The sequence below is a fragment of the Peteryoungia rhizophila genome, assembly GCF_004912145.1.
In the GTDB taxonomy this organism is placed as follows: Bacteria; Pseudomonadota; Alphaproteobacteria; order Rhizobiales; family Rhizobiaceae; genus Allorhizobium; species Allorhizobium rhizophilum.
The window spans coordinates 1,192,098-1,248,188 of sequence record NZ_STGT01000001.1; the positions used below are offsets into that span (position 1 = coordinate 1,192,098).

The window sequence follows — 56,091 nt, forward strand, 5'->3', positions numbered from 1 at the left end:
CTTGAGACCCGGATCGAACTGACGGGCAACCACCGTCGTTTCGCAGCCTGGGGCTTCGTCCGGACGGCAGAGAAGTGCCATGCAGGCTACGATCGCACCACCTTTATCGAGATGCAGAAGCTCCTGTCCTGACGGTATCGTCAACCCCTGCTCGGCAGGACACGGTTCGGCGGCCGGTGGCCGTCGAAATAGGTGCGGATATTGATGATCACCTTGTCGCCCATGTCGATGCGGCCTTCGATCGTGGCCGAGCCGGTATGCGGCAGGAGCACGACCTTGCCCTCATTGGCGAGCTTCACCAGCTTCGGATTGACCGCAGGTTCGTTCTCGAACACGTCGAGGCCGGCACCGGCAATCTTGCCGGCGCGCAACGCCTGGACCAGCGCATCCTCGTCGATGATGTCGCCACGGGCGGTATTCACAACATAGCTGGTGGGCTGCAGCAGGGCGAGCCGACGGGCGGAGAGCAGGTGGAAGGTTGCCGGCGTGGAGGGGCAGTTGACCGAGACGATGTCGACGCGGGCGAGCATCTGGTCGAGGCTGTCCCAATATGTCGCTTCCAGCTCGTCCTCGGTCGCCGGATTGACCCGCTTGCGGTTGTGATAATGGATCGACAGACCGAAGGCCTTGGCGCGACGCGCAACAGCCGTGCCGATGCGGCCCATGCCAATGATGCCAATGCGCTTGCCCGAGATACGGCGACCGAGCATCCAGGTGGGCGACCAGCCTTCCCATTCGCCCGGCTTGTCCATGAGGACACGCGCGCCCTGCACGAGGCGGCGCGGCACGGCCAGGATCAGCGCCATGGTCATGTCGGCCGTATCTTCGGTGAGCACGTTCGGCGTATTGGTGACGGTAATGCCCTGTTTGGCTGCGGCATCAATGTCGATGTGATCGGTACCGTTCGAGAAACTGGCAATCAGCTTCATCTGCGGGCCGGCTTCGGCAATGAGGGATGCATCGATTCGGTCGGTAACGGTCGGCACCAGAACGTCCGCCGTCCGGACGGCCTCGATCAATTCTTCGCGCGTGCGCGGCGTGTCATCGACGTTCAACTCGGCTTCGAACAGCTCGCGCATGCGCGTTTCCACGGCATCGGGCAGTTTCCGCGTGATATAGACCTTGGGTCTTTTCCTGTTCGTCATGGGCCGCATCAATGCCTTCTTCAGAACTCGTTAACCAAGTCGCGGGATACTCGCCACTCAGGAAGGCAATTTCTACCAAACCCGTCGGCGAAGACAAACAAAACTCGTCGGATCGTGACGGATTTGTCCGGAACCCGCTTGTCGCGCCACGGATCGGTCAGAAAGTACTTCATTTCCAGAGCTTAGCCCGGGATGACCATGTTTCATAACCTGTGCCGCGTCAGTCTTGCATTCGGCGTCCTGCTGCTGTCTCTGATGGCCGGGCTGAGCGTCGGTCATGCGCAGTCCACGACCAAGGGTTCCAGCGGCCTACCCTTGCCGCGCTTCGTCAGCCTCAAGGCGGAGAGGGTCAATCTTCGTATCGGTCCAAGCACCGACTACGCGGTTTCCTGGCGCTACATGAAATCCGGTCTGCCGGTCGAGATCATCCGCGAATACGAGAACTGGCGGCAGATCCGCGATGCGGATGGCACCGAGGGTTGGGTCAACCAGACACTGCTCACCGGTGAGCGGACAGCCGTGGCCGCCCCCTGGATGCGCGGCAATGGCGAGGATGTCTACGTCATGATGCGGCGCGACTCGAACTCGTCCGCCGCCGTCACCGCAAAGCTCGAGCCCGGCGTCGTGCTGAAACTCGGCGAATGCAACGGCAACTGGTGCCGCGCCGAGACCAGTGGTGTCAGCGGTTGGGTCTCGCAAAACGAGATCTGGGGCGCTTATCCCGGCGAGGCCTTCAAATAAGGCCGATCTCCGCTGCACCCTTTTTCAGGGACATCATCGGGCGCGGGCCGATCTGCTGGATGACGACGCCCGCGGCATAGCAGCCGAGATGGGCGCAGTCTTCGAGGCTCCGGCCATTGGTGTAACCGAACAGGAAGCCGGAGGCGAAGAGATCGCCGGCGCCCGTGGTGTCGGTGACAGTCTCCACCTTGGTCGCCGGCACACGGATGCGCTGATCGTTCTTGACGATCACCGCCCCCTGATCGCCCATGGTGACGGCGGCGAGCTTGCAATCCTTTGCAATGCGGTCGAGGGCTTCGGCAAAATTGTCGGTCTCGTAGAGCGAGAGCGCTTCCTGCTCGTTGGCAAAGACGATATCGACCGTGCCGGAGCGCATCAGATCGAGGAATTCGGCGCGGTATCGGCCGACGCAGAAGCTGTCGGAGAGCGTCATCGACATTTCCCGGCCGGCTTCATGGGAAATGCGGGCACAATCGAGGATCGCCTGCTTGGCGCGCGGCGGATCCCAGAGATATCCTTCGAAATAAGTGACCTTGGATTTTGCCACGACTTCCGGTTCCACGTCTTCTGGACCGAACTCGACGCAGGCGCCGAGATAGGTGTTCATCGAACGCTCGCCGTCTTCGGTGACGAAGATCATGCTGCGGGCGGTCGGCGGCTGGCTGCCCAGCGGGCGGGTTTCGAAATGCACGCCCTGGGCGCGAATGTCATGGGTGAAGATTTCGCCGAGCTGATCTTCCGCGACCTTGCCGAAATAGGCGGCCTTGCCACCGAAATTCGCGATACCGGCTGCTGTGTTGCCGGCGCTGCCGCCAGAGGCTTCCACCGCCGGTCCCATCATGGCGTAAAGCCTTTCGGCACGTTCCGCGTCGATCAGGTTCATGGCGCTTTTGGTGATGCCGTTGTCGATCAGAAACTGGTCGTCGCAGCGAGAAATAATGTCGACGATCGCGTTTCCGACAGTCAGGACATCGAACTGGCTCATAGGGTCCGGGGCTCCGTTTGCTTGCCAAACGGTCATAGCCGTTTTTCCGGCGATGGGAAGAGGCAAGCGGGTAAACGTCATTTTGTCGTAACATCGGGCCGTTACTCACTATCTCGCGGGCGCCCATCTCCCCTGGACGTCCGTCAGACCGTTTCAGGTTTTGTACGGGAGAGCCGACCACGGATGTACTGGCGGCGGATCCCAACCCGGCATGACGCCGGGCGTGAAAGCAGGCAATGGCCTGCTTTTGTCGTTTATGGCGGATTGGCGGAGAGCGGCAGGCGGCCTAAGAAGGCTGTATCTTGCCATTCCAGAGTCGATTTTCATGACAGCCGTTGCTCAGGACGTTCTTCCCATTTTCATTCTGATTCTCTTCGGCTGGGCGCTCGTCCGGCTGAAGATCCTCGCCGCCGAAATCGGCGACGGGCTCGGCGACTTCGTTTTCAAGGTGGCCGTACCGCTGCTTCTGCTCAGAACCATCGCCAATGCCGATTTTGACGGCGCATCCCCGTTTCGGCTCTGGATCGCCTATTTCACCGGCGTCTTCGTCGCCTGGGCCGTGGGGCATCTGGTCGCGACGCGCGTGTTCAAGCGGGACCAGCGGCTGGGCGTTCTGGCGGGTGTTTCGTCTGCCTTTGCCAACAATGTCTTCATCGGCCTGCCGCTTGTCGAACGCACGGTCGGGCCCGAGGGGATCGTTGCCATGTCGATCCTGCTCGCCATCCATTTGCCGCTGATGATGATCGCCGGTGTCCTGGCCATGGAGCGGGCCGAGCAGAAGAGCGGCGGCAGGAAGGCCGAGAGCATCGCTGCCGTGCTGCGGCAGGTCGGTATGAACCTCATCCGCAATCCACTGATCATCGGGCTCGCGGGTGGGATCCTGCTGCAGATCGTGGGCACGCCGGTTCCGGCGATGATCGACGGGGTCGTCGCACAGGTGGCTGGCATGGCGGCGCCGGCGGCGCTGATTTCGCTCGGCATGACGTTGAACAAGTATGGCATGGCCGGAAACGTCAAGATCGCCGGCAGCATCTCGCTGCTTAAGCTCGGCCTCATGCCGGCCGTGGTGTGGCTCGCATCGACGATGCTCGGCCTTTCGCCGCAGTGGACGGCGGCGCTCGTCCTGACCTCTTCGGTTCCCACCGGCATCAACGCCTGGCTCATCGCGAGCCGCTTCGGTGTAGGTCAGGGCCTGGCGGCATCGGTGATCACCCTTTCAACGGCTGCCGGCGTGGTGACGGTTTCTCTCTGGGCGCTACTGCTTCTCTGACACGCAAAAAGCAAACGCCCGGCACAATGGCCGGGCGCGTGATTGAAGCAGATCCGACTGAACGGTCTATGATTCTCAGGGTGTCGCTGGCTGTGCCGGCGCAGGCTCGGCTGGAGCAGCCGGTGCTTCCTCTGTGGGAGCCGCCGGTGCTTCCTCCGCCGGTGCCGCAGGAGCAGCGTCTGCCGGAGCGGCAGGGGCTGCTTCGGCGGGTGCTGCGGCCGGGGCGTCAGCGGGTGCTGCAGCGGCGTCGGCCGGGGCTGCATCTGCCGGAGCGGCCGCATCCTCTGCGGGTGCCGCATCAGGTGTCGGCAGCGGAACCGGGCTGTCTGCCATGGTGTGCAGATACAGGATCACGTTGGCGCGCTCGTCGTCCTTCTTCAGGCCTGCGAAACCCATGGAGGTGCCAGGGATATGCTGCTTGGGAGCGGTGAGGAATGCGTTCAGGTGGTCCCAGGTCCAGAGCTCGCTGCCACCCTGCGAGAATTCGGTGATGGCAGCCGAATAGCTGAAGCCCTCATGGGAGGCGATCGGACGGTCGACAAGGCCATAGAGGTTCGGGCCAACCTTGTTGGCGCCGCCCTTGTCGACCGTGTGACAGCTCGCACACTTCTTGAAAGATGCTTCGCCTGCGGCCGCATCGGCGCTGGCGAGCAGGACGGCGATCGGTGTCGCTGCGACTTCGGGTGCTGCATCTGACGGCGCGGCTTCTTCGGCAACGATGGCAAAGCCTTCCGTCTCAGGCGTTTCCGAATGGAAAATGCCTTCCGAAGCGATCGACACAGACATCAGGACGAAGACAGTGCCGAGGAAGGCACCCACGCCCAGGTTGGTATAAGAATTCATCTGCAAAGCTCCCCGTGCAACCGGCCGATGAGCAACCGGGCGATCTTGAAATCGCGCGGAACCTATGTCTTTTGCATAACACATGCAACACGATTATGGTCCCGCAACTGGGACTATTTGACACTTCTGCGCGGTGATTTGAAGGGGTTATGGACATGAATGAAGGCGGAACAGCCAAAACCCTGATCCTGATCCCAGCCCGCATGGCTTCGACCCGGCTGCCGGACAAGCCGCTCGCCGATATCGCGGGGCTTCCGATGATCGTGCAAGTCGCCAAACGTGCGGCGGAAGCCGAAGTTGGGCGAATCATTGTCGCCGTGGACGACATCAGGGTCTTTGATGCGGTGGCAGCTGCAGGCTTCGACGTGGTGATGACCCGCGGCGACCATCAATCTGGCTCGGACCGCATCTTCGAGGCCCTCAGCAAGGTCGATCCCTCGGGTGAAGCGCAGATCGTCATCAACGTGCAGGGCGATTTGCCGACGATCGATCCGCAGACTATTCGCGCAGCGCTGAAGCCGCTCGAAGATCCGCAGGTGGATATTGCGACACTCACCGTCGAGATCGAGGACGAGCAGGAAAAGACCAATCCGAACGTGGTGAAGGTCATCGGCTCGCCGCTCGGTGCCGACAGGCTCCGGGCGCTCTACTTCACTCGTGCGACGGCTCCCTACGGAGCTGGCCCGCTCTACCATCACATCGGGCTCTATGCCTATCGGCGCGCGGCGCTCGAGCGTTTCGTGACACTTGCACCCTCGACGCTCGAGAGACGCGAATCGCTCGAACAGCTCCGAGCACTGGAAGCAGGCATGCGGATCGATGCTCAGGTGGTAAAGACTGTGCCGCTGGGCGTGGACACGCCTGCCGATCTCGAAAAGGCCCGCCGCATTCTTTCAGCCTCCTCCAACGCAGGACACTAATCCCTTGGCACCGACGAACAAGATTTCCTTCCAGGGCGACTACGGCGCCAATTCCGACATGGCCTGCCGCGACATGTTTCCGGACATGGAGCCGCTTCCCTGCCCGACCTTCGAGGATGCTTTCGTGGCGCTGGAAAACGGCGATGCGGATCTCGCGATGATCCCGATCGAGAACACGCTCGCCGGTCGCGTTGCGGACATTCATTACCTGCTGCCGCTGTCGCGCCTGCATATCGTCGGCGAATACTTCATGCCGATCCGGTTTCAGCTGATGGTGCTGCCGGGCGTGAAGCTCGATGAAATCCGAACCGTGCACAGCCATATCCATGCGCTCGGCCAGTGCCGCAAGATTATCCGCAGCCATGGCTGGAAGGCGGTTGTCGCGGGGGATACGGCCGGGGCTGCAAAGCTGGTTTCCGAAAAGGGTGACCGCAGCATGGCAGCGCTCGCGCCGCGGCTCGCAGCACCGCTATACGGCCTCGACATCATCGCCGAGAATGTCGAGGATTCGGAAAACAACGTGACCCGCTTCGTCGTGCTCGCGCGAGACGAAGACGACCAGAAGCGCTCGAACGCCGACGAGCTGTTCATCACCACTTTCGTGTTCAACGTGCGCAACATTCCGGCTGCCCTCTACAAGGCAATGGGCGGCTTTGCGACGAACGGGGTGAACATGACAAAGCTGGAAAGCTACCAGATCGGCGGCAAGTTCACGGCGACGCAGTTCTATGCCGACATCGAGGGGCATCCGGACGATGCTCCAGTCCGGCGGGCGCTCGAGGAGCTGCGCTTCTTCTCCGAAAAGGTTCGCATCCTCGGCGTCTACAAGGCCCATCAGATGCGCGGCAAGCTGTGACCCTAGGAATGGCGGCTCAGTGCTGCCATTCGAACCAGTCTGTGATCAGGCGGCGGGCTATCGTTCCCTCGATCGGGAGCGTGCGACCGTCGAAGGAGCCCTCGGCCAGCATCGTGCCGATCTCGTCGCGGGTGAACCAGCGGCAGTCTTCGAGTTCGGCAGTGTCGAAGGTGATGTCGAAGGTCGTTGCCTCGCCGTAACAGCCGATCATCAACTGGTGCGGCATCGGCCAGGGCTGCGAGGCATGGTAGCGCACGCGCCCGACCAAAATGCCCGACTCTTCGCGCGTTTCACGCCTGACGGCATTCTCGATCGTCTCGCCAGGCTCGACGAAACCGGCAAGCGAAGAATACATGCCCGCTGGAAAGCGGGGGCTGCGACCCATAAGGCAGCGATCGTTCTTCTCGTCGACAACGAGCATGATGGCGACCGGATCCGTGCGCGGGAAGATCTCGTGGGCGCAGGCCGAGCAGATCCGCTTGTAGCCGCCGATCCGGCCTTCCATCATGCCGCCGCAGCGGCCGCAGAAGCGGTTGTCGGTATTCCAGCGCAACAGGCTGAGTGCCTGGGCAACCTCTCCCAGCAGAGCGTCGCCAATCAGCGCGTCGCGGAAAAGCGCGCGGGCGTCTGCGGGCTTGTATTGGGCGGCCAGGGCCTCTGGCGGCACCTTGACCGGGACCGCGAGGCGCGGCTCGCCGGTGGCCTGGTGACCGAGCAGCACGGCATCGTCGAAACTGGGGTCGAGCTCGGCCAACTCATAGGGTGCGAAGAGGGGATCGAGAACCTGGCCATCATGTTTGAGCACGAGCTGGGTTCCGGAGAAGGCGAGGATGTGTGTGCCCTCGACCTTTAGCGCCGTTTCGAGCGAGGTCTCGTCGCGATGTTCGCTGTCGCGGTCGAGCATGTTGCCGGAGAACGCCGTGAGCTCGCTGGGTTCCAGATGCGGGGCACGATTGAGAAAAATCGAATTCTTCATTGGAATGCTTCAAGGATCCTGTGCTTCATGGCCTCGAAGGCCTTTTCCTCATAAGGGACAGACTGGCCGAAACCCCAGATCGGGCCGGGCCAGTTGGGGTCATTCTCGACGCGTGCGACGACATGGACGTGAAGCTGGCGCACGATATTGCCGATCGCGGCGATGTTGATCTTGTCGGCGCCGGTCACCTTCTTCAGAACCGTCCCCACAGTCACCTGCTCGAAGGTGAGCATTGCCTGATCAAGCGGCGTCAGATCGAAGACTTCGCTCACCGCAGGGCGCTGCGGAACGAGGATCAGCCATGGCCAGCGGCTGTCCCTCGCGAGCCGCAGGTCGCAAAGGCCGAGCTTCAGGATCGACTCGCTGTCCCTGGCGAGGCGGTCATCGAGGATGAATGGCTGCACGGTGTCTCTCCCCGCTTTGTTTTCAATGAAGCTAGCAGTTTTTTTGGCGCTTGGCTTGCATTTGGCGACGTTATTGCCGATATGTCTCCTCGGGAGGTTGGTGGTGGACGAGCCACTCGCCAACCGGGTCAGGTCCGGAAGGAAGCAGCCCCAACGAGCACGGCACGGGTCATCGTGCCAGCCTCCCACCTCATCTTCATTTCCGGCCCATGTCTCCAACACGGGCCGTGCCATGCCCGGGCGCGGGCAGACGGGGAAGCTGGCAGCGCGATGAGCGATTTAGAGCCCACTGCAGAGGCCAAGCCCGCCCCCGGCGGCTACCGCGTACTTGCCCGCAAATATCGCCCCAAGGATTTCACGGACCTCATGGTCGGCCAGGAGCCGATGGTGCGGACGCTGACCAATGCGTTCGAGACCGGGCGCATTGCGCAGGCCTATATGCTGACCGGTGTGCGCGGGGTGGGCAAGACGACAACGGCCCGGATCCTGGCGCGCGCGCTGAACTACAAGACAGCCGAAATCGACAAGCCGACGATCGACCTTCGCATCCCCGGTGAACATTGCCAGGCGATCATGGAAGGTCGGCATGTCGACGTGATCGAGATGGACGCCGCCTCGCATACCGGTATCGATGATATCAGAGAGATCATTGAGCAGGTGCGTTATCGCCCGGTTTCGGCGCGATACAAGGTCTATATCATCGACGAAGTGCACATGCTGTCGACGGCGGCCTTCAACGGGCTGCTAAAGACGCTCGAAGAGCCGCCGGAGCATGTGAAGTTCATCTTCGCGACGACCGAAATCCGCAAAGTTCCGATCACCGTCCTTTCCCGCTGCCAGCGCTTCGACCTGCGCCGGATCAGTGCGGGTGATCTCGTCGGGCTGTTTTCGACGATCGCATCCAAAGAAGGTATCGAGGCCGAGGAAGAGGCGCTTTCGATGATCGCGCGCGCGGCCGAAGGCTCGGCGCGTGACGGCCTCTCGTTGCTCGACCAGGCGATCGCCCATGGAAGTGGCATTGTGCATGCCGATGCCGTGCGCTCCATGCTGGGGCTGGCCGACCGGGCGCGTATCGTCGATCTCTTCGAGCATGTGGTGCGCGGTGACGTCGCGGCGGCACTTGCCGAATTCGGCAGCCAGTACGAGGCGGGCGCGAACCCGACTGTGGTCCTGACCGACCTTGCCGACTTCACCCATCTCGTGACCAGGCTCAAATACATTCCCTCTGCCGCACAGGACCCTTCACTGTCCGAAGTGGAACGGGTGCGGGGTAGCGAATTCGCCGACAGCGTGGCGGTCACAACCCTGTCTCGCATGTGGCAGATGCTGCTCAAGGGTATTCCGGAAGCGGAAGCGTCATCGCGACCGGCAGGGGCCGCCGAGATGGTGCTGATCCGGCTTGCTCATGCGGCGCATCTGCCCTCGCCCGAGGATGCGGCGCGACGTCTGCTCGAGCTTTCCAACGGTGACGGCGGGGCCGAACGTGGACCCTCTGCGCCCCGGCCGAACGGCGGTGGTGGTGGCGCCTCGATGGCGATGCGCGTTCAGGCCGTGGCCCAGCCTTCGCCGGACAGTGGCGCGCGCCCGGCGATGAGCCAGCCGGTTGCGCATTTGCAGAGCGTGCCGGCCGGCGATGCCCTGCCTCAGGCGATGGAGCGGCGGGAAGCGAAGGTCGAGGAAACGCCGATCCCCGGGGTTCGCGTCGAGACGCTGGACGATATCGCCGATCTCTGCACCAAGAACCGGGCACCGGTCTTGCGCGCGCAGCTTCGCCAATTCGTGCATCTCGTGAAGATCGAGCCCGGCCGGCTGGAAATTCGCCTCGAAGCGCAATGCCCGCCTGCGATCGTCAACGAGTTGAAGATGAAGCTCAGCGAGTGGACCGGCATCACCTGGTGGGTGACGTTGTCCAACGATGCGGGCGCACCGACGCTGGTCGAGGTGGAGAAAACGACACGCGAGGCGCGCCTCGTCGATGCGCGACAGGATCCCGACGTGGCCGCGATCCTCGCCCGCTTTCCGGGTGCCAAGGTCACCGACGTCCGGATCAAGGCCGCTGCGATCGAGGACGACGACATCGCGGCTGCACCGCCGGCTGTGGCGGAATCGGCCGATGGCGATATCCTGCCGGGCGACGACATCGAATTTTAGGGCTCAAAGCCCTTCCCGCAGAACACGACAACAATCCAAGGAGACGACGATGCGCGACATCATGGGCATGATGGGCAAGGTTAAGGAAATGCAGTCCAAGATGGAAAAGATGCAGGAAGAGATCGCTGCACTTGAAATCGAAGGCAAGTCCGGCGGCGGCCTGGTGACGGTTGTTCTGACCGGTAAGGGCGAGATGCGCAGCATCAAGATCGACCCGTCGCTCTTCAAGGAAGACGACGTCGAGATACTCGAAGACCTGCTCGTTGCCGCGCACAAGGACGCCAAGGACAAGGGCGAAGCCCAGGCGCAGCAAAAGATGGCGGCGCTGACCGCCGGCATTCCGCTGCCGCCCGGCATGAAGTTCCCGTTTTGATCACTGCCTTCGATCGGGTCTGTCAGGGATAGACCCGGTCACTCCAGGGGTTGCGCCCGTCGCGCAGGAAATCGAGGCTTTGGCGCCAGAAACCAGTCTGGTGCCGGGCGTGAAAGAGATCGAAGTGGCCGACCTTGGCAAAGCCGAGGTCATGCGGCGTCAGGAGCACCTTGGTCACGGTCGCGCTCCGATAGTAGCGCATGGCACGGCTTATCGCCTTCGGTGTCGCGAATTCATCATCCGACATCGTGACGCTGAGGATAGGGCCGGTTGCGGTCGCGAACCGGTCGCACATCACCTCGGCGGCCTTGCGCGATAGGCCTTGTTCGGCGCTTGCCTGCTGCAGTCCCCATCCATAAGCCACCCCCTTGGGCAGATCTTCGAGCCAGCCGAGGCGTTTGCCCGGAAAGTGGCCGAGCGCGAATGTGATGGCAGGCATGGCAACATGCCATTTGAGAAAAAGCTGCAGGCGGCGGGTCGGCGTGTAGTCACCCCAATAGCCGTACTGACCACTGACCGAGAGCATAGCCGAGACGCGCCCGACGGCTGACGAATAGCCCGGCAGGAAGCCGCCAATACTGTGGCCGACGACGAGGACGCGGCCAGAGCGGTCTTGGTCGAGAGCATGGCGCAGAGCCGCGTCGAAGTCCTTTTCGCCCCACTGACGCCATGTGAAGGTCGAGCCATCCAGGCTTTCGGGACGGGAGAGACCAATGCCACGATAGTCATATGTGAGGACACCAAAGCCATTGGCTGCGAGGTAGGCGGCATAGCGGTGGTAATAGCGAGCATGGACTCCCGTCGCCGGATTGATGATGACAGTCGTTGTTGGCGTAGGTTCCGCAGGCCTCCACCAATGACCAGTCAGCCGTACATCATCCGCTGCGGTCAGCTCTGTTATCCTCGGTTCCATGACCCCTCCCATGCGGGGCGGCATCATGGCGAGAAGCGTGGGTCGGGTAAAGTCAGGCTGCTTTAAGACCTTCGGCGGATCTCACATCTCGCCGGCGGTGATTGCATCCCTGACCTTGTAGTTGACGGGAACGGCCAGATAACGGGCACGATCGGCCTCGCTCAGCCTACGGCCGAAGGTCGCCATCATCTCGCGCATCGTCACGCGGTCACCCGACCAGGGCATGAACTCGACCGGTTGACCCGCTTCGATCATACCACCCTGGATCACACGCGTGTAAGCACCCGGGCGGGCGGCGCGGGTGTAGCGCTTGACGATGGTCGGATCGTCCATCTTGGCGGCGAAGGTCGCGCAGGGCATGCGGGCAGAGGTCACTTCAAGAAGCACCTCGCCGATGGCGAGCCTGTCGCCGGCCGCCAGCATGGCGCTTTCCATACCTTCGATCACGAGGTTTTCACCGAAGGTACCGTAGGGAAGATCGCGGCCGAGTTCGGCCCTCCACCAGTCGAGATCGACGGAACCTTCGATATAGACGGCCTGATCGACGCCGCCATGATGCTTGCGATTGAGGATCGCGTCGCCGACGAGGCCCTCGGCATCGACCATGATCGGACCCTGGATGGCGAGCTTGTTGATGCCGGTCTTGTATTTCTTGCCGGGCAGGATCTCGGGGCGACCGAGGCAGACGGCGAGGATTTTCATCTGGAGCGCTCCTTCGGCGATTCCGTTTGGCGTCTATATGGGCTAGAAACGCCGCCATGGCAAAACGAGTCACCGGCCCCGAAATCGAAAAACTCATCCAGCTTCTGGCGAAAGTGCCGGGGCTCGGGCCACGCTCGGCGCGGCGTGCGGCGCTGCACCTGATCAAGAAGAAGGATCAGCTTCTCGGGCCGCTCGGCCACGCCATGGGCGAGGCCTATGACAAGGTGAAGATCTGCTCCTGCTGCGGCAATGTCGATACGATCGACCCCTGCACCGTCTGCACCGACGTGGCTCGCGACCAGTCCGTCATCATCGTCGTTGAGGATGTCTCCGACCTCTGGGCGCTGGAGCGGGCCGGCGCGATGAATGCCGCCTATCATGTGCTGGGCGGCACGCTGTCGCCGCTCGACGGGATCGGGCCCGACGATCTCAACATCAAGGGACTGATCGACCGCGTGGCCAAAGGGGGCGTTCGCGAAATCATCATCGCCGTCAACGCGACGGTCGAGGGCCAGACCACAGCACACTATATAACCGACCACCTGACCGGCCTGGACATCAAGACCACACGGCTCGCCCATGGAGTCCCTGTCGGTGGCGAGCTCGATTATCTGGACGAGGGAACACTGTCTGCGGCGCTAAGGGCCCGGACCACGATCTGACCGCGAGGAAGAACCGATGGCACGAACCCGCAAGCCATTCCGCTGGCTGATGACCACCGTATCGCTGATGCTGGCCGGGAATTTCGCCGCGCCGGCTGCTGCCGCTTCGCGCAGTGCCGTCGAAGCGCAGTTCCGGCAATGGATAGCCAGCGATCTATGGCGCGCCGCTCAAGAAGGCGGGATCAGTAAACAGATCTTCGACCAGACGCTTCAGGGCGTGCAGCTGAACTGGGATCTGCCCGATCTCGTGCCCCCGGGCACCGAGCCCCCGAAGGAGCGGACGCAGAGCCAGGCGGAGTTCAGCTCTCCTGCCTCCTATTTCAACGAGAAGCGTCTGCAGGGACTGGCCGCGACCGGCCGGAGCCTTGCGAGCCAGCATGCGGCGACGCTGCGCAAGGTCGAGACGACCTATGGGGTTCCGGGCTCTGTTATCGTCGCCATCTGGGGACGCGAGTCCGGCTATGGACGGGCAAAACTCCCGCATTCGGCGATCGACGTGCTAGCGACCAAGGCCTTCATGTCGACGCGCAAGCCGATGTTCCAGCAAGAGCTGATCTCGGCGCTGCATATCGTCGAGAGCGGGGATGTCAGTGCCAACAGGCTGATGGGCTCCTGGGCCGGCGCATTGGGACAGCCGCAGTTCATGCCTGGCAGCTACCTGAAATACGCAGTCGATTTCGACGGCGACGGCAAACGCGACATCTGGAATTCCGTGCCGGACACGCTCGCTTCGATCGCCAACTATCTGGTGAAGAGCGGCTGGCAGAAGGGGCGAGACTGGGGCTACGAGATCAGCATTCCCGACGGCGTCTCCTGCGCGCAGGAAGGACCGGATAGGGCCAAGGCAGTCTCTGCCTGGGCGAGTGGCGGGCTGACACGGATCTCCGGTCGGGCATTTCCGTCGTCGGAGGCGTCTCAGCCGGCGATGATGCTGGTGCCGGCCGGCACCTATGGTCCGGAATTCCTCGTCACGCCGAACTTCTACGTGCTCAAGGAATACAACAATTCCGATCTCTACGCGCTGTTCATCGGCAACCTCGCCGACCGTATCGCGCATGGCGGCGGGGCGTTCAAGGCCTCCTGGGGCGATGTCGGCAAGATGCTGCGCTCGGACGTGCTCGCTATGCAGAAGGCTCTGGTCTCGCAAGGCTACGACGTTGGCAAGGTGGACGGCCTGCCCGGCTTCAAGACGCGGCGTTCGCTCGGAGAATGGCAGGCGAAGAACGGGATGAAACCGAGCTGCTATCCGAGCGCCGACCTCAAGTCCAAGCTGCGCTGACGATCAACCTCAGTGGTGATCGATATGCGACTGGTGGAATACGTCGTCCGCAGGCGGGATCGCCTGCCGCTCGATCATGCGGTGGACCTTGGGTGGCGTCGCACCTCGGTGCAGTTCCATTAGGCGGTCGGTGATCTCGGCATCCGCCTTGGTGCGACGCTGATTGTGGCGGACGTAATCCACCCAGGTCGGCACGTGATAGGTCTCCGTCCAGATCTCCGGTGTTTCGAGATCCCGCATCAGCGCCCAGTTGCGCGCACCGTCCCGCAGGCGGATGCGGCGGCGCTCGACCATGACCGCTAAGAATTCCGGCACATCTTCGTCGTCGATCTGGAAATCGACATGGATGACGATCGGGCCGCTACGGGGGCGGATGTCGAGCTTCAGGGAAGGTTCGTTGAAGCGGTTGAGTGGATCGAGATCGAGGGCGGCGAAGGCGGGCATGGGCAGAAAGAAGCCGATGAAGACGCCGACCATCATCAACAGGCTCGATGCCACCAGGGCGTGGCCGGAGCCATAGTTTTCGGCCACGCTGCCCCAGAGCCAGCTGCCTGTGGCCATGCCGCCGAAGGTGGCGGTCTGGTAAAGCGATAGTGCGCGTCCCACGACCCAGCGGGGAGCGGAGAGCTGGACGACGGTGTTGAACAGAGAAAGCGCCAGCACCCAGCAGGCGCCGGCCACCATCAGGGCAAGCGCCGTGATCCACACCGAGGTGCTGATGCCTGTGACCGCTGCGGCGACCGCAAATCCGGCGAAGGCGGCGCGGACGATGTCTTCGCTTGACAGGAGTTCGCGCGCACGCTGGTTGGAAAAGGCGCCGAAGATGGCACCGAGACCGAAGGCGCCGAGCAAGCCGCCGAAGGTGAGCGGACCGCCGGACAGCTGATCGCGCGCGACGATCGGCAGGAGCGAGAGGATTGCCGTTGCCGTTAGGCCGAAGACGAAGCCGCGGAACAGCACCTTGCCCAGATTGGGCGACATCGCCAAGTAACGCAGTCCGGCTCCGATGGCTGATCCCAGATCTTCGCGTGGCAGCGGATTCTTCGGAATGTTCGGCTGCCAGCGGAAGAGCGCATAGGTGATGGCGAAGTATGAAAGCGTATTGACGGCAAAGGCTGCCGCAGCACCTGCGGCAGCCACGATCGCGCCGCCGATCGCCGGACCAACACTACGGGTGATATTGAAGCCCATGCTGTTGAGCGAGACGGCTGACGGCAGATCGGCACGCGGGACGAGGTCGCCGACCGAGGCCTGCCAGGACGGGTTGTTGAGTGCGGTGCCACAGCCGATCAGGAAGGTGAAGGCGAGCAGCGCCCAGGGGGTGATCAGGCCGAGGAAGGCAAACAGCGTCAGAAGAGCCGAGACTGATATCATGAAGAGCTGGGCGGCGATCATGACCCGACGGCGATCGAAGCTATCGGCGATGGCACCGGCGACCAGAGACAAGAGCATGATCGGTCCGGTATTCGACGCCTGGACAAGCGCCACCATGTTTTCGGAGGTCGAGATCGATGCCATCATCCAGGCAGCGCCGACACCCTGGATCAGGCCACCGAGATTGGACGAGATGCTGGCGAGCCAGATCCGGCGATAGGCTTCGTTGCGGAGAGGCAGAAGCGGAGAGCGGCGTTCGTGTGTGGGCATGTCTTAAACTTTTCTGGCCGCAAACGTCTCCGGGAAAGGCTGCGATCGCCACGACCTTGCCTTGCGCAACGCATAAAAGGCAAGATTGTTTTGCCCCGTGCGCGAAAAGCTTGCAAAAGACGGGACAGTCGCGTATATCCGCTTCAAATTCTTGATCGACAGATGAAGGGTGGGCCCGAAAGGACCCGCTCTTTTTTATTGGCGATCGCAGCCAATCGGGAGTAAAACGATTGTCCGAAGACATGCCGAAGCCGGAACCCGGCGAAGCACGGATCATCACCGAGACGGGACTTGACCGTCGTATCGCAGACATTATCGAGCCCGTGCTCGTCGCGATGGATTTCAAGCTGGTTCGCGTCCGAATGATGAACCAGAACGGAATGACGCTGCAGATCATGGCGGAGCGCACCGACGGCACGATGACCGTCGAAGATTGCGAAGCCGTATCAATGGCAGTGTCGCCGGCGCTTGACGTCGAGGATCCGGTCGACAAGGCCTATCACCTCGAAGTGTCGTCGCCGGGCATTGACCGTCCGATGGTTCGCAAGTCAGATTTCACCCGTTGGCAGGGTCACATCGTGAAGTGCGAGACCTCGATTCTGGTCGATAACCGCAAGCGCTTCCGCGGCAAGATCACGGACGTGACCCAGGACGGATTTACCCTGGAACGCGACCAGGTGGCATATGGCGAAGAACCGAAGGTGGTTATCCCCTTCAACACGCTCGCCGAAGCTAAACTCATTCTGACGGACGATCTGATCCGTGACGCGCTCCGAGCCGACAAGCTCGCCAAGGCGCAGGCCGCGAACCAGAACGACGACGACGACGACGACAGCGAAGAATAACGTTTTGACCTATAGCCCGAGGCCGATGCCTGGGCGTGAAGACGGAGACCTAAGACAATGGCAGTCAGTGCTAACAGGCTTGAGCTCTTGCAGATCGCAGATGCCGTCGCCCGTGAAAAGGTGATCGACCGCGAAATCGTGCTCGCCGCCATGGCCGACGCGATCCAGAAGGCTGCCCGGTCGCGCTACGGTAGCGAAACCAACATTCGCGCCGACATCAACTCGAAGACTGGCGAAATCCGCCTTCAGCGTCTTCTCGAAGTGGTCGAGAAGGTCGAGGATTACGCGACCCAGATCGCGCTCGAGCTGGCCCGCGACCGCAATGTCGACGCCAAGCTCGGCGACTACATCGCCGATCCGCTGCCGCCGATGGACTTTGGCCGTATCGCTGCCCAGTCGGCCAAGCAGGTCATCGTTCAGAAGGTCCGCGAAGCCGAGCGTGACCGCCAGTTCGACGAGTTCAAGGACCGCGTCGGCGAAATCGTCAACGGCACCGTCAAGCGCGTCGAATACGGCAACGTGATCGTCGATCTCGGCCGCGGCGAAGGCATCATCCGTCGCGACGAGATGATCCCGCGCGAAGCCTTCCGTTACGGCGACCGTGTGCGCGCCTATGTCTACGACGTGCGCCGCGAACAGCGCGGCCCGCAGATCTTCCTGTCGCGTACCCATCCGCAGTTCATGGTGAAGCTCTTCACCATGGAAGTGCCGGAAATCTACGACGGCATCATCCAGATCAAGTCTGTTGCCCGCGACCCGGGTTCGCGCGCCAAGATCGCCGTTATCTCGAATGATAGCTCGATCGATCCGGTCGGCGCCTGCGTCGGTATGCGCGGTTCGCGCGTTCAGGCCGTTGTCGGCGAACTTCAGGGCGAGAAGATCGATATCATTCCGTGGAGTCAGGATCCGGCTTCCTTCATCGTCAATGCCCTGCAGCCGGCGGAAGTCGCCAAGGTGGTTCTCGACGAAGATGCAGAGCGCATCGAAGTCGTGGTTCCGGACGAGCAGCTGTCGCTTGCCATCGGCCGTCGCGGCCAGAACGTGCGCCTGGCATCGCAGCTCACCGGCTGGGACATCGACATCATGACGGAAGCCGAGGAATCGGAACGCCGTCAGAAGGAATTCAACGAGCGCACCAACCTGTTCATGGACGCGCTCGACGTCGACGAAATGGTCGGCCAGGTTCTGGCGTCCGAAGGCTTCGCCCAGGTCGAGGAAGTGGCTTACGTCGATCTCGACGAAATCGCCTCGATCGACGGCTTCGACGAAGACACCGCGCAGGAAATCCAGACCCGCGCCCGCGAATATCTCGAGAAGATCGAAGCCGAGATGGACGCGAAGCGCAAGGAGCTCGGTGTTGCCGACGAACTGCGACAGATCAACGGGATCACCTCGCAGATGATGGTGGCGCTCGGCGAAGACGGCATCAAGACGATCGAGGACTTTGCCGGTTGTGCAGCCGACGATCTCATCGGCTGGAGCGAGCGCAAGGACGGCGAGACGAAGAAGTTCGAGGGCCTCTTCTCGAAGTTCGAGATCTCGCGCGCCGAAGCCGAAGCCATGATCGTGCAGGCGCGTCTCTCTGCCGGCTGGATCACTGAGGAGGACCTCGCAGTCGAAGCGGAAGCTGAAACTGAAGGCGAACTCGAAGGCGAAGAAGCCGAGCAGGCAACGTGATGGTCGTGCAGACGCCCGACGCGACAGAGGCCGAAGACGATTTCGACCTTTCCGAAGCGAACGGACGCATGTGCATCGTCACCCGCGAGAGTGGTTCACCCGAAACGCTGCTGCGTTTCGTGGCCGCGCCTGACGGGACTGTTGTCCCGGATCTGAAGCGGGCCCTTCCGGGCCGGGGCTGCTGGGTCAGCCCCAGCCGCGAGGCCGTCGACAAGGCCGTGGCGAAGAAGCTCTTCGCCCGGGCCCTGAAACGAGATGTGAAGGCGGATCCGGATCTCGGATCCGTGGTTGAGCGGCTTCTGGTCGTGCAGCTGATCGGCATGATGAACATGGCCCGCAAGGCCGGCCAGTTCGTCACCGGGGCAGCGAAGGTCGAGGCGGCAGTACGAAGCGGTGAGGCCATCGCTGTATTCCATTCGCAGGATGCTGCGGCGGATGGCGTGAGAAAGATCGACCAAGCCCGAAAGGCCTGGCACCTCGGAACGGGAGCGGAGGCGGAAGTGCCCGCTTTCCACCTTCTGACCGGGGCGGAATTGGACGAACAGATGGGCCAGAATGCGTTTATCCATGCTTGTGTGCTTGCAGGGCAGGCAGGTGAGGGTGTAGTGAAGCGCGCAACTCTGCTCGAAACCTATCGCGGCCGCGCGCCGCAGGTATCGGGCGCTGGCCCGAAATCACAATGACGCGGTCACCGGCACAGGTCGGCCTCCGTGATTTAGGACAGTATGTGAACGGCGAGGCCTGATGCTCGACATCCGGCCCCGCTCGAAGGAACGGGAACGGAATGACGGACAACAAAGACGACAAGACAATCGGCGTGAAGAAGACTCTCACCCTGAAGCCCTCAGGGATGAGCCAGGGTACCGTGCGCCAGGACATGGGGCGCGGCCGTACGAAGTCGGTCGTCGTCGAGACGGTGAAGCGCCGCCCGACCCGCCCGCTCGACGAAAAGCCTATTACTCCCATTGCAACACCTGTAGCGCAGGCACCTGCTCCGACACCGGCAGCACCCGTTGCTGCCGCACGCCCGGCGCCAGCGCCAGCGCCTGCGCCGGCTCCAGCCGCGACGCGTGTGCATCAGCCGACACCGCAGCCGCAGCGTCCCCAGCAGCCGCAGCGCGCCCAGCCTTCGCAACCGCCCCGTCAGCAGGAACGCCCCCGGGGCGCCGTGCTGCACGACCTGTCGGCCGGCGAAATGGAAGCGCGTCGCCGCGCTCTGGCTGAAGCCCAGGTTCGCGAAGTCGAAGAAGCCAAGCAGCGCGTGATCGACGAGGCGCGCCGCAAGGTGGAAGCCGAGGAAGCTGCACGCGTGGCCGCCGAAGAGGCCGCACGCCGCGCTGCCGAACCGCAGCCCGAGCCGGAGCCGGAACCCGAAGTGGCCGCCGAGCCCGCTGCGGCACCAGTGGCTGCTGCGCCCGCTCCCGTGAACCGTACGGCCATTCCGGCACCCGGCGCACCGGGCTTCGTACGTGGACGCAAGACCAACGACGAAGACGAGAGCCGCGCCTCTCCGCGGACGATCCCCGGCCGTGGCAAGGTTGCCATGCCTGTTGTCGCCAAGGTCCCTGCCCGTCCGAAGGTCGAAGAAGACCGTCGTCGCGGCAAGCTGACCGTCACCACGGCCAATGTCGAGGATGACGGCACCGCACGCGGTCGCTCGCTGTCTGCCATGCGCCGCCGGCAGGAGAAGTTCCGCCGCAGCCAGATGCAGGAAACCCGCGAAAAGGTCATGCGCGAGGTCATCCTGCCGGAAACCATCACCATTCAGGAACTGTCGCAGCGCATGTCCGAACGCGCCGTCGACGTTATCAAGTACCTGATGAAGGAAGGTCAGATGATGAAGCCGGGCGACGTCATCGACGCCGACCTTGCCGAACTCATCGCCACCGAATTCGGCCATACCGTGAAGCGCGTTTCGGAATCCGACGTCGAAGAAGGCATCTTCAACGTGAAGGACGACGAAGGCGAGTTGGTATCCCGCCCGCCGGTCGTCACCATCATGGGTCACGTCGACCACGGCAAGACCTCGCTGCTCGACGCCATCCGCAAGACCTCGGTCGTATCGGGCGAAGCCGGTGGCATTACCCAGCATATCGGGGCCTATCAGGTTGAACAGAACGGCCAGAAGATCACCTTCATCGACACCCCCGGTCACGCCGCCTTTACCGCGATGCGTGCCCGTGGCGCCCAGGCAACCGACATTGCGATCCTCGTGGTTGCAGCAGACGACAGCGTGATGCCGCAGACGATCGAATCGATCAGCCATGCGAAGGCGGCCGGCGTTCCGATCATCGTGGCGATCAACAAGATCGACAAGCATGAGGCAAACCCGGACAAGGTTCGCCAGCAGCTTCTGCAGCATGAAGTCTTCGTTGAATCCATGGGTGGTGAAGTTCTCGACGTCGAAGTTTCGGCGAAGAACAAGCTCAACCTCGACAAGCTGCTCGAAGCCGTGCTGCTGCAGGCCGAAATCCTCGACCTGAAGGCCGACCCGACGCGGACTGCCGAAGGTACGGTCATCGAAGCCCAGCTCGACCGTGGCCGCGGTTCCGTGGCAACTGTTTTGGTCCAGAAGGGCACCCTGAAGCCCGGCCAGATCATCGTTGCAGGCGACCAGTGGGGCCGCGTGCGTGCGCTGGTCAACGACAAGGGTGAGCACGTCAAGGAAGCCCCTCCTGCCATGCCGGTCGAGATCCTCGGCCTGTCGGGCACGCCTGCTGCCGGTGACAAGTTCGCCGTGGTTGAAAACGAGAGCCGCGCTCGCGAGATCTCCGAATATCGTCAGCGTCTGGCACGCGACAAGGCCGTTGCCCGCCAGTCGGGTCAGCGCGGTTCGCTGGAACAGATGATGAGCCAGCTGCAGAACACAGGCTTCAAGGAATTCCCGCTGGTCATCAAGGCCGACGTGCAGGGTTCCGTCGAAGCGATCGTGGCAGCCCTCGACAAACTCGGCACCGACGAAGTGCGGGCTCGGATCGTCCATTCGGGCGCCGGTGCCATCACGGAATCGGATATCTCGCTCGCTGAGGCATCCAACGCCGCGATCATCGGCTTCAACGTTCGTGCCAATGCCCAGGCCCGTACCGCTTCTGAGCGTGCCGGCATCGAGATCCGCTACTACAACATCATCTACGATCTGGTGGATGACGTGAAGGCAGCGATGTCGGGCCTCTTGTCTCCGGAACGTCGCGAGACCTTCCTCGGCAATGCCGAAATCCTGGAGGTGTTCAACATCACCAAGACCGGCAAGGTCGCGGGTTGCCGCGTCGTCGAAGGCAAAGTCGAGCGTGGTGCAGGCGTTCGCCTGCTGCGCGACAACGTCGTCATCCACGAAGGCAAGCTCAAGACGCTCAAGCGCTTCAAGGACGAAGTCGCCGAAGTGCCGATGGGTCAGGAATGTGGTATGGCCTTCGAGAACTACGAAGACATCCGCGCCGGCGACACGATCGAGTGCTTCCGCGTGGAACACATCACGCGTACGCTCTGATCTCAGGCGTTTCGAAATACGATCCCTTCGGGCGCCGGATCTTCCGGCGCTCGCTGTTTATGGGGATCATGACCTCCGGCGCTTTGCCGGACGAACGGCAATCGACGGCATGATGCGAGCGGCGAAAGCCCGGAATGCCTCATGCGAAAGGCAAGTGAACCATGACAAAACCAACCTCTTCGGCACCTTCGCAGCGCATGCTGCGCGTCGGCGAGCAGGTGCGTGCCGCCATTACCCAAGTGCTTCAGCGCGGGGAAGTGAACGACTACGTCATCGAAAAGACGGTGATCTCGGTTTCGGAAGTGCGCATGTCGCCGGACCTGAAGATGGCGACCGCCTATGTGGCGCCGCTCGGCGTGTCCGACCATGACGCTGTCATCGCGGCACTGAACAAACATGCGAAGTTCATTCGCGGGCGGATCGGCGGCCAGCTTCGGCAGATGAAATACATGCCGGAAGTGCGTTTCCGCGACGACACCAGCTTCGACAATTATCAGAAGATCGATGCGCTCCTGCGCTCGCCTGAGGTCCAGCGCGACCTCGGCTCCGACGAAGACAAAGACTGAGAAAAGACCTAGATGTCCAAACCCAGAAAGCCCAAGGGCCGCCCGATTTCGGGCTGGCTCATCCTCGACAAGCCGGTGGACTTCGGCTCGACCGAGGCGGTCGGCAAGATCAAGTGGCTGTTCAACGCCCAGAAGGCCGGTCATGCCGGCACGCTAGACCCGCTCGCATCCGGCATGCTGCCGATCGCGCTCGGCGATGCGACGAAGACCGTTCCTTACGTCATGGACGGGCGCAAGATCTACGAATTTACGGTGACCTGGGGCGAGGAGCGCTCGACGGATGACCTCGAGGGTGAAGTCACGCAGAGCTCGGACAAGCGTCCGGCCGAGGAAGACATTCACGCTCTGCTGCCAAACTACACGGGCACCATCAGCCAGATCCCACCGCAGTTTTCCGCGATCAAGATCTCTGGAGAGCGCGCCTATGACCTCGCCCGCGAAGGCGAAACGGTCGACATCCCGTCGCGCGAGGTCGAGGTCCACCGTCTGACGCTCCTGAACTGCGAAGGCGACAAGGCACATTTCGAGGTTGAATGCGGTAAGGGCACTTACGTGCGCTCGCTCGCCCGAGATTTCGGTCGCGATCTCGGCTGTTATGGCCACATCTCTTCGCTCCGCCGCACGTTTGTGGCCCCGTTTGCCGAAGAGATGATGGTGCCGCTCGCGGAGCTCGTCGCGCTCGAAGCCATCGAGGATCGCGATGAACGGTTGGCTGCGCTCGATGCTTTCCTCGGCGATACGGCCGAAGCCCTGTCCGCCTTGCCGCAGCTCAGGATCACCGATGATCAGGCGCATCGGCTGCGCATGGGCAATCCCATCATTTTGCGCGGCCGCGATGCACCCGTCGCCGAACCGGAAGCCGTGGCGCTCGCCGGCGGCAAGCTGATCGCTATCGGCGAGATCGCTGGCGGCGAGTTCCATCCGCGGCGAGTGTTCGCCTGAACCCATCCTACCGCCTGCTCTTTCCTTTCATCAGGGAATAGAGTATAGGCGGCGGCAGCTGGCCCTTCGGGTGCCTGCATTCACGGCCAATGCTGGGCGACATCCCGGCGTTTGGCGACCTGTTTCTCCTTATTCTAGAAAGGATTCACGATGTCGATCACTGCAGAGCGCAAGGCCGCCCTCATCAAGGAATACGCCATCAAGGAAGGCGACACCGGTTCTCCGGAAGTTCAGGTCGCAATCCTGACCGAGCGTATCACCAACCTGACGGAACACTTCAAGGGTCACAAGAAGGACAACCACTCGCGTCGTGGCCTTCTGACCATGGTTTCGACCCGCCGTTCGCTTCTCGACTATGTCAAGAAGCAGGACGAGGCTCGTTACACGAAGCTGATCACCAGCCTCGGCATCCGTCGCTAAACAGTTCCCGGCGGGTCTTCGGCAACGAAGATCCGCCGGTTGCCTTTCCGGGTCAGGCCATGGACCCGTACCCCGTCTCGCGCATGGATTTGCCCGGGACGAATGACAGGCCGGATGGGCCGGATCTGTCGATACCAACCGATGACCTGTCATGGGGCAGGATTGTTGGATGCTTCCGCGCCAAAGGGCGAATTTGCGGGATACCCGCCGGATCCGAAGCCTCCCACTGTCTTGCCCGTGATTGCGTCAGCACATTGCAGACCCTGCGCGCCCCCGTTCAGCGGCGGCCCGGACCTGCATATGAAGGACAAGATATGTTTGATGTTCACAGCGTTGAAATCGAGTGGGCAGGCCGCCCGCTGAAGCTGGAAACGGGCAAGATTGCCCGCCAGGCCGACGGTGCCGTTCTCGCGACCTACGGTGAAACCGTCGTTCTCGCCACCGTCGTTTCGGCCAAGTCGGCCAAGCCGGGCCAGGACTTCTTCCCGCTCACCGTCAACTACCAGGAAAAGACCTATGCCGCCGGCAAGATCCCGGGTGGCTATTTCAAGCGCGAAGGCCGTCCTTCGGAAAAGGAAACGCTGGTTTCCCGCCTGATCGACCGTCCGATCCGCCCGCTCTTCCCGGAAGGCTACAAGAACGAAACCCAGGTTGTCGTGACCGTCGTCCAGCATGATCTCGAAAACGATCCGGACGTTCTGGCCATGGTTGCCGCTTCGGCAGCGCTCACGCTCTCCGGCGTTCCCTTCATGGGCCCGGTCGGCGGTGCACGCGTCGGCTACATCAACGGCGAATATGTTCTGAACCCGCATCTCGACGAGATGGACGAGTCGACGCTCGACCTCGTGGTTGCCGGCACCCAGGACGCCGTCCTGATGGTCGAGTCGGAAGCCAAGGAACTGAACGAAGACATCATGCTCGGCGCCGTCATGTTCGGCCACAAGGGCTTCCAGCCGGTCATCGACGCGATCATCAAGCTCGCTGAAGTGGCTGCCAAGGAGCCGCGCGAATTCGAACCGGAAGATCATTCCGCTCTCGAAGCCGAAATGCTGCAGCATTTCGAAGCCGAACTGCGCACCGCCTACAAGAACACGCAGAAGGCTGAACGTTATGCAGCCGTTGACGCCGTCAAGGCGAAGGTGAAGGCGCATTTCTTCCCGGAAGGCGTAGAGCCGAAGTACCCGAACGAAGTCATCGGTGCCGTCTTCAAGCACCTGCAGGCGAAGATCGTTCGCTGGAACATTCTCGACACCAAGAGCCGTATCGACGGTCGTGATCTGGAAACGGTTCGCGCTATCGTGTCGGAAGTCGGCATCCTGCCGCGCACGCACGGTTCGGCCCTCTTCACCCGCGGCGAGACCCAGGCGATCGTTGTCGCCACACTCGGCACCGGCGAAGACGAACAGTATGTCGACAGCCTCACCGGCATGTACAAGGAACGCTTCCTTCTGCATTACAACTTCCCGCCCTACTCCGTCGGTGAAACCGGTCGCATGGGTTCGCCGGGTCGTCGCGAAATCGGTCACGGCAAGCTCGCATGGCGCGCTATCCGCCCGATGCTGCCTTCGGCTGAGCAGTTCCCCTACACGCTGCGCGTCGTCTCCGAGATCACAGAGTCGAACGGCTCGTCCTCGATGGCGACCGTTTGCGGCACTTCGCTGGCTCTGATGGACGCAGGCGTTCCGCTGGCCAAGCCGGTTGCCGGTATCGCCATGGGTCTGATCCTGGAAGGCGAGCGCTTTGCGGTTCTCTCCGACATCCTCGGCGACGAAGACCACCTCGGCGACATGGACTTCAAGGTTGCCGGTACGGCTGACGGCATCACCTCGCTGCAGATGGACATCAAGATCGCCGGTATCACCGAAGAGATCATGAAGGTCGCACTCGGCCAGGCTCAGGGTGGCCGCAAGCACATCCTCAACGAAATGGCGAACGCCCTTTCGGAAAGCCGTGGCCAGCTCGGCGAATTCGCTCCGCGCATCGAAGTGATGAACATCCCGGTCGACAAGATCCGTGAAGTCATCGGTTCGGGCGGCAAGGTCATCCGCGAAATCGTCGAAAAGACCGGTGCCAAGATCAACATCGAAGACGACGGCACCGTGAAGATCGCCTCTGCCTCCGGCAAGGAAATCGAAGCAGCCCGCAAGTGGATCCATTCCATCGTGGCTGAGCCGGAAGTCGGCGTCGTCTATGAAGGCACCGTTGTGAAGACCGCCGACTTCGGCGCCTTCGTCAACTTCTTCGGTTCGCGTGATGGCCTCGTGCACATCTCGCAGCTCGCTTCTGAGCGCGTTGCCAAGACCTCCGACGTCGTCAAGGAAGGCGACAAGGTCTGGGTCAAGCTGATGGGCTTCGACGAACGCGGCAAGGTTCGCCTCTCCATGAAGGCCGTCGATCAGACGACCGGCAAGGAAGTCGCTGCCGATAAGAAGGATGGCGAAGCCGCTGAATAAGCGGACGTCGTTCCCGATCCGAGGCGCGGGAGAAATTCCGCGCCTTTTTTGTTCGCCGAGAGAGAAGACCGAGCCATGAGCCGCGAAAGCCTGAAGACCCTGTTCCATCCCTTCGTCACCGAGGCTGTCGCCCTGCCGGCCGCAGAAAGCCGGTGGCTTTTCCTTGGCGCCGAAGCAGGATTCGCAAAGCCTGAAGGCTTCACGGCCGAACTCACCGCGGTGCAGGATTTCCGTCCGGAGTTCCGGCGCCTCGAAGCCAGCCATCTCAAGCCTTTGCCTGCTGTCGAGGGCGACGGTTTTGACGGCGCGCTCATCCTCTGCGGCAAACACAAGGGCGTCAACGAGGATCGCGTCGCCGAGGCGCTGAAGCGCGTCAAGGCCGGTTGTACCGTAGTGGTCGCAGGCGCCAAGGAAGACGGGATCCTGCCACTTCGCAAGCAGCTCGATCGACTGGGCCTCTCGCCCGAATCCATGCCTAAATATCACGGCGTGGTCGTCTGGTTCACAGTTCCTGAGGATCCGTCGGCACTCGTTTCGACGTTGGCTGCCAAGACGGTCACGGTCGAGGGCCGTTTCGAGACACGCTCCGGTCTCTTCTCGCACGCCCATGCTGACGAAGGGTCCGAGCTACTCGCGAGCCGACTGCCGGCGGACTTCAACGGTAATGCCGCCGATTTCGGAGCCGGCTGGGGCTATCTTTCGGTCATGCTGGTCAGTGCGGCACCCCGTACCAACCGTATCGACCTGTTCGAGGCGAGCCACGAGGCGCTGGAGCATGCGAAGCGCAATCTGGCGAAGAACTGCCCTGATCTGACGACCCGTTTCTTCTGGCAGGATCTGGCCAACGAGCCGGCGAAAGAGAAATACGACCTCGTCATCATGAACCCACCCTTCCATGAGGGACATGCCGCCGAGCCGTCGGTCGGTGCGGCCATGATCAAGGCCGCGGCAGAGGCCCTTCGCGGCGGCGGCGACCTGCTGATGGTGGCTAACCGCGGCCTGCCTTACGAGCCGGTCCTCGGGGCGCATTTCAAGCAGCATGGCGAAGTCTGCCGGAACGCACGCTTCAAGGTACTTTGGGCCAAACGCTGATCGCGCGTGATCGTGAACGGGTGCGTTGCGACATAGACTACGCGGCACTCGACTCTGCGCATCTCCTCGCTTAGCATCTGACGCCATCAGCTTAACTTCTGGCGCCAGCGGTCTTCATGCCTTCTCGGAACCTCACCGACGAATTGACCACCGTCGCCGGCCTTGCGTCGGCGGTGGTCGATCATGCCCAGACCTATGGCATAGACATAAACCCTATCTGCAAGGCTCTGGAGATCGATCCAGAAGCATTTCAGAGCCTCACGGCAAGGATAAGCCTCGACCGCCTGTGCCGGCTCCTAGAGGCTTGTGCGCTGCTGGCCGATGACGAGGCTTTCGGGCTGACGAGCATCCGGGGCTATGAACCGGGCTCCACCGGGCCCTTCGGCTACGGTCTCATGGCGGCGCCAACCGGACTGGACTTCGTTCGCTTCCTCCATGACCATATCCAGTATGTCACCCATACCAGCTATTCTCGGCTCTCTGTTGACGAGCGCGGCGCGCATCTCGCCTGGACCTTCGCGCCTGTCATCGTGAAGCGTGACCAGTATGTCGACATGTCGGTCGGTCTCGTCATGCAGCGGGCGAAGGACCTCACAAATAGCGACGGCATCGAGATCGAACTGGAACGGCCACAACCTCGCAATGCGCAGCCCTTTCGTCACTTACTGTCACGCCGTGTACGTTTTGCGGCCGGCATGAACTGTGTGCACTTTCCTCGCAGCTTTCTGGAGGCAAACAACCCCACGGGCGACCGGCGCCTCTTCGAGCTCATGGACCTCCAGTGCCGCAGCCTGAGACCAGCATTGCCGGAGCAAGGGGCGGATTTCCTCGAACAGGTGCGCCGTTATCTCCTGCTTCACGTCTCCGACGATGAATATCCTCTTTCCGAGATCGCGCCTTATTTCGGGCTCTCGGAGAGGACCTTTCAAAGACGGCTCGCCGCCCAGGGAACCAGCCTCAACGATTTGCGGGACCAGATCAGGAAAGACGTCAGCTTCAACCTGCTCACGGAAAGTGAGCTGCCGATTTCGGAAATCTGCTACCGTCTCGGCTATTCGGCACCCAGCGCCTTCACCCGATCCGTGACGCGCTGGTTCGGCTCGTCGCCGACAGAGGTGCGCGAGCGCAAATCCGCTTGAGCGCGCCACCAGCTTGACAAAGGCCCGCCGAACGGCCCTAATATCTCGTACCGCGCTGCTCTGCACACTTAGTGCCGCTTATTTAGCGTGTGCGGATAAGTTGTTGGCGTGCAATGTCAACGACACAATTCCAATCAAAATGGTATCAGCGCCGCCTGACGACGTGATGTGATCATCAGGTCGCATATTCTCCATGGCGGCAATAAAAATCATGAAAACCGATACCAACCGGGCCATCGGGCGAGACCCCGCTTTTCCGGCACTGTCCGACCGCGAAATTCGCTGCCTGCAGCTCGTGGCCGAAGGCATGCGCTCTGATGAGGCGGCCAATGTGCTCGCGCTATCGAATAATGAAGTGAATCAGGCGCTCATCGGCGCCCAGGAGAAGCTCGAAGCCAGCAATCTCATGCATGCAGTGAGCCTCGCCATGCTGATCGGCATGATTGATCACGCCGATCCTTATCAACCGAAGTAAGCCGTGCTCCCACGGCTGGCGGACCACTTCGGATGAACGCCTGGCGCGGCAACGCGCCAGGCTTTTTTTATGTGCGAACTCTCAGGATCAGCCGTTGTGGCGCTGGAAGACCAGCGTCGCATTGGTGCCGCCGAAGCCGAAGGAGTTCGACAGGACCGTGTCGATCTTGGCATTGTCGATGCGCTTGCGCACGACCGGCACGCCTTCGAATTCCGGATCGAGCTCGGTAATGTGGGCGCTCTCGCCGATGAACTTTTCCTGCATCATCAACAGGCCGTAGATCGATTCCTGAACGCCTGCCGCTCCCAGCGAGTGACCTGTCAGCGACTTGGTCGACTGGATGTGCGGGATCTTGTCGCCAAAGACTTCGCGGATCGCGCCGATTTCCTTGCTATCACCCACCGGCGTCGACGTGCCATGGGTGTTGATGTAATCGACATCTCCGGTGACCGTGGCAAGCGCCTGGCGCATGCAGCGGATCGCGCCCTCGCCCGACGGGGCGACCATGTCGTAACCGTCCGAGGTTGCGCCATAACCGACGATCTCGGCATAGATCTTGGCGCCGCGAGCCTTGGCATGCTCGAGTTCTTCTACGACCAGGACGCCGGCGCCGCCGGCGATGACGAAACCGTCACGCGAGACGTCATAGGCCCGGGATGCGGTCGCGGGCGTGTCGTTATACTTCGACGACATGGCTCCCATGGCGTCGAACAGGCTCGACATGGACCAGTCGAGATCCTCGTGGCCGCCAGCAAAGACCATGTCCTGCTTGCCCCACTGGATCATTTCATAGGCATTGCCGATGCAATGGGCCGAGGTCGAGCAGGCAGACGAGATCGAATAGTTGACGCCGTGCAGCTTGAACCAGGTGGCAAGCGTGGCGGATGCCGTCGAGGACATCGCCTTCGGCACGGCGAACGGGCCGATGCGCTTGGGGCTCTTGTTCTGACGGACGATATCGGCCGCTTCGACGATTTGCCGGGTCGACGGACCGCCCGAGCCCATGATAATGCCGACGCGCTCGTTCTGCTGATAATCGGCCTCTTCGAGACCGGCATCGGCAATCGCCTGCTTCATGGCCACGTGGTTCCAGGCGCCGCCCTGGGACAGGAAGCGCATGGCGCGACGATCGACCAGTTCGGTCGGATCCAGCGTCGGTTTGCCCCAGACCTGGCAACGGAAGCCATTTTCAGCGAAATCGGGAGAAAAGGTGATGCCCGATTTGGCATCGCGCAAGGATGCGGTGACTTCGGCGGCATCGGCACCGATGGAGGACACGATGCCCAGACCCGATATTACAACCCGTCTCATCTCTCAGACCTTCTTCATGAACTCAAGGTACGGACAGGGCCGGTTCAGGCCGCCTTGTCCTTCGACAGACCGACGCGCAGGTCGGTTGCCTGATAGATAGTCTCGCCATCGGCCTTCAACCAGCCGTCAGCCGTACCGAGTACGAGGCGACCGCGCATGACGCGCTTGAAGTCGATGCCGTATTCGAGAAGCTTGGTCTCGGGACGTACCATTCCCTTGAACTTCACTTCGCCTGTCGACAGTGCCATGCCGCGGCCGGGCTCACCCAGCCAGCCGAGGAAGAAACCCGTCAGCTGCCACATGCCGTCGAGGCCGAGGCAGCCCGGCATGATCGGATTGCCCTGGAAGTGGCAGGGGAAATACCAGTCGTCGGGACGCACGTCGTATGCCGCGCGAATATAGCCCTTGTCGTATTCGCCACCGGTTTCCGAGATGTCGGTGATCCGGTGCACCATCAGCATGGGCGGAAGGGGGAGCTGCGCATTGCCGGGGCCGAACAGTTCGCCGCGGCCGCAGGCGAGGATCTCATCGTAGTTGTAGCTGGATTGTCTCGTAACCATTGTTCTTCTTCTTCCCCCCTCTGCTTCACATGTCCGGGACCCAATAGAGCAAGACGGCGGCAAATTGAAGCCCTGCAGACCTTGCACCGCTTGCCCGGGACCTTGGGCGCCCCATTCTCATATCATGGTCGCATACAGGAAGGAAAAGACCATCACCAGTGCGGATGGGTCAAAAAACCGCCGAACTTCGGGATGTGTGGGCTCGAAGCTCGGCAGAACTATTGAAACACCCTGATTTTGCAGCTATATCCACATTTGCGTACACTGAAATGGTACCGCAACGGGACTGGAGTGCGTCTTTGACGATGGCAAATTGCCAAACGGGCATCGAACTGAAACTGCGCCGCTCGGGCCTTCGCCCGACGAAGCAGCGCATTGCGCTGGCCGGACTGCTGTTCGCCAAGGGTGACCGCCACCTGACCGTGGAAGAATTGCATGACGAGGCGCTGGCCGCCGATTTTCCGGTCTCGCTGGCTACCGTCTACAATACCCTGCATCAATTCACCGAAGCCGGCCTGATCCGGGTTCTCGCTGTCGAGAGCTCGAAGACCTATTTCGACACCAATGTCTCGGACCATCATCACTTTTTCGTCGAAGGTGAAAACAGGGTACTGGACATCCCGGTCAACAATATCAGCATCGACAATCTGCCGCCGGCACCGGAGGGCATGGAAATCGCCCATGTCGACGTTGTTATCCGGCTGCGGCCCAAGCAGGGCTGATATTCCTCACCCTCGCCCTGCCCTTCACATCACCTCATCGGGATGCCGGCCCGGCTTGTGCTTGTAGGTCGGGAAGGTCCAACCGAAGTACAGCGCTCCTCCCCGGATGATGAAGGCCGCCAAAGCGCCGATGACGGACGCCGCATAGAGCGGCATGCCCAATTCGTTGGCCCCGGTGAACACGGCTGCGCCAACCAGGGCCGCCGTGATGTAGATCTCCGGTCTGAGCAGCACCGATGGCTCGTTGGCCAGAAGATCGCGCAGGACACCGCCGAGGCTTGCCGTCAGTGTACCCGTCACGATCGCGATCGTCGGGGACCCGGTCGCGGCCAGACCTTTCGCCGCGCCCATCACGCAATAGGCCGAGAGCCCGATCGCATCGAGCCAGATCAGCAGGCGGTAACGCGATTCGACCATATGGGCGGTGAAGAAGACCACGACGCCGATCGCGCAGCAGATCAGGATGTAATCTGGGTTGAGCACCCAGAAGACCGGCACACGCCCAAGCACGATGTCGCGGACCGTGCCGCCGCCGAGACCTGTCACCACCGCGAAGAACAGGAAGCCGATCATGTCGAGCTGCTTGCGTGACGCAGTGAGCGCGCCTGTGGCGGCAAACAGAGCGATCCCGGCATAATCGAGGTAAGACAGGAACGACATGGCTGGTTTCCTTGCTGAAGCCTTCAGTCGGGGCCAGATTTGGATCACGCCGTTAAGGGTGAGGCAAGTCGCAGCCGCTAGACTTCCCCATCGTTCAGCACAGATTGCGCTTCGGAGTCCAGACCGTGACCTTCCTCTCCCGCTTCCTTCTCCTCGTCGTCGCGACCGGCCTTTGCGCCGGGCCCGCCGTCGCCCAGCAGGAATTGCTGACCGATCCTGAAATCTACGAGAAGAACCACTACGCCAAGCGTTGTGACGAGGTGCAATATGGCGGCCGCTTCATCGACCGTATCGACATCAACAATGACGGCATCAAGGACGCCGTCACCAACAGCAGTGAAATTGTCTGTGACGGTGTGCGCGGCCCTGATTGCTCGGCCGAGGGCTGCCCATTCAACTTCTATCTTCAGGTGAAGGAAGGTGGCTACTTCATGATCGCCACGGCGCAGATGTACACTTATGATTTCATCAAGCGCTTCGGCAACATGGTTTTCGTGCTGAAGATGCATCCCCGCTATTGTGAACGGGAAGAGGGCCAGGAGCCCTGTGCCATGACCGTGAGGGTCCGCGGAACCAAATTCCTGACGATCTCGAAGAAGTGACTGATTTCACGGCGCCGGGAAGACGTCGTCTATCCGCCCGAGCGTCCGATAGGCGAGCAAACCCACCCATTCCCTCACCGCCGTCGACATCTGCTGCGCATTCAGGCTCGGCTGGGTGAAGTCGAGCGCAAGAGAGACGTTGCCGGCCGTGCGGTAATCGACCGGCCAGGGCGCCACGTCCACACCCGCCTTGCGAAACAGGCCGACGGAACGTGGCATGTGGAAGGCAGACGTGATCAGCAGGCATTGGCCCAGACCGCTGGAGGCCAGAAGCTCACGACTGTTCTGCGCGTTTTCATCGGTGTTTCTCGAGGTGGTCTCGGCAATCAACCTGTCGCGAGCGATCCCAAATGCCTCGAAGAACCGGATCGAGGCGGCGGCATCGCCCTCATAGGCACCGCTGAGCGACCCATCGCCGCCCGACACCAGGATCTTTGCATCGGGATAAAGGATGGCCAGCCTCAGCGCCTCGACGAAGCGGTCGGCTGCCTGATTGAGATCCATGCCGCCCCGGGCGGTTGTCACCTCCGTCTCGAAGGCACCGCCCAGAACGATCATGCAGGAAAGCGCCTGAGGGTCGGCGGCCGGGCGCGGAAAGCGGGCTTCGAGGCTCTGCAGCAGGAGCGAGCCCAGCGAGGTATAGAGGGTCAGGAAGAGCACGACCAGGGACAGAGACAGAGCGGCTACCGCCGTGCGCAGCCAGCGCATCCAGATCAGAACGAGCGCGAGACAGCCGAAAAAGAACACCAGAGACAATGGCTGGACAAGGTTCCAGAAAATCTTGGAAACGACGAACACTGCGGCATTCTCCCTGCCCAGGACCCTGGGGCTTTCATCGGACCGGCCGCATCGCGTGGAGAGGCCAGCTTCGCTCAAGGAGGCGTTACTAAACCCTCGACCCACTGTCATCATTTGAATTTTGAATTTTTCGGGAGCTCACCATGCGCTTTGCCGTCGACACCGTGGACGAATCTGGCAACGATCGCCTCTATATCGGCACTCCCGTCGAAGTCCGCGAGGACAAGCTGCACCTCAAGCTGCGCGACGGCGAGGTGAAGCTCGACATCGCCAAGATCATCGACTGGTTTCAGATCGATCTCTCGAAGAGCGGCGAACGGGTGGAATTGTTTCGGCGGTGAGGGGCTAAAAGAACTTGGAAGCACACAAACGAGCCTGCTGGAGGTGATCGGGACATAGTGGTGGAAAGGGGCAAGGCTCCCCCGCCGCTCCTACGTGAACGCCTCTGAGAGGTGTGACCCCTGTCTAGTTTTGGGGTCGGCTAATCCGCACCATGTAGGTGGTGAATGCCGCGCAGGCACCCAGCATAGATATGGCTTCATGCTCTCCGCCTTGCATACCCTCGTCCCCAAGCATGGGATGGCGAATCCCGTTAGCGTCGCTGGTGTAACCGTATATCTTGCTGAAGCCGTCCCTCAGAGCTTGGTGCATCGGGTGTGCCCTGATGAGGTCCTGAAGGGCGTCCTTGAACGTGAGCTTACCCGTAAGCGTGCGGGCTACGGATTCAACGGCGTGGATACTCTCCCGCATGCTGTCTCCATACTTGCCAGCGGTTAGCAGCGAGCCCGCCTGCAAAAGGTGATGCCGGGCTGCACTAAGTCCCGTCTCATCTAGAACGCTGACCGCTTCACGGATGGTCTGGCCCTCTTGCTCAGAAGTGATTGCAAAAAGGGACCCCTCAATGAGCCGATTCACAAGCGCCCACCCGTGGGACTTCCTTGGGACTTGCCAAACGGGTGCACATACGCAAGACGCTGGGAAGCCACGAATTTTAGGGATTGAAAAATTTGGTGGAGCTAAGCGGGATCGAACCGCTGACCTCTTGCATGCCATGCAAGCGCTCTCCCAGCTGAGCTATAGCCCCATCAGGGTACCGGGTAATCTCCGGCTCCGGGAACCCCTTGGAAAGCACCGCTTCCGTCGGGGTGGCGGCTTGATACTTCCGGTAGTCGGAGATGGCAAGCCGAAAAATGAAAGCCCGGGCATTTTTTTAAGCCCGGGCTCGAAATCCTTGAAATATCAGACTTCGTCGTCGTCGCCGTTGACCCCGATCAGGCCGGTCACGTCATCGTCGTCATCGTCTTCGTCGGCTTCGAGGAAGGTGTCGTCGTCATCGCCGTCGATCTCGACGTCATCGTCGCCGATATCCGGGATGTCGTCGCCCGATGCCTCGTCCGCGTCCTCGAGGGACACGAGCTCGACATCCGTGTTTTCGGTATCGACTTCGGCGACTTCCTCTTCCTCAGCCTTCTCCATGATGGCTGCGACCGAGGTTTCCTCGAAATAGGAAAGCGGCCAGGACTTGTTCGTGTACGGCGACACGATCGGGTCCTTGTTCAGGTCGTAGAATTTCTTGCCGGTGTCGGGGCAAGTGCGTTTCGTTCCAAGTTCTGCCTTCGCCACTGTCAAAGCCTCATGAAGTCGTGAAGATTAAGGGCATGCGCCAAGCGCCCGGCGCGAGGCCGGCCAAACTGTAGTCGGTCCCCTTAATCGCTGATGACCGTCCTGTCAAAGGCTATCTGCGCAGGTATTTTGGCAACCGTGGGTTCGCATGCTTCGCTTGGCAAGGGGACACAAGATTTGTATCAGCGATGGCATGAGAGACAGAGACAATGAGGATCGAATGATCATCGCCATCGATGGACCGGCCGCCGCCGGCAAGGGGACGCTGTCGCGGCGGATCGCGGAGGCCTACGGCTTCCATCACCTCGATACAGGTCTCACCTATCGTGCGACCGCCAAGGCGCTTCTCGACGCCGGACTGCCGCTCGACGACGAGGCGGTCGCCGAGCGCATGGCGCTTGCCGTTGAGCTGGCTGGTCTCGACCGCGATATTCTTTCAGCACACGAGATCGGTGAAGCGGCGTCGAAGATCGCGGTGATGCCTGCCGTCCGCCGGGCGCTGGTCGAGGCGCAACGTGCCTTTTCGAAGCGCATGCCGGGTACGGTTCTGGATGGGCGCGACATCGGCACCGTCGTCTGCCCGGAGGCGCCCGTGAAGCTCTACGTCACGGCCTCGCCGGAGGTGCGGGCGAGGCGTCGATTTGACGAGATCATCGCGAAGGGCGGCGCCGCAGATTTCGACGCAATTTTCGCCGATGTGAAGACGCGAGACGAACGCGACATGGGCCGGGCCGACAGCCCTTTGAAACCAGCTGATGACGCGCACTTGCTAGATACTTCCGAAATGAGTATAGAGGCCGCATTCTTGGCAGCTAAGACAATCATCGACGCTGCCCTGACGAAATGAAGTGACCAGGACCCGGCCATGCCGGAGCCTTATGGCCGACACCCAGTCCCCGCGCCGGATTGCTCTTCAGATGAGAGCGGATCGGATGCCGGCCAAGATCAACACCAACCCCCGGCGCTCACGCATCCAGTGGGATGCGACTAGGAGATTTCATGTCTGTTTCTACCCCGTCGCGCGAGGACTTTGCTGCCCTCCTCGAGGAATCCTTTGCCAAGACCGATCTGGCCGAAGGCTATGTTGCCAAGGGCATCATCACCGGCATCGAGAAGGACGTCGCGATCGTTGACGTCGGCCTCAAGGTCGAAGGCCGCATCGCGCTGAAGGAATTCGGTGCACGCGCCAAAGACGGCACGCTCAAGGTCGGCGACGAAGTCGAAGTTTACGTTGAGCGCATCGAAAACGCTCTCGGCGAAGCTGTTCTGTCGCGCGAGAAGGCTCGTCGCGAAGAAAGCTGGATCAAGCTCGAAGCCAAGTTCGAAGCTGGCGAGCGCGTTGAAGGCGTTATCTTCAACCAGGTCAAGGGCGGCTTCACGGTTGACCTCGACGGCGCTGTTGCCTTCCTTCCGCGTTCGCAGGTCGACATCCGTCCGATCCGTGACGTGACCCCGCTGATGCACAACCCGCAGCCCTTCGAAATCCTTAAGATGGACAAGCGTCGCGGCAACATCGTCGTTTCGCGTCGTACGGTTCTGGAAGAGTCCCGCGCCGAGCAGCGTTCTGAAATCGTTCAGAACCTCGAAGAAGGCCAGGTTGTTGACGGCGTCGTCAAGAACATCACCGATTACGGTGCGTTCGTTGACCTCGGCGGCATCGACGGCCTGCTGCACGTCACCGACATGGCATGGCGCCGCGTCAACCATCCTTCGGAAATCCTGTCCATCGGCCAGTCGGTCAAGGTTCAGATCATCCGTATCAACCAGGAAACCCACCGCATCTCGCTCGGCATGAAGCAGCTCGAGTCGGATCCGTGGGATGGCATCGCTGCCAAGTACCCGGTTGGCAAGAAGATCTCCGGTACCGTCACGAACATCACGGACTACGGTGCATTCGTCGAGCTGGAGCCTGGCATCGAAGGCCTGATCCACATCTCGGAAATGTCCTGGACGAAGAAGAACGTTCATCCCGGCAAGATCCTTTCGACCACGCAGGACGTCGACGTCGTCGTTCTCGAAGTCGATCCGTCCAAGCGCCGTATTTCGCTCGGTCTCAAGCAGACCCTCGAGAACCCGTGGCAGGCCTTTGCATTCAGCAACCCGGCCGGCACTGAAGTCGAAGGCGAAGTCAAGAACAAGACCGAATTCGGCCTGTTCATCGGCCTCGACGGCGACGTTGACGGCATGGTTCACCTCTCTGACCTCGACTGGAACCGTCCGGGCGAACAGGTCATCGAGGAGTTCAACAAGGGCGACATGGTCAAGGCCGTCGTTCTCGACGTTGACGTCGAGAAGGAACGCATCTCGCTCGGCATCAAGCAGCTCGGCAAGGATGCTGTCGGCGATGCCGCCGCTTCCGGCGATCTGCGCAAGAACGCTGTCGTTTCGTGCGAAGTCATCGGCACCAATGATGGCGGCATCGAAGTGAAGCTGGTCAACCACGAGGACATCACGTCCTTCATCCGCCGCAACGACCTGGCCCGCGATCGTGACGATCAGCGTCCGGAGCGTTTCACGGTCGGTCAGGTTGTCGACGCCCGCGTCACCAACTTCTCCAAGAAGGACCGCAAGGTCATGCTGTCGATCAAGGCTCTCGAGATCGCAGAAGAGAAGGAAGCCGTCGCACAGTTCGGTTCGTCCGACTCTGGCGCTTCGCTCGGCGATATCCTGGGTGCAGCCCTGAAGAACCGCAGCAACGACTAATCCTCGCTGTTGATTGAACAAAAGAGCCCGCCGGGAGCGATCCTGGCGGGCTTTTCTGTGTCAAAACGTGATGTCAGTTGAGACCGGCCATCCGGAGATAGAGCTCGTGAGCGGGTTCCGGCGGAAGCTGCACGACGGTGTCCGATGGTGCTGGCAAGGCCAGGTTCCGCGTGGCGCCCCCCTGAGGGAGAGCGGGCGTGGCCACGTTGTCGGCGGGCTGATCATCGGCTTCGGCCAGCGCCGTCGCATCGGCTTCATCTGAAGCCTCTTCGAATTCCGGGCGCTCTTCGTCCTGTGGATGCCCATCATCCTCGGCCTCGCGATCGTCCTCTTCCTGGACCTCCTCCTCCCATTCGACGTCGTCTTCGATCATGTAGGAGACGAAAGGCAGCGGGACGCCTTCGCGGGCTAGGATCGGCCGGATGCCGGCCTGCTCGGCCAGCGGAATTGGGAGCGCCGCCTCGGTGTCAGCAATGTCAGAGCTCTGACCTCCCTCCGGCAGACCAGACGCCAGTTCAGTCTCTTCGGTGGGGCCTTGCGGGCTCGCAGCGACAGGTGGCTTAAGTTCCGCTGGGGTTGTCCGATTGGATGCGGCACCCTCCGGCGCGGCCCTGGATTGGTCGCCTGGCAAGCTCTTCAGCTGTAAAAGCGCCCTGACGAAATCCGTCTCCAACAGCTCGGCGAGCCAGCCGCCGCCTGTGGGCAACGCTGGCTTCGCTCCGGTTAAGGCGGTAGCGGGAAACACCGGAGCAACCTGAGATGCCCTGCCGGATGGGGCGGTCGCGTCGCGATTCTGTTGTCCCTCAGGCTCGGCGGGTCGATTGCCGGAAAGCGCCGTCGGTCCCGACATCTGCAGCTGTGCCACGCGATCGACAGATGGACTTCCGGCGGTCGAGAGGACCCGTCCGGATGGTAACGGAGAGGCTGTTTCGGCCGTGCTTCTTTCCGCGCCAGACACGGGAAACGGCTTGATCGCTGCAGTGTCGCGCGGAGGCTCGTTACCCTGGGTCGAAGGTCCCAGTGGCGCGGCGGCTTGCGCTTGCCGCAGGGGAGCCGAAGCCGGACGCTGCTCATGGATCGAGGTGGGTGACGTGGGCCTGCTCTCCCCCGGCTTCGGGTTGCTCAAGGGAAGTGCGGACAGGGCGAGCGGTGATTGCGAAACCGTCCTCGTGGCCGCAGGAGCCGGCTGAGCGGCCGGTCTCATGCTGTCGTTGGCCGCGACAGCGCGGTCGGGGTTCAGGGAATTGGAACGCCCCTCGCCCGCAAGCTCCCGATAAGACGAGATGACCGAGCGCATGGCTTCATCCCCGTCCTTCTGTCGGTATAGTTCGAGATAAAGCGCCAGGGTCGTCCTGCCGGGCCCGGTTGGGTTCGCCATGGCCTCGAGCAGCGTTCTCAGCTGCAGTCCCGCGAAGACCTGCGAAAGAAGCTTTTGCAACTTTGCCCGGTCGCCCGCTGGAAGAGCTGCGATTCCCTCGATCAGCCTGCCCATATAGTCGTTGAGGCTTTCATCGATGCGTCGTTCGAGCTTCAGCGCCGATCCCAAGACATCGGCGAGGGCCGCGAGGTTTTGCGACATTCGCTCGGGCCCGGAAAGCAGCATGATGTTGAGCTGTCCCGCAATCGCGGAGTTCTGGTCTATTCTGGCCGGGGCCACGGACTGAGAGATCGCCGTCGGCCGTGTCGCCGCGACCTGATCCGGACGCTGTCTGGCCTCCGTCGCCGTCGTGGCCTGATTCGCTGACGCAAGGACTGGAGGAAGCATGGGCAAACTCTCCGGTTCTGGTGCCTCTGGGCCAAGGTCTCGAGCGAGGACTCTACCGAGCCGCCGTGACCTGTTCCGATCCGCGATCTTCGCGCGTTATGGTTAACCAAATGCTAACGGCAAAGACCGCCGCATAAGGCTCCAGCTTCGCGCATTGATTGCCCGTCATCATGCACGCGGCGGCGGACTGTCGCCCCAATGACCAAGGACAGCGCCGGCATGACACGTAATCTTCTTCTGAACACCGACAGCTACAAGCTCGGCGTCTTTCTGCAGTATCCGAAGGACACACGGGCCGTCAGTGCGTTCGTGACCACGCGTGGCAACTCGTTTCGTCCTGAAGTGATGTTCTTCGGGCTGCAGATGTTTCTCAAGGAGTATCTGTCCAACCCGATCAGCCGAGCCGATATCGACGAGGCACAAGAAATCTCGGCGGCGCATGGCCAGCCTTTCGACCGCAGTGGCTGGGAGCATATTCTCAGCGCCCATGGAGGCATGCTGCCGCTGAGAATCGAAGCGCTGGCGGAGGGTTCGGCTATTCGCCGTGGCGTGCCGGTGGTGCAGGTGGTCAACACCGATCCGCTTGTGCCGTGGCTCACATCCTACATGGAGACAGCGCTGCTTCGGGCGGTTTGGTACCCGTCGACGGTCGCGACCACGGCATGGCGGCTGCGCATGGCGATCCAGCCATTCCTCGACAGGACGACAGACGACCCCATGGGGCTACAGCCGAGCCGGATCAGCGATTATGGCTGCCGCAGCACCTCCAGCGTGGAACAAGCCGCGATCGGTGGCGCAGCACATCTCGTCCATTTCCACAGCTCGGACTCGTTGCCGGCCATCCTGCAGGCACGCCGTTTCTACAATGCGTCAATGCCCGCCCGTTCGATCCCGGCGGCCGAGCATGGCACGATCATCGCCTGGGGGCAGACGCAGGAGACAGAGGCCTATTCGAACTTGATCGACAATTTTGCGCGCTTCGGCGGCTATTCCGTCGTGTCTGACAGCTTCGACCTGCACAATGCGGTCTCGGAGATCTGGGGCAAGACACTGCAGACCAAGGTGCGCGCCGCCGGCGGCATCCTCGTGGTCCGCCCCGACAGCGGTGATCCGATCGAAACGCCGGTCCAGGTGGTTGCGCAACTGGCTTACGCCTATGGCACGCGACTCAACGGCAAGGGCTTCAAGGTTCTCGACGGCAATGTGCGCGTGCTTCAGTCGGATGGCGTCTCGCTGCAAGATATCCAGATGATCCTCGGTCGGCTTGAAGGCATGGGCTTTTCAGCGGAGAACATTTCCTTCGGCATGGGATCGGGACTGCTGCACAAGATCAACCGGGACACCGTGTCCTTCACCATGCGCACGAGCGCCGTTCAGGACGGCAGTGAGCAGTGGCGCCCCGTGGTTCGTCGGCCCTCCAATCCGCAGGAGCGGGTCGCCATGGCCGGTCGTGTCGCGGCCATCCCCGACGGCCACGACATCATGCCGGTTCCCCTGGAAGATCTCGGCGCGCGACCCAACCTCATGAAGACGGTCTGGCAGGACGGTGAATTGCTGGTGGATTGGAGCCTGGACGAGATCCGCGCGCGGGCAACGGCCGCCAGTATGCCCCGGTAACTCAGTCGACGAGGCGCATGAAACGGGGATAGAGCCCCGCCTCGTCCGACGGCACGGGAACTCTTTCTCCTAGAGCTTCGTCGGAGCGGCTGCGCTCATCGACGATAAATGCATCCAGCCAATTGGCCGGCGCATAACGCGGTCCGTTGTCTTCGGTGTCTGCGGTCACTTCGATCAGGTCCGAGTCATAGCTGGATGGGTTACGCGATATCGAGTCGAGGAGGATACTGGATGCTTCCGTCATGGTCGCCTGATCAACGCCTTTAGTAGGACGGACAACTTGAAAAGCCCGTTCCGTTACTGATTTGCACGGGAGGATCATGCGAAGTCTCGGTTAATGAAACCTTGGCGCATGCACCCGGATTTCTCCCAGTTCTCATCCACAAGAAGATCTAGTCGTGAGCGTCAAAGCTGCCGCGCTCCTGCTTTCCTCTTCGCCGACAGGCATGATTACGAGCCAGGCGCAAGGCGGAGGCGGCGCTGGCAAGCCTCGCGAAGGTACGAGCTAAAGGCGACGCAACTACCGATCTGGATGCATTCCGTCATGCTGCGGCCAATGCCGTCTTTGCCCTCACTGTTCAGCGAGAGTTATGCGCATTTCGCAGTCAGGCCGATATGGTGCGTCGCTATGCGATCCCGAGCGACGTCACAGCGCGGGTCGGGGTAAGTCGATGACGCAAGCGACTCTAGCGAGGCTCTTCGAGCGGGAATCCAGTGCGAGATATCAGCTGTGTGCGAAGATATCGGTCTCTTCCCAACCGAGAAGGTCGAGCTTCGCGCGCGTCGGCAGGAAAGTGAAGCAAGCCTTGGCGTGCTCCATCCGCCCATCGCGCAGGAGGCGGTGCGTGAGCTTGTCACGCAGAGCATGCAGGTGCAGCACATCCGAGGCGGCGTATTCGAGCTGGGCCTGGCTCAACGTTTCCGCAGCCCAATCGGAGGATTGCTGCGCCTTGGAGATATCGATCTCCAGCAATTCCTTCAGATTGTCCTTGAGCCCGTGACGATCCGTGTAGGTACGGGTCAGCCGTGACGCAATTTTCGTGCAGAACACATTCGTCGTCGTAACGCCGAAGGTCTGAAAAAGGACAGCGATATCGAAGCGACCATAGTGGAAGATCTTCTGGCGGGCCGGGTCCGCAAGCATGGCGACAAGGTTCGGTGCGGCCGTCTGGCCGGCGGCGATCTTGATCACGTCTGCGGTGCCGTTACCGGAAGACAGCTGCACGACACAGAGACGGTCGCGGCGCGGCACCAGGCCGAGGGTCTCCGTATCGATCGCGATCGCATCGGTGTAGCGGGCGGCATCCGCGGCCGAGATGTCTCCCACGTGATAGCGAATCGTCGTCATTGGTGCCTCCGGACGTCATTTGTCGGTTCTGCCCGCTATAGCCGAAAGGCTTGGACCGCACCATCCCGCAACATGCCTCGAGCTCGGACCTGCCGCCCCGATAACAGCTCTGTGATATGCGCATGCGACAAGCGTGTGCAACGGCCATAACTGATGAAATCCTAAGCAAACGAACCTTCGTTTTCGCTGGATGGCTTGAAAAGGAAAGAGGTGAAAGCCTTTAGCGACGAGAAGCGCCGGTAGCCAAAGTGCTCATTGCTATGAGCCATGCACAAAACGCACTGCTGCGTTGCAACAACGATCATTGGCAGACCGAAGCGAGCTGGGTATAACCAAAGCATCGAAGCGGCGCACTCCTCCTCCCAGTGCCGCTCGGTAGGATCGGCAATACTCCTCCTCCTCCCAATTGCCGATCAAGTTTAAGAGCCTGGCGCATCCTCCTCCCGCGCCAGGCTCTTTTCATTTCTGCCTCATGGCACTTCCCTCAGACACACATAGACCAGACAATCGGCTTCTGCTTGATGCCGTGGGGCTATCGGCCCATATAGGGCATTCTGTTTGCAAGAGGCCGAGGAGAGCATGCATGTCGGTAAAGTTCGGGACGAGCGGCTTGAGGGGATTGTCGACGGATCTGGTGGGCTCCGTTTCCGCGCTCTATGCTACGGCATTTGCTAGGCACATGTTGGCCAGCGGGGGCCTCAAGACCGGGTCACCCGTGGTGATCGGTCGCGACTTTCGCCCCTCGAGCCCCGAGATCGCGTCCACAATCATGGCTGCCCTGAAGCGGGTCGGGCTGGAGCCCATCGACTGCGGCACCATCCCCACCCCGGCGCTCGCGCTTTATGGCGCGTCGATCGGCGCCGCGGGAATCATGGTGACGGGCTCGCATATCCCGGCCGATCGCAACGGGATCAAGTTCTATCGCCCCGATGGGGAAGTCGACAAGGTGGATGAGGAGGCGATCACACGTCTCGCTTCCGACCTCGCGGCCGATCCGGAGGCGAACCGCGTCGAAGCTGGCGCGGGGCAGGACCACGAAACCGAAGCGACCAAGCTCTTCATTGACCGCAACCTCGGCATCCTTCCGCCGGATGCACTCAAGGGCAAACGTATCGGCATCTACCAGCATAGTTCCGTTGCGCGGGACATGCTGGTCACCGTCTTCGAGCAATGCGGCGCCACTGTCTTTCCGCTCGGCCGGTCCGAGCAGTTCATCCCCGTCGATACCGAGGCCGTGTCGCCAGACACCGTCACGCAGCTCGCTCGCTGGACGGACGAACTGGCGCTCGATGCAGTGCTCTCCACCGATGGAGACGGAGACCGCCCTCTGGTGGCAGACGAACACGGCGTACCCTTGCGCGGCGACCTGCTCGGCCTGATCACCGCCCGGTTTCTCGGGGCATCCGTCGTGGCGACGCCGGTCACATCCAATTCCGGCCTCGAGATGGATGGAGGCTTTGACGTCCGGCGGACCCGGGTCGGCTCTCCGTTCGTCATCGCTGCGATGAACGACGCCTTGGCGGCAGGAAAAACCGGGGTACTCGGCTTCGAGGCCAATGGCGGCCTGATGTTGGGATCGGATATCAGGATCGGAAGCAAGGCGATCAAGGCGCTTCCGACACGCGACAGTTTCCTGCCCGCACTTGCCGTTCTCGGCACGGCGGCAGAGCGCGGCCTCTCGCTTTCGGCTCTCGTCGAAGACTTCAGCCTGCCCGTTGCGCTCAGCGACCGGCTGGAAAACTATGCCAGTGAACGCAGTGCCAGCCTGATGGCTCACCTTCGCAACTCACCGGAACAACTTGCGGCTTTCCTTGCCCCTCTTGGGGCCGTGAAGACGGTTAGTGACATCGATGGGCTGCGGGTGACGCTCGCTGACAGTCGAGTCATCCATTTCCGTCCCTCGGGCAATGCGCCGGAAATGCGCTGCTATGTGGAAGCGGCGGACAAGGAGAGTGCCGCCTCGCTTCTGCGCCAAGGACTGTCACTGCTCGAAGGCTGGAAAGTCTGAACCAGAGTGGGGGCCCCGGCGTATTGGTCATGACAGAAAAAAAGAGGATGTCATGACCAAAATCGCCTGGATTACGGGTTCCAGCTCCGGCATCGGCCGAGCCCTTGCCGAACGGCTTCTGCGGGACGGATACCGTGTCGCGGTCAGTGCACGCAGCGCCGATGCTTTGGCCGAGTTCGCGACGAGCCATCCGGGATTGGTCGGCGTTTATCCGCTAGACGTGACGGATCCGGACGCTGTGAAACGGGTCTTTACGGCGATCGAAAATGAAATGGGCGCGATCGACCTCGCGGTGTTTGCCGCAGGATCCTATACACGTGACTATGCCGAGGATTTCGCCCTGAGCCGCACGCGCCAGATGTTCGACCTCAATGTGCTCGGCACGGCATCCTGCATGGAAACGGTGATGCCGGCGATGATCGCGCGCCGCCGGGGCCACATCGCAGTCGTCGCCTCGGTTTCAGGCTATGTCGGGCTGCCGGGGGCTGCCACCTATGGCGCCACCAAGGCCGCACTCAACGTCATGTGCGAGGCGCTCTATCCCGAACTCGAACGGCACGGCGTAAAAATCACTATCGTGAATCCGGGTTTCGTCGACACACCCTTGACGGAGAAAAACGATTTCCCGATGCCGTTTCTCGTGTCGTCGGAAGAAGCAGCCGATACGATCGCCAAAGGCCTGGCGAAGGGAACGTTCGAGATCATTTTTCCGTGGAAGATGGCGCTCGCAATCCGGTTTCTTCATGCGCTTCCGCATTCGCTGCGCTTTGCGCTCACGCGCCGGATGCTGCGGCCGAAGCAGTGACCACAGCTTCGGTTCGAAATGCAAGATGAGGTTCAGGCTGGCTTTTCCAGCCTGAACTGTACGACATCAATGCGGCCGAAACGGAAACCGACGGCGCAATAATGCAGGTAGAGCCGCCACATGCGATAGAAGCGGCGATCAAAGCCGAGCGGCTCGATCTTCTGCCAATTGGCCGTGAAAGCGCTGTCCCATGCGAGCAATGTCCGGTCGTAGTCGCGGCCGAAGCGGAAGCGATCGCCGACCTTGAGTCCAGCTGCCATGGCATCTCGCTCGAAGACAGTGATCGAGGGCAGCATGCCACCCGGGAAGATATAGGTCTGGATGAAATCGGCGCTGCGGCGATAATAGTCGAAGCGGCTCTCGTCGATGGTAATCGTCTGAATCAGCGCCTTGCCGCTTGGAACCAGACGCTTCTGGACGGCCTCAAAATAGACGGGCCAGTTCTCTTCGCCGACGGCTTCAAACATCTCGATCGAAACGATCTTGTCGTACTGACCGCTGCAGTCCCGGTAGTCTTCCAGCCGGATGTCGATCCGATCGGCGAAACCCGCCTTTTCCAAGCGTTCGCGGGCAAACTTCGCCTGCTCTGTGGACAGCGTTAGGCCGGTCACCCGACACCCCGTCTTGCGGATCGCATGTTCGGCAAAGCCACCCCAGCCGCAGCCTATTTCGAGGACGTGATCGTCCGGACCAATCTGCAGTTCCTCTACAATGCGTGCGTATTTCGCCTCCTGCGCATCGGCGAGTGACATACCCGGCGCGCTGTAGAGTGCCGAGGAATAGGTCATCGTCCGGTCGAGCCAGAGCTCGTAGAAGGCGTTCCCGAGATCGTAATGATAGGCGATGTTTCGTCGGCTACCCTTTTTCGAATTGCGCCGCAGCTTGTGACGGGCACGCGCCAGTGCCTTGAAGACCGAGGACGAGGCGAGGACAGCGCCGAGCTGGGCTTCATTCGACAGGGCGAGTTCCAAAACCGCGCCGATATCTGGCGAATCGAGGTCGCCATCCATGAACGCCTGTGCGAAGCCGAGGGTGCCACCGGTCAGAATACGCAGCACCGGGCTGGCATTTCGAACGCACAGAACGGCATTGGGCCCGGGCTTTTCGCCGATCGCCACGTGCTCCCCATACCCTTCGAACTGCAGTGTCAACCGTCCGACTGCTATGCGATCGGCCCAGCGGCACATCATGCGCTGCCAGAAGGTGAGTGTGCTGACGATCGGTTGCATTTCCTGCTCGGCGTGACTCATGACTTACCCATCCCATTCTGCACGACGATCGTCGACGCAATCCTGGCTGCCGCCGGCTTGTGCCGATAGATCGGAACGCCCTTCCACCAGAGTTTCAGCGCCTCCCAATGGATGCCCCCCATCACCTTCATGGTCATCAGGGGATAGGCCACCAGCATGCGCAACAACACTCGATCCGACAAGGGGCGACGCTTGCCGGAAAAGGTTGCAAACAGCATCGGGCCGTCGGGATCGCTCTCGCCGATATTGATGGCCACATCCTCGGCGGGCGGGCTGATGCGGAAATTGTATTCGCAGTTCATCGGCATGAAGGGAGAGACATACATCTCTTTGGCGCAGCGATGGCGCAGGATGCCCGTCGCCTCGGATTCGACCGGGATCACATAGGTGTGGCGCTCGTTGAAAGTGTTGCACACCTCGTAGAGCACGCCCGCAAGCTGGCCTTCGGGCCGGCAGCAGAAATAGACCGTGATCGGGTTGAAGACGTAGCCGAGGATCCGCGGATAGCAGAGCATCCGGATCTTCCAGCCGCCGCCGTCAAGCCCGGCGGCCGCGAGACTTTCCTCAACCCAGGACCGCAACTCGCCCGTTCGCCCATTGCCGTGATCGGCATCGTGCACGGAATAGAGGGCGGACTTGTTGTAGCCGAACAGGCGGAGTTTCTCGTTCAACTGGTCGATCTCGTCGAGGTCGACCAGCAGCGAAAACACGCTGTAGCGGAGGCTGTGCTTCCTCGGCCGGCTGCGCGCATGCAGCACATGGCCGGCATAGATGGCGGAGTGCTCAATCATTCCGCAGCCTCGAGCTCGCGGTTGATGACAATGCGGCCGGACTCGTTTTCGACCGACCATGGACGGCGACCGCCGCCGAGAGCTTCGGCAACCGCAAGCCCGGCCTGCAATCCGTCTTCATGAAAGCCGCTCCCGAAGTAGGCGCCGCAGAACCAGGTGTTGCGGCGGCCCTGGAGCTGCCAGATGCGGCGCTGAGCGCGGATGGCCGCGACGTCGAAGAGCGGATGTTCGTAATTGAAGGTCTTGATGATCTTCGAGGGGTCGATCGGACGGCAGGGGTTGAGCGTGACGAAGAGCGGCGTCGCCGGATCGAGAGACTGCAGCATGTTCATCCAGTAGGTGACGCAGAGCGTGTCGCTGGAATCTGCCTGCTTCTCGGCCACATAGTTCCAGCTAGACCACACCGACTTACGCTTCGGCATCAGGCGCTCATCGGAATGCAAGACAGCGAGGTTCGGTGTGTACTGGAAGGATTCCAGCACCTCCCGCTCCTCCCGGTCAGCATCTTCGAGCAGGTCCAGGCTCTGGTTCGCATGCGTTGCGAACACCACGTCGTCGAATGTATCGACACCGCCGCGGATATCGGTCACCTCGACGCCGGCGCTCCCGCGCCTCACGCCTGTCACCGCGGTTGAGAGGCGGACTTCGCCCGAAAAGTCGGCGAGAATGCGGGTTACATATTCGCGGCTGCCGCCCTTGACCGTACGCCAGCGCGGACGATCCTTGAGTGTCAGAAGTCCGTGGTTGGCGAAGAAGCGGATGAAGGCGTGAAGCGGATAAAGGCGCATCTCCGAAGCCGTCGTCGACCAAATGGCAGCCCCCATCGGCAGCAGATGGTCCTCCACAAAGGTCGGCGCATAGTCGGCGGATGCCAGGTAGTCGCCGAGCGACACGCCTTCCAGTTCGCGCCGGTCGAGAAGGGCCGGTGCTTCCTTGTAGAAACGCAGGATATCCTTGACCATGCGCCAGAAGCGCGGGCGCAGAATGTTCGATTTCTGCCCGAAGAGCCCAGAGAGACCCGAACCAGAATATTCGAATGCACCTCCGCCGAGCGAGGCGGCGAATGACATGTTCGACGGCAAGGTCGGCACGTCGAGATGTTCGAACAGCTTCACGAGATTGGGGTAGTTGCGGTCATTGTAGACAATGAAGCCGGTATCGACGGGAATGTCCTTGGCATCACCTGGCGCCAGTACCGTGTTGGAGTGGCCACCTGGACGATCTTCCGTTTCGTAGAGGACGACATCCATGGTCTTGGATAGAAGCCAGGCGCAGGAGAGACCCGATATTCCCGAACCGATGACCGCAATCCTGCGTTTACCGCCGAATGCGGCCTTCGAAACACCAATGTCCATTCCCTGCCCTTTACCGACTGTTCTATTTAAGGGTTTTGCCCATGACTACGCATGGCATTCGGCAATGGATCGATCGATGCGAATAAAATCGAATGCAGTGATCCGGGCAAAGAGAGGTGGCGTAGACCCCTTCATGATGATGAACGCGATACACATCTCGGCTGATGCGTGCCAGAATGACCCCGGGCGAACCGCGCGGCACCAGGTCGTTGCGCCGCTCAAACGAGGGAAAAAAAGCGTTTCGATGACCGAGTCGGTGGAAGAACTGGACCAGCGTAAATTTTCGCAACTTTTGGCCGCAGTGGGCCGTGATCGTGACATCGAAGCTTTCGAGACGATCTTCAAGTATTACGGACCTAAAGTGCGTGCCTATATGGCAAAGCTCGCCCGCGACGGGCAGGCGGCCGAGGAATTGATGCAAGAGACCATGCTCGCGGTCTGGAACAAGGCCGAGCAATTCGATCCTAACCGGGGCAATGTCTCGAGCTGGATCTTCACGATCGCGAGAAACCTGCGGATCGACGCGTTCCGTCGAGAGAGACGGCCGACGTTCGACCCGACCGATCCGGCGTTCGTCCCGGATGACGTGCCGCCGGCCGATATAGAATTCGAAACGCGCCAGGAAGCCGATCGCCTTCGTCGCGCCATGGAAACCCTACCACCCGAACAGCTCGAACTCCTCAAAATGTCATTCTACAGAGAAGCATCTCACAGCACGATCGCAGCCGAACTCGGCCTGCCGATGGGAACCGTCAAATCACGCATTCGGCTGGCCTTCGCCAAGCTGCGTGCAGCACTGGAGGAGCGGGCATGACGCTCCACGTCCAACATCATATCAGCGACGAACTGCTGCTCGACTATGCCACGGGCAACTTGGCCGAAGGCTGGAGCATCGCTGTTGCGACGCATCTGGCGCTGTGCCCGACCTGCCGTGACCGGCTGTCTTTCATGGAGCATACCGGCGGGCAGCTGCTCGAAGCGGCAGAAGAAGCAGAGACTGTGGCGACACCGGCAGACAGTTGGGCTGCGATGAAGGCAAAGCTTTCTGCAGCGAGCTCGAAGTCATATGCGGCTGAGCCGGTTGCAGCGCCCGCGGACATTCCGGTTCTTCCCGAACCTTTGCGCTCCTATCTCGGCGGCGATGTCGAGGGCCTGAAATGGAAGGCGCTCGGGCGTGGCGCATACCATATCCCGATCAAGACGGGCGATTCGGAAAGTCAGGTTCGCCTTCTCAAGATCCCGGCGGGCAAGCCCGTGCCGGAGCATTCTCATGGCGGGCGTGAACTGACGCTGGTGCTGAAGGGCGCCTTCACCGATGGCGCGACCGTTTTCAAGCGGGGCGACATCGAAGAGGCCGACGAGACACTGACACATCAGCCGGTTGCGACGCCGGACGAGGACTGCATCTGTCTCGCCGTGACCGACGCACCGCTGAAGTTCAAGAGTCTGCTTGTTCGGCTCGTCCAGCCGGTACTCGGAATCTGATGGAAGGCCGGGCCGGAGCCCGGCCCGGGGGAGAAGTCCAATGGCTTATGTGATTGCCTATATCTCGACGGCCGTGGTCTTCTTCGCGCTCGATTTTCTGTGGCTCACGCGCATCGCGATCGGTTTCTACCGCCAACATATCGGAACCCTGCTCTTGGCGACGCCGAACTTCGCGCCGGCCGGAATTTTCTATCTGTTCTACGTCATCGGTCTCGTCTATTTCGCCGTCATGCCGGCCGTTTCTGCCGGCAGCCTGCTGACGGCAATATTCAACGGAGCGCTGCTCGGCCTGCTCGCCTACGGCACCTATGACATGACCAATCTTGCCACGCTGAAGGGCTGGTCTCTGCAGGTAAGCCTCGTCGACATGGCATGGGGTGCGTTTCTCTCGGCAACCGCTTGCGCTGCAGGTTATCTCGCCGTCTCACGCTTTGCGCAGTGACTGCTGGAAGGGGGTCTTCCGGCGCCCTATGTTCTCGGCATGATCAAGCCGGACCTTCTTCTCCATCCGACACCCGGCGGGCTTTACTGCCCGCTGGGTGATTTTTTTGTCGATCCGGTCCGCCCTGTCGACCGGGCGCTGATCACCCACGGCCACTCCGATCACGCCCGTTCCGGCCACACCCACGTGCTTGCCACCCGGCAGACCCTCGACATCATGGCGATACGCTACGGTGAGGATTTCTGCGGCACGTCGCAGAGCGCTGGCTTCGGCGAAACCATTTTGGTCAATGGGGTTTCCGTCCGCTTTCACCCGGCCGGTCATGTGCTGGGCTCGGCACAGATCGAGATCGAGGCACAGGGCACAAAGATTGTCGTATCCGGTGACTACAAGCGGGGGGCGGATCCGACCTGCGCGAGCTTCGAGCCTGTGCCCTGTGATGTCTTCATCACGGAAGCGACGTTCGGCCTGCCAGTCTTTCACCATCCGGAGCCCCGGCTGGAAATCCAGAAGCTCCTGACCTCGCTGCAGCAGTTTCCCGAGCGCAGCCATCTGATCGGGGCATATGCGCTCGGCAAGGCACAACGGGTGATCTCGCTCATCCGGCGCGGCGGCTACGAGAAGCCGATCTACATCCATGGCTCGATGGCGCGGCTCTGCGACTACTACACCGAGCAAGGCGTGGAACTGGGAGACCTCAGGCCAGCCACGACCGAGGACAAGAAGTCGGGCAGTTTCAAGGGTGCCGTCGTGATCGGCCCTCCCTCGGCCTTCAACGACCGCTGGGCGCGGCGATTCGAGGATCCGCTCGCCATCTTCGCCTCCGGCTGGATGATGGTGCGACAAAGGGCAAAGCAGCGCGGGGTCGAACTGCCGCTTGTCATCTCCGACCACTGTGACTGGCCGGAACTTCTCGACACGATCCGCGAGGTCGGCCCTCAGGAGGTCTGGGTGACCCATGGGCGGGAGGAAGCATTGGTGCGCTGGTGTGAGCTGTCCGGCATCAAGGCTCGGCCGTTGCACCTCGTCGGCTACGAAGACGAGGGAGACTGAGATGAAGGCCTTTGCCCGCCTCCTCGATCGCCTGGTGCTGACCCCCAGCCGCAACGGCAAGCTGACGCTGCTGGTGGACTATTTCCGGCAGACGCCCGATCCCGACCGCGGCTATGCGCTGGCCGCGCTCACCGATGGGCTCGACATCAAAGGCGTGAAGCCAGCACTCCTGAAGGAATTGGTGCTAGAGCGGATGGACCCGATCCTGTTCCAGTATTCCTATGACTACGTGGGTGACCTTGCCGAGACCATCTCGCTGGTCTGGGAACCGCAGGCTCTGGAAGCTGCAGACGAGGAGAACCTCGAAAGCCTGTCAAAGATCGTCGAACGGCTTCAGCGGCTGGGGCGCAACGAAACGCGCTCCGTCATGCGTGACCTCTTTGACAGGCTCGACACATCCGAGCGGTTCGCCCTGATCAAGCTCGTGACCGGGGGGCTTCGAATTGGCGTCTCGTCGCGCCTCACCAAGCAGGCGCTGGCGCTTTTCGGCGACAAGGACGTCGTTGACATCGAGAGCCTCTGGCATGGGCTGACGCCACCTTACACAGAGCTCTTCGCCTGGCTGGAGAACTGGGTCGAGAAGCCCATCTTGTCGACGCCGGCGATCTTTCATTCCGTCATGCTCTCGACGCCGATCGAAGACAGGGATCTGCCCAATCTCGATCCAAACGACTTCGCTGCCGAATGGAAGTGGGACGGCATTCGCGTGCAGCTCTCCTGCTCCGGCGGGAAGAGCCGGCTCTATTCGCGCTCCGGCGACGAGATCTCGGGGGCGTTTCCTGACATCATCGAGGCAGCAAAGTTCGAGGGCGTGATCGACGGCGAACTGCTCGTCGGCGGGACGTCGCGGACGAATGCGCCGACGCGCACTTTTTCCGATCTCCAACAGCGGCTCAATCGCAAGACGGTCACGGCCAAGATGCTGGAGGACTTTCCAGTGTTCATCCGCGCCTATGACATCCTGTTCGATGGTGATGTCGATGTGCGGCCCGAGACCTTCCTCACACGTCGTGAACGCTTAAGCGCCCTCGTCGAGCAACAGGAGCCACGGCGGTTCGATCTCTCGCCGCTTGTTTCCTTCTCGAGCTGGGCGCAGCTGGAACAGTTGCGATCCGCCCCACCAGATCCTGTGATCGAAGGGGTGATGCTGAAACGCCTGGACAGCAGCTACCAGGCCGGACGCGCCAAAGGGCCGTGGTTCAAGTGGAAGCGCGACCCGATGAATGCCGATGCCGTGCTGATGTATGCCCAGCGCGGCCACGGCAAACGCTCCAGCTACTATTCGGATTTCACCTTCGGCGTCTGGACGGCGATCCCCGGCGAAGGGGATGTACTCGTGCCGGTCGGCAAGGCTTATTTTGGCTTCACCGACGAGGAGCTGGAAGTGCTCGACCGGTTCGTGCGCAACAATACGGTGGAGCGCTTCGGCCCGGTTCGCAGCCTGAGGGCAGAACCCGAGCATGGCTTTGTCGTCGAGGTGGCCTTCGAGGGGCTGGCGCGATCGACGCGGCACAAATCTGGGATCGCGATGCGGTTTCCCCGCATCGCACGGCTGAGGCAGGATAAGCTGCCGAAGGATGCCGATCGCCTGGAGACGCTGGTCGCGATGCTCTGACGGCTAGCGTGTGTCCAGGGTTAGCGCGTGGTCAGGCAGCGGGAGACGCTGTCCTGCCAGCCAGCGATAGCTGCTTCCAGTTCGGTTACATCCATACCCGGCTCGAAGCGGCGATCGCGCTTCCAGGTCGCGGCAAAGCCCTTCTGGTCGGGCCAGAGGCCGGCACGGGAGCCGGCGAGCCAGGCGGCGCCGAGCACCGTGGTTTCGAGAACCACGGGACGATCGACGGGGGCGGCCAGGATGTCGGCCAGTCTCTGCATCGTCCAGTCGGAGGCGACCATGCCGCCATCGACGCGGAGCACCGTCTTCGACGCGCTGCCGTTCCAGTCCTTCTTCATCGCCTCCAGGAGGTCATGGGTCTGGTAGGCGACGCTCTCAAGCACGGCGCGGGCGAATTCGGCCGGGCCCGTGCCACGGGTCAGGCCGAAGATCGCACCCCGGGCATCGGCATCCCAATGGGGTGCGCCAAGCCCGGTAAAGGCCGGCACGAGATAGACGCGCTGATGCGGATCGGCCTTGCTGGCGAGCGCATCCGTTTCCGAAGCAACTTTCACAAAGCCCATCTGGTCGCGCAGCCACTGGACGGCGGCACCCGCAATGAAGATCGAGCCCTCAAGTGCGTAGGTGGTCTCGCCGTTCAGGCGATAGGCAATAGTAGTTAAAAGCCGGTTCGAGGAAGCGACGCGGTCCGGTCCGGTGTTCAGCAGCGCAAAGCAGCCTGTGCCATAGGTGGACTTCATCATGCCGGGCTCGAAGCAAGCATTGCCGATGACGGCGGCCTGCTGGTCTCCGGCGACGCCGAGGATCGGAATTTCGGCACCCAGCACCGAAGCATCCGTGATGCCGAAGTCATCGGCGCAGTCCTTGACCTCCGGCAGCATGGCGCGCGGGATCTCGAGGATGGACAGAAGCTCGTCATCGAAGCGGTTTTCGCCGATGTCATAGATCAGAGTGCGCGAGGCATTCGTCGCGTCGGTCGCGTGGACCTTGCCGCCGGTCAACTTGTAGATGAGCCAGCTATCGACCGTACCGAAGCAGATCTCGCCTTTCTCGGCGCGGGCCTTCAGGCCGTCGGCATTCTTCAAGAGCCAGGAGAGCTTGGTTCCTGAGAAGTAGGGATCGAGCAGCAGGCCGGTCTTTTCGGTGAAGAGCGGTTCCAGGCCCTTATGTTTCAGTTCATCGCAGAAACGGGCGGTGCGGCGGTCCTGCCAAACAATGGCACGGTGGACCGGCTGGCCGGTCTCGCGGTCCCAGACGACGACAGTTTCGCGCTGGTTGGTGATGCCGATCGCCGTCACATCGCCGATCTTGATCTTGGCGGCAGCGAGCGCCTTTTCGATGGTCGAAAGCACGCTCTGCCAGATCTCGTCCGCATCATGCTCGACCCATCCGGAATCCGGAAAATGCTGGGTGAACTCCTGCTGGGCGACGCCGACAATGTGCATCTCGTGATCAAAGATCATCGAGCGGGTCGAGGTCGTTCCCTGGTCGATGGCCAGAATGTAACCGCTCATCAGGCTGAAACTCCTTAAGTGAAGAAGCCGGGGCGTAGTTTGCGCCCCGGCGATTGTCAATTCAGCGGCGATCGCCGATCGTTACTGCCAGCTCTTCACGAGCTCGTCGTAATTGACCGTCATCGGCTGTTCCTTCTCGTTCTCGATCTTCAGCTGAGGAGCGAGATTACCCTTGGCAACTGCATCGGCATTCCACTCTTCGAGGGTCTTTTCCTCGGCAAGCTTCGGACCGATATCGCCCTGAACGCCAGCGCGTTCGAGACGCTCCATCACCTTTTCCTGCTCAGCGCAGAGCGAGTCCATGGCTTCCTGGGCGGTCTTGGCGCCGGAAGAAGCGTCACCGATTGCCTGCCACCAGAGCTGAGCCAGCTTCGGATAGTCAGGGACGTTGGTGCCGGTCGGCGACCACTGCAGGCGAGCCGGCGAGCGGTAGAATTCGACCAGACCGCCGAGCTTCGGAGCGCGATCTGTGAAGGACTGGTGATCGAGGGTCGACTGACGGATGAAGGTCAGGCCGACATGGCTCTTCTTCACGTCGATGGTCTTCGAGGTGACGAACTGCGCATAGAGCCAGGCAGCCTTTGCACGATCTTCCGGGGTGGACTTCATCAACGTCCAGGAACCTGCGTCCTGATAGCCGAGCTTCATGCCGTCTTTCCAGTAGACGCCATGCGGGCTCGGAGCGAAGCGCCACTTCGGCGTACCGTCCTCGTTCACGACCGGCAGGCCTTCCTTGACGAAGTCGGCCGTGAAGGCAGTGTAGGTGAACATCTGCTGGGCGACTTCACCCTGCGACGGCACCGGACCGGATTCGGAGAAGGTCATGCCCTGGGCGGCTGGCGGCGCGTATTTCGTCATCCATTCGAGATACTTCTCGATGGCATAGACGGAGGCCGGGCCGTTGGTATCGCCGCCACGTGCGACGCAGGAGCCGACCGGACGAGAATTCTCGTCGACCTTGATGCCCCATTCGTCGACCGGAAGGCCGTTCGGAATGCCCTTGTCGCCGTTGCCGGCCATGGAGAGCCAGGCATCGGTGAAGCGCCAGCCGAGTGACGGGTCCTTCTTACCGTAGTCCATGTGGCCGAAGACCTTCTTGCCGTC

The 56,091-nt window shown here is 61.5% G+C and carries 55 protein-coding genes, 1 tRNA gene and 1 other RNA gene (2 of these 57 running past the window's edge); 35 read left to right on the top strand and 22 right to left on the bottom strand.

All coding sequences use genetic code 11. The annotated features are described in order from the left end of the window. Positions 1-132, top strand: the end of a protein-coding gene (locus E9677_RS05670) for a GNAT family N-acetyltransferase (RefSeq protein ID WP_136557071.1). It extends 345 nt beyond the left edge of the window; 132 of the gene's 477 nt are visible here — the last part of the coding sequence; its start codon lies off the left edge, out of view; it ends in the stop codon at positions 130-132. 8 nt (positions 133-140) lie between these two features. Here E9677_RS05670 and E9677_RS05675 read toward each other — a convergent pair whose 3' ends face one another. After that, positions 141-1,145 carry a 2-hydroxyacid dehydrogenase gene (locus tag E9677_RS05675; protein WP_136557072.1) on the bottom strand — a complete coding sequence of 335 codons (1,005 nt, stop codon included), beginning with the start codon at positions 1,143-1,145 and terminating at the stop codon, positions 141-143. A 198-nt stretch (positions 1,146-1,343) separates the two neighbouring features. Here E9677_RS05675 and E9677_RS05680 point away from each other — a divergent pair, with 198 nt between their 5' ends. Beyond that, positions 1,344-1,886: an SH3 domain-containing protein gene (locus tag E9677_RS05680; protein ID WP_136557073.1), complete on the top strand. Its 543-nt coding sequence runs from the start codon at positions 1,344-1,346 to the stop codon at positions 1,884-1,886. Here the strand turns inward: E9677_RS05680 and E9677_RS05685 are convergent. Continuing rightward, positions 1,879-2,871, bottom strand: coding sequence for an adenosine kinase (locus E9677_RS05685; protein ID WP_136557074.1), 993 nt, complete (start codon positions 2,869-2,871; stop codon positions 1,879-1,881). The genes E9677_RS05680 and E9677_RS05685 overlap by 8 nt on opposite strands. Before the next feature lie 325 nt (positions 2,872-3,196). Between E9677_RS05685 and E9677_RS05690 the strand changes: the two genes are divergently transcribed. Beyond that, a complete protein-coding gene (locus E9677_RS05690) occupies positions 3,197-4,141 on the top strand; it encodes an AEC family transporter (RefSeq protein ID WP_136557075.1) in 945 nt (314 codons plus the stop codon). A gap of 75 nt (positions 4,142-4,216) precedes the next feature. Here E9677_RS05690 and E9677_RS05695 read toward each other — a convergent pair whose 3' ends face one another. Further along, complete coding sequence (locus E9677_RS05695) at positions 4,217-4,984, bottom strand: c-type cytochrome (RefSeq protein ID WP_136557076.1); 768 nt, start codon at positions 4,982-4,984, stop codon at positions 4,217-4,219. A 155-nt stretch (positions 4,985-5,139) separates the two neighbouring features. On the opposite strand from E9677_RS05695, the gene E9677_RS05700 reads away from it, so the two are divergent. Together E9677_RS05700 and E9677_RS05705 are read left to right on the top strand one after the other, a co-directional pair. Continuing rightward, entirely contained in the window at positions 5,140-5,904 is a 765-nt protein-coding gene (locus E9677_RS05700; RefSeq protein ID WP_136557077.1) for a 3-deoxy-manno-octulosonate cytidylyltransferase, read from the top strand. A 4-nt stretch (positions 5,905-5,908) separates the two neighbouring features. Continuing rightward, positions 5,909-6,760: a prephenate dehydratase gene (locus E9677_RS05705; protein WP_136557078.1), complete on the top strand. Its 852-nt coding sequence runs from the start codon at positions 5,909-5,911 to the stop codon at positions 6,758-6,760. 16 nt (positions 6,761-6,776) lie between these two features. Here the strand turns inward: E9677_RS05705 and nudC are convergent, their stop codons facing one another. Further along, positions 6,777-7,736 carry an NAD(+) diphosphatase gene (gene nudC, locus E9677_RS05710; protein ID WP_136557079.1) on the bottom strand — a complete coding sequence of 320 codons (960 nt, stop codon included), beginning with the start codon at positions 7,734-7,736 and terminating at the stop codon, positions 6,777-6,779. Then, on the bottom strand, positions 7,733-8,140 hold the full coding sequence (locus E9677_RS05715) for an HIT domain-containing protein (protein ID WP_136557080.1): 408 nt from the start codon (positions 8,138-8,140) through the stop codon (positions 7,733-7,735). The genes nudC and E9677_RS05715 overlap by 4 nt, the downstream gene beginning before the upstream one ends. A 92-nt stretch (positions 8,141-8,232) precedes the next feature. Here E9677_RS05715 and ffs point away from each other — a divergent pair. From ffs to E9677_RS05730, 3 genes are all read left to right on the top strand, one after another. Next, an RNA gene (ffs, locus tag E9677_RS05720) (signal recognition particle sRNA small type) lies at positions 8,233-8,329 on the top strand. An 81-nt stretch (positions 8,330-8,410) separates the two neighbouring features. Continuing rightward, entirely contained in the window at positions 8,411-10,291 is a 1,881-nt protein-coding gene (locus E9677_RS05725; protein ID WP_136557081.1) for a DNA polymerase III subunit gamma/tau, read from the top strand. Between the two features lie 49 nt (positions 10,292-10,340). Then, positions 10,341-10,664 (top strand): YbaB/EbfC family nucleoid-associated protein, encoded by a 324-nt coding sequence (locus E9677_RS05730; protein ID WP_136557082.1) that lies wholly within the window; start codon positions 10,341-10,343, stop codon positions 10,662-10,664. A 22-nt stretch (positions 10,665-10,686) separates the two neighbouring features. On the opposite strand, the gene E9677_RS05735 is transcribed toward E9677_RS05730, so the two are convergent. After that, positions 10,687-11,577, bottom strand: coding sequence for an alpha/beta hydrolase family protein (locus tag E9677_RS05735; RefSeq protein WP_136557083.1), 891 nt, complete (start codon positions 11,575-11,577; stop codon positions 10,687-10,689). Positions 11,578-11,658: 81 nt separating this feature from the next. Beyond that, on the bottom strand, positions 11,659-12,279 hold the full coding sequence (locus E9677_RS05740; protein ID WP_136557084.1) for an MOSC domain-containing protein: 621 nt from the start codon (positions 12,277-12,279) through the stop codon (positions 11,659-11,661). Between the two features lie 56 nt (positions 12,280-12,335). Between E9677_RS05740 and recR the strand changes: the two genes are divergently transcribed. Then, positions 12,336-12,941, top strand: a complete 606-nt coding sequence (gene recR / locus E9677_RS05745; RefSeq protein WP_136557085.1) for a recombination mediator RecR — start codon at positions 12,336-12,338, stop codon at positions 12,939-12,941. A 49-nt stretch (positions 12,942-12,990) separates the two neighbouring features. Continuing rightward, the gene (locus E9677_RS05750; RefSeq protein ID WP_408014688.1) at positions 12,991-14,220 is read left to right on the top strand and encodes a lytic murein transglycosylase; all 1,230 of its coding nucleotides are present in this window, start codon (positions 12,991-12,993) and stop codon (positions 14,218-14,220) included. Between the two features lie 9 nt (positions 14,221-14,229). On the opposite strand, the gene E9677_RS05755 is transcribed toward E9677_RS05750, so the two are convergent. Beyond that, positions 14,230-15,864 (bottom strand): MFS transporter, encoded by a 1,635-nt coding sequence (locus E9677_RS05755; protein ID WP_136557087.1) that lies wholly within the window; start codon positions 15,862-15,864, stop codon positions 14,230-14,232. A gap of 242 nt (positions 15,865-16,106) precedes the next feature. Between E9677_RS05755 and rimP the strand changes: the two genes are divergently transcribed. From rimP to E9677_RS05810, 11 genes are all read left to right on the top strand, one after another. Next, positions 16,107-16,709, top strand: a complete 603-nt coding sequence (gene rimP, locus E9677_RS05760; RefSeq protein WP_136557205.1) for a ribosome maturation factor RimP — start codon at positions 16,107-16,109, stop codon at positions 16,707-16,709. 57 nt (positions 16,710-16,766) lie between these two features. Then, positions 16,767-18,386 (top strand): transcription termination factor NusA, encoded by a 1,620-nt coding sequence (gene nusA / locus E9677_RS05765; protein WP_136557088.1) that lies wholly within the window; start codon positions 16,767-16,769, stop codon positions 18,384-18,386. After that, the gene (locus E9677_RS05770) at positions 18,383-19,069 is read left to right on the top strand and encodes an RNA-binding protein (RefSeq protein WP_408014679.1); all 687 of its coding nucleotides are present in this window, start codon (positions 18,383-18,385) and stop codon (positions 19,067-19,069) included. Before nusA ends, E9677_RS05770 begins: the two co-directional genes overlap by 4 nt. A gap of 101 nt (positions 19,070-19,170) precedes the next feature. Continuing rightward, positions 19,171-21,873: a translation initiation factor IF-2 gene (gene infB / locus E9677_RS05775; RefSeq protein ID WP_136557090.1), complete on the top strand. Its 2,703-nt coding sequence runs from the start codon at positions 19,171-19,173 to the stop codon at positions 21,871-21,873. Between the two features lie 161 nt (positions 21,874-22,034). Then, a complete protein-coding gene (rbfA, locus tag E9677_RS05780; RefSeq protein WP_136557091.1) occupies positions 22,035-22,439 on the top strand; it encodes a 30S ribosome-binding factor RbfA in 405 nt (134 codons plus the stop codon). Between the two features lie 12 nt (positions 22,440-22,451). Next, positions 22,452-23,381 carry a tRNA pseudouridine(55) synthase TruB gene (truB, locus tag E9677_RS05785; RefSeq protein ID WP_136557092.1) on the top strand — a complete coding sequence of 310 codons (930 nt, stop codon included), beginning with the start codon at positions 22,452-22,454 and terminating at the stop codon, positions 23,379-23,381. 150 nt (positions 23,382-23,531) lie between these two features. Further along, positions 23,532-23,801 carry a 30S ribosomal protein S15 gene (gene rpsO / locus E9677_RS05790; protein WP_102020548.1) on the top strand — a complete coding sequence of 90 codons (270 nt, stop codon included), beginning with the start codon at positions 23,532-23,534 and terminating at the stop codon, positions 23,799-23,801. Between the two features lie 314 nt (positions 23,802-24,115). Beyond that, entirely contained in the window at positions 24,116-26,254 is a 2,139-nt protein-coding gene (gene pnp / locus E9677_RS05795; RefSeq protein WP_136557093.1) for a polyribonucleotide nucleotidyltransferase, read from the top strand. A 75-nt stretch (positions 26,255-26,329) separates the two neighbouring features. Further along, entirely contained in the window at positions 26,330-27,346 is a 1,017-nt protein-coding gene (locus E9677_RS05800) for a class I SAM-dependent methyltransferase (protein ID WP_136557094.1), read from the top strand. A gap of 116 nt (positions 27,347-27,462) precedes the next feature. Next, positions 27,463-28,485: an AraC family transcriptional regulator gene (locus E9677_RS05805; protein WP_136557095.1), complete on the top strand. Its 1,023-nt coding sequence runs from the start codon at positions 27,463-27,465 to the stop codon at positions 28,483-28,485. A 211-nt stretch (positions 28,486-28,696) separates the two neighbouring features. Then, positions 28,697-28,960: a helix-turn-helix domain-containing protein gene (locus E9677_RS05810; protein WP_136557096.1), complete on the top strand. Its 264-nt coding sequence runs from the start codon at positions 28,697-28,699 to the stop codon at positions 28,958-28,960. Positions 28,961-29,047: 87 nt separating this feature from the next. Here the strand turns inward: E9677_RS05810 and fabB are convergent, their stop codons facing one another. Together fabB and fabA are read right to left on the bottom strand one after the other, a co-directional pair. Then, complete coding sequence (gene fabB / locus E9677_RS05815; protein WP_136557097.1) at positions 29,048-30,271, bottom strand: beta-ketoacyl-ACP synthase I; 1,224 nt, start codon at positions 30,269-30,271, stop codon at positions 29,048-29,050. A gap of 44 nt (positions 30,272-30,315) precedes the next feature. After that, complete coding sequence (fabA, locus tag E9677_RS05820; protein WP_136557098.1) at positions 30,316-30,831, bottom strand: 3-hydroxyacyl-[acyl-carrier-protein] dehydratase FabA; 516 nt, start codon at positions 30,829-30,831, stop codon at positions 30,316-30,318. A 305-nt stretch (positions 30,832-31,136) separates the two neighbouring features. Here fabA and irrA point away from each other — a divergent pair, with 305 nt between their 5' ends. Then, entirely contained in the window at positions 31,137-31,553 is a 417-nt protein-coding gene (gene irrA, locus E9677_RS05825) for an iron response transcriptional regulator IrrA (protein ID WP_112247025.1), read from the top strand. A 24-nt stretch (positions 31,554-31,577) separates the two neighbouring features. On the opposite strand, the gene E9677_RS05830 is transcribed toward irrA, so the two are convergent. Further along, positions 31,578-32,213: a trimeric intracellular cation channel family protein gene (locus tag E9677_RS05830; protein WP_136557099.1), complete on the bottom strand. Its 636-nt coding sequence runs from the start codon at positions 32,211-32,213 to the stop codon at positions 31,578-31,580. 203 nt (positions 32,214-32,416) lie between these two features. Between E9677_RS05830 and E9677_RS05835 the strand changes: the two genes are divergently transcribed. Continuing rightward, positions 32,417-32,815: a hypothetical protein gene (locus E9677_RS05835; protein ID WP_408014689.1), complete on the top strand. Its 399-nt coding sequence runs from the start codon at positions 32,417-32,419 to the stop codon at positions 32,813-32,815. Positions 32,816-32,821: 6 nt separating this feature from the next. On the opposite strand, the gene E9677_RS05840 is transcribed toward E9677_RS05835, so the two are convergent. After that, positions 32,822-33,613, bottom strand: a complete 792-nt coding sequence (locus tag E9677_RS05840; RefSeq protein WP_136557101.1) for a YdcF family protein — start codon at positions 33,611-33,613, stop codon at positions 32,822-32,824. Positions 33,614-33,756: 143 nt separating this feature from the next. Here E9677_RS05840 and E9677_RS05845 point away from each other — a divergent pair, with 143 nt between their 5' ends. Beyond that, complete coding sequence (locus E9677_RS05845; RefSeq protein WP_136557102.1) at positions 33,757-33,954, top strand: hypothetical protein; 198 nt, start codon at positions 33,757-33,759, stop codon at positions 33,952-33,954. A gap of 667 nt (positions 33,955-34,621) precedes the next feature. Here the strand turns inward: E9677_RS05845 and E9677_RS05850 are convergent. Next, a tRNA-Ala gene (locus E9677_RS05850) sits at positions 34,622-34,697 on the bottom strand. 155 nt (positions 34,698-34,852) lie between these two features. Continuing rightward, entirely contained in the window at positions 34,853-35,236 is a 384-nt protein-coding gene (locus E9677_RS05855) for a TIGR02300 family protein (RefSeq protein WP_136557103.1), read from the bottom strand. A 220-nt stretch (positions 35,237-35,456) separates the two neighbouring features. Between E9677_RS05855 and cmk the strand changes: the two genes are divergently transcribed. Together cmk and rpsA are read left to right on the top strand one after the other, a co-directional pair. Beyond that, complete coding sequence (gene cmk, locus E9677_RS05860; RefSeq protein WP_205910103.1) at positions 35,457-36,083, top strand: (d)CMP kinase; 627 nt, start codon at positions 35,457-35,459, stop codon at positions 36,081-36,083. Positions 36,084-36,235: 152 nt separating this feature from the next. Continuing rightward, positions 36,236-37,939: a 30S ribosomal protein S1 gene (gene rpsA / locus E9677_RS05865; protein WP_136557105.1), complete on the top strand. Its 1,704-nt coding sequence runs from the start codon at positions 36,236-36,238 to the stop codon at positions 37,937-37,939. Positions 37,940-38,012: 73 nt separating this feature from the next. Here rpsA and E9677_RS05870 read toward each other — a convergent pair whose 3' ends face one another. Further along, positions 38,013-39,704 carry a hypothetical protein gene (locus tag E9677_RS05870; protein WP_136557106.1) on the bottom strand — a complete coding sequence of 564 codons (1,692 nt, stop codon included), beginning with the start codon at positions 39,702-39,704 and terminating at the stop codon, positions 38,013-38,015. Between the two features lie 219 nt (positions 39,705-39,923). Between E9677_RS05870 and E9677_RS05875 the strand changes: the two genes are divergently transcribed. Beyond that, positions 39,924-41,321 (top strand): nicotinate phosphoribosyltransferase, encoded by a 1,398-nt coding sequence (locus tag E9677_RS05875; protein WP_136557107.1) that lies wholly within the window; start codon positions 39,924-39,926, stop codon positions 41,319-41,321. A 1-nt stretch (position 41,322) separates the two neighbouring features. Here E9677_RS05875 and E9677_RS05880 read toward each other — a convergent pair whose 3' ends face one another. Further along, entirely contained in the window at positions 41,323-41,565 is a 243-nt protein-coding gene (locus tag E9677_RS05880) for a hypothetical protein (protein ID WP_136557108.1), read from the bottom strand. A 236-nt stretch (positions 41,566-41,801) separates the two neighbouring features. On the opposite strand from E9677_RS05880, the gene E9677_RS25855 reads away from it, so the two are divergent. Next, positions 41,802-41,996, top strand: coding sequence for a DUF6665 family protein (locus E9677_RS25855; RefSeq protein ID WP_408014690.1), 195 nt, complete (start codon positions 41,802-41,804; stop codon positions 41,994-41,996). Positions 41,997-42,045: 49 nt separating this feature from the next. Here the strand turns inward: E9677_RS25855 and E9677_RS05885 are convergent, their stop codons facing one another. Further along, on the bottom strand, positions 42,046-42,669 hold the full coding sequence (locus E9677_RS05885; protein WP_136557109.1) for a ribonuclease D: 624 nt from the start codon (positions 42,667-42,669) through the stop codon (positions 42,046-42,048). 583 nt (positions 42,670-43,252) lie between these two features. On the opposite strand from E9677_RS05885, the gene E9677_RS05890 reads away from it, so the two are divergent. Continuing rightward, positions 43,253-44,677 carry a phosphomannomutase gene (locus E9677_RS05890; RefSeq protein WP_136557110.1) on the top strand — a complete coding sequence of 475 codons (1,425 nt, stop codon included), beginning with the start codon at positions 43,253-43,255 and terminating at the stop codon, positions 44,675-44,677. A gap of 52 nt (positions 44,678-44,729) precedes the next feature. Further along, positions 44,730-45,482, top strand: a complete 753-nt coding sequence (locus tag E9677_RS05895) for an SDR family NAD(P)-dependent oxidoreductase (protein WP_136557111.1) — start codon at positions 44,730-44,732, stop codon at positions 45,480-45,482. Between the two features lie 32 nt (positions 45,483-45,514). On the opposite strand, the gene E9677_RS05900 is transcribed toward E9677_RS05895, so the two are convergent. From E9677_RS05900 to E9677_RS05910, 3 genes are read right to left on the bottom strand one after another with little or no spacing between them, the layout of a single operon-like run. Then, positions 45,515-46,732, bottom strand: a complete 1,218-nt coding sequence (locus E9677_RS05900) for an SAM-dependent methyltransferase (protein ID WP_136557112.1) — start codon at positions 46,730-46,732, stop codon at positions 45,515-45,517. Continuing rightward, entirely contained in the window at positions 46,729-47,523 is a 795-nt protein-coding gene (locus E9677_RS05905) for a DUF1365 domain-containing protein (RefSeq protein ID WP_136557113.1), read from the bottom strand. The genes E9677_RS05900 and E9677_RS05905 overlap by 4 nt, the downstream gene beginning before the upstream one ends. After that, positions 47,520-48,878, bottom strand: coding sequence for an NAD(P)/FAD-dependent oxidoreductase (locus tag E9677_RS05910; RefSeq protein WP_136557114.1), 1,359 nt, complete (start codon positions 48,876-48,878; stop codon positions 47,520-47,522). Before E9677_RS05910 ends, E9677_RS05905 begins: the two co-directional genes overlap by 4 nt. 244 nt (positions 48,879-49,122) lie before the next feature. Between E9677_RS05910 and E9677_RS05915 the strand changes: the two genes are divergently transcribed. Genes E9677_RS05915 through E9677_RS05935 form a run of 5 tightly spaced genes read left to right on the top strand, consistent with a single transcriptional unit; the run spans position 49,123 to position 53,473 of the window. Beyond that, positions 49,123-49,692, top strand: a complete 570-nt coding sequence (locus E9677_RS05915) for a sigma-70 family RNA polymerase sigma factor (RefSeq protein ID WP_136557206.1) — start codon at positions 49,123-49,125, stop codon at positions 49,690-49,692. After that, positions 49,689-50,363, top strand: coding sequence for a ChrR family anti-sigma-E factor (locus E9677_RS05920; RefSeq protein ID WP_136557115.1), 675 nt, complete (start codon positions 49,689-49,691; stop codon positions 50,361-50,363). Before E9677_RS05915 ends, E9677_RS05920 begins: the two co-directional genes overlap by 4 nt. 40 nt (positions 50,364-50,403) lie before the next feature. Next, positions 50,404-50,805 carry a DUF2177 family protein gene (locus tag E9677_RS05925; RefSeq protein ID WP_136557116.1) on the top strand — a complete coding sequence of 134 codons (402 nt, stop codon included), beginning with the start codon at positions 50,404-50,406 and terminating at the stop codon, positions 50,803-50,805. A gap of 39 nt (positions 50,806-50,844) precedes the next feature. Beyond that, the gene (locus E9677_RS05930; protein ID WP_136557117.1) at positions 50,845-51,858 is read left to right on the top strand and encodes a ligase-associated DNA damage response exonuclease; all 1,014 of its coding nucleotides are present in this window, start codon (positions 50,845-50,847) and stop codon (positions 51,856-51,858) included. Position 51,859: 1 nt separating this feature from the next. Beyond that, the gene (locus E9677_RS05935; protein WP_136557118.1) at positions 51,860-53,473 is read left to right on the top strand and encodes a cisplatin damage response ATP-dependent DNA ligase; all 1,614 of its coding nucleotides are present in this window, start codon (positions 51,860-51,862) and stop codon (positions 53,471-53,473) included. Positions 53,474-53,493: 20 nt separating this feature from the next. Here the strand turns inward: E9677_RS05935 and glpK are convergent, their stop codons facing one another. Continuing rightward, positions 53,494-54,987, bottom strand: coding sequence for a glycerol kinase GlpK (gene glpK, locus E9677_RS05940; RefSeq protein ID WP_136557119.1), 1,494 nt, complete (start codon positions 54,985-54,987; stop codon positions 53,494-53,496). An 81-nt stretch (positions 54,988-55,068) separates the two neighbouring features. After that, positions 55,069-56,091: the 3' portion of an ABC transporter substrate-binding protein gene (locus E9677_RS05945; protein WP_136557120.1), read on the bottom strand. It continues 696 nt past the right edge of the window; the window shows 1,023 of its 1,719 coding nt (coding positions 697-1,719); its start codon lies off the right edge, out of view; the stop codon is at positions 55,069-55,071.

Excerpts from the sequence above, each read along its gene's own strand:
- E9677_RS05675 (WP_136557072.1), bottom strand. The coding sequence starts at position 1,145 with ATGACGAACAGGAAAAGACCCAAGGTCTATATCACGCGGAAACTGCCC.
- E9677_RS05680 (WP_136557073.1), top strand. The coding sequence starts at position 1,344 with ATGTTTCATAACCTGTGCCGCGTCAGTCTTGCATTCGGCGTCCTGCTG.
- E9677_RS05685 (WP_136557074.1), bottom strand. The coding sequence starts at position 2,871 with ATGAGCCAGTTCGATGTCCTGACTGTCGGAAACGCGATCGTCGACATT.
- E9677_RS05690 (WP_136557075.1), top strand. The coding sequence starts at position 3,197 with ATGACAGCCGTTGCTCAGGACGTTCTTCCCATTTTCATTCTGATTCTC.
- E9677_RS05695 (WP_136557076.1), bottom strand. The coding sequence starts at position 4,984 with ATGAATTCTTATACCAACCTGGGCGTGGGTGCCTTCCTCGGCACTGTC.
- E9677_RS05700 (WP_136557077.1), top strand. The coding sequence starts at position 5,140 with ATGAATGAAGGCGGAACAGCCAAAACCCTGATCCTGATCCCAGCCCGC.
- nudC (WP_136557079.1), bottom strand. The coding sequence starts at position 7,736 with ATGAAGAATTCGATTTTTCTCAATCGTGCCCCGCATCTGGAACCCAGC.
- E9677_RS05725 (WP_136557081.1), top strand. The coding sequence starts at position 8,411 with ATGAGCGATTTAGAGCCCACTGCAGAGGCCAAGCCCGCCCCCGGCGGC.
- E9677_RS05730 (WP_136557082.1), top strand. The coding sequence starts at position 10,341 with ATGCGCGACATCATGGGCATGATGGGCAAGGTTAAGGAAATGCAGTCC.
- E9677_RS05735 (WP_136557083.1), bottom strand. The coding sequence starts at position 11,577 with ATGGAACCGAGGATAACAGAGCTGACCGCAGCGGATGATGTACGGCTG.
- E9677_RS05740 (WP_136557084.1), bottom strand. The coding sequence starts at position 12,279 with ATGAAAATCCTCGCCGTCTGCCTCGGTCGCCCCGAGATCCTGCCCGGC.
- recR (WP_136557085.1), top strand. The coding sequence starts at position 12,336 with ATGGCAAAACGAGTCACCGGCCCCGAAATCGAAAAACTCATCCAGCTT.
- E9677_RS05750 (WP_408014688.1), top strand. The coding sequence starts at position 12,991 with ATGACCACCGTATCGCTGATGCTGGCCGGGAATTTCGCCGCGCCGGCT.
- E9677_RS05755 (WP_136557087.1), bottom strand. The coding sequence starts at position 15,864 with ATGCCCACACACGAACGCCGCTCTCCGCTTCTGCCTCTCCGCAACGAA.
- rimP (WP_136557205.1), top strand. The coding sequence starts at position 16,107 with ATGCCGAAGCCGGAACCCGGCGAAGCACGGATCATCACCGAGACGGGA.
- nusA (WP_136557088.1), top strand. The coding sequence starts at position 16,767 with ATGGCAGTCAGTGCTAACAGGCTTGAGCTCTTGCAGATCGCAGATGCC.
- infB (WP_136557090.1), top strand. The coding sequence starts at position 19,171 with ATGACGGACAACAAAGACGACAAGACAATCGGCGTGAAGAAGACTCTC.
- rbfA (WP_136557091.1), top strand. The coding sequence starts at position 22,035 with ATGACAAAACCAACCTCTTCGGCACCTTCGCAGCGCATGCTGCGCGTC.
- truB (WP_136557092.1), top strand. The coding sequence starts at position 22,452 with ATGTCCAAACCCAGAAAGCCCAAGGGCCGCCCGATTTCGGGCTGGCTC.
- rpsO (WP_102020548.1), top strand. The coding sequence starts at position 23,532 with ATGTCGATCACTGCAGAGCGCAAGGCCGCCCTCATCAAGGAATACGCC.
- pnp (WP_136557093.1), top strand. The coding sequence starts at position 24,116 with ATGTTTGATGTTCACAGCGTTGAAATCGAGTGGGCAGGCCGCCCGCTG.
- E9677_RS05800 (WP_136557094.1), top strand. The coding sequence starts at position 26,330 with ATGAGCCGCGAAAGCCTGAAGACCCTGTTCCATCCCTTCGTCACCGAG.
- E9677_RS05805 (WP_136557095.1), top strand. The coding sequence starts at position 27,463 with ATGCCTTCTCGGAACCTCACCGACGAATTGACCACCGTCGCCGGCCTT.
- E9677_RS05810 (WP_136557096.1), top strand. The coding sequence starts at position 28,697 with ATGAAAACCGATACCAACCGGGCCATCGGGCGAGACCCCGCTTTTCCG.
- fabB (WP_136557097.1), bottom strand. The coding sequence starts at position 30,271 with ATGAGACGGGTTGTAATATCGGGTCTGGGCATCGTGTCCTCCATCGGT.
- fabA (WP_136557098.1), bottom strand. The coding sequence starts at position 30,831 with ATGGTTACGAGACAATCCAGCTACAACTACGATGAGATCCTCGCCTGC.
- irrA (WP_112247025.1), top strand. The coding sequence starts at position 31,137 with ATGGCAAATTGCCAAACGGGCATCGAACTGAAACTGCGCCGCTCGGGC.
- E9677_RS05830 (WP_136557099.1), bottom strand. The coding sequence starts at position 32,213 with ATGTCGTTCCTGTCTTACCTCGATTATGCCGGGATCGCTCTGTTTGCC.
- E9677_RS05845 (WP_136557102.1), top strand. The coding sequence starts at position 33,757 with ATGCGCTTTGCCGTCGACACCGTGGACGAATCTGGCAACGATCGCCTC.
- cmk (WP_205910103.1), top strand. The coding sequence starts at position 35,457 with ATGATCATCGCCATCGATGGACCGGCCGCCGCCGGCAAGGGGACGCTG.
- rpsA (WP_136557105.1), top strand. The coding sequence starts at position 36,236 with ATGTCTGTTTCTACCCCGTCGCGCGAGGACTTTGCTGCCCTCCTCGAG.
- E9677_RS05870 (WP_136557106.1), bottom strand. The coding sequence starts at position 39,704 with ATGCTTCCTCCAGTCCTTGCGTCAGCGAATCAGGCCACGACGGCGACG.
- E9677_RS05875 (WP_136557107.1), top strand. The coding sequence starts at position 39,924 with ATGACACGTAATCTTCTTCTGAACACCGACAGCTACAAGCTCGGCGTC.
- E9677_RS05880 (WP_136557108.1), bottom strand. The coding sequence starts at position 41,565 with ATGACGGAAGCATCCAGTATCCTCCTCGACTCGATATCGCGTAACCCA.
- E9677_RS05885 (WP_136557109.1), bottom strand. The coding sequence starts at position 42,669 with ATGACGACGATTCGCTATCACGTGGGAGACATCTCGGCCGCGGATGCC.
- E9677_RS05890 (WP_136557110.1), top strand. The coding sequence starts at position 43,253 with ATGTCGGTAAAGTTCGGGACGAGCGGCTTGAGGGGATTGTCGACGGAT.
- E9677_RS05895 (WP_136557111.1), top strand. The coding sequence starts at position 44,730 with ATGACCAAAATCGCCTGGATTACGGGTTCCAGCTCCGGCATCGGCCGA.
- E9677_RS05900 (WP_136557112.1), bottom strand. The coding sequence starts at position 46,732 with ATGAGTCACGCCGAGCAGGAAATGCAACCGATCGTCAGCACACTCACC.
- E9677_RS05905 (WP_136557113.1), bottom strand. The coding sequence starts at position 47,523 with ATGATTGAGCACTCCGCCATCTATGCCGGCCATGTGCTGCATGCGCGC.
- E9677_RS05910 (WP_136557114.1), bottom strand. The coding sequence starts at position 48,878 with ATGGACATTGGTGTTTCGAAGGCCGCATTCGGCGGTAAACGCAGGATT.
- E9677_RS05915 (WP_136557206.1), top strand. The coding sequence starts at position 49,123 with ATGACCGAGTCGGTGGAAGAACTGGACCAGCGTAAATTTTCGCAACTT.
- E9677_RS05920 (WP_136557115.1), top strand. The coding sequence starts at position 49,689 with ATGACGCTCCACGTCCAACATCATATCAGCGACGAACTGCTGCTCGAC.
- E9677_RS05925 (WP_136557116.1), top strand. The coding sequence starts at position 50,404 with ATGGCTTATGTGATTGCCTATATCTCGACGGCCGTGGTCTTCTTCGCG.
- E9677_RS05930 (WP_136557117.1), top strand. The coding sequence starts at position 50,845 with ATGATCAAGCCGGACCTTCTTCTCCATCCGACACCCGGCGGGCTTTAC.
- E9677_RS05935 (WP_136557118.1), top strand. The coding sequence starts at position 51,860 with ATGAAGGCCTTTGCCCGCCTCCTCGATCGCCTGGTGCTGACCCCCAGC.
- glpK (WP_136557119.1), bottom strand. The coding sequence starts at position 54,987 with ATGAGCGGTTACATTCTGGCCATCGACCAGGGAACGACCTCGACCCGC.